The 45,763-nt window shown below is 74.9% G+C and carries 40 protein-coding genes, 1 pseudogene and 1 riboswitch; of the genes and pseudogenes, 20 read left to right on the top strand and 21 right to left on the bottom strand.

The window, feature by feature from the left end; all coding sequences use genetic code 11:
- The first annotated feature begins 92 nt into the window (after positions 1-92).
- Positions 93-1,322: a cytochrome P450 family protein gene (locus tag ABD823_RS06295; protein ID WP_344856832.1), complete on the top strand. Its 1,230-nt coding sequence runs from the start codon at positions 93-95 to the stop codon at positions 1,320-1,322.
- 119 nt (positions 1,323-1,441) lie between these two features.
- On the opposite strand, the gene ABD823_RS06290 is transcribed toward ABD823_RS06295, so the two are convergent.
- Entirely contained in the window at positions 1,442-3,379 is a 1,938-nt protein-coding gene (locus tag ABD823_RS06290; protein WP_344856830.1) for an APC family permease, read from the bottom strand.
- A 178-nt stretch (positions 3,380-3,557) separates the two neighbouring features.
- Here ABD823_RS06290 and ABD823_RS06285 point away from each other — a divergent pair.
- Positions 3,558-3,986, top strand: a pseudogene (locus tag ABD823_RS06285) (RNA-guided endonuclease TnpB family protein); the annotation flags it as partial.
- Positions 3,987-4,364: 378 nt separating this feature from the next.
- On the opposite strand, the gene ABD823_RS06280 reads toward ABD823_RS06285, so the two are convergent.
- The 3 genes from ABD823_RS06280 to cobF all read right to left on the bottom strand — a co-directional run bounded on the left by ABD823_RS06280 (position 4,365) and on the right by cobF (position 8,557).
- Entirely contained in the window at positions 4,365-5,033 is a 669-nt protein-coding gene (locus ABD823_RS06280) for a response regulator (RefSeq protein WP_344856828.1), read from the bottom strand.
- Positions 5,030-7,585, bottom strand: coding sequence for a DUF4118 domain-containing protein (locus ABD823_RS06275; RefSeq protein ID WP_344856854.1), 2,556 nt, complete (start codon positions 7,583-7,585; stop codon positions 5,030-5,032). The genes ABD823_RS06280 and ABD823_RS06275 overlap by 4 nt, the downstream gene beginning before the upstream one ends.
- Positions 7,586-7,828: 243 nt before the next feature.
- Entirely contained in the window at positions 7,829-8,557 is a 729-nt protein-coding gene (gene cobF / locus ABD823_RS06270) for a precorrin-6A synthase (deacetylating) (protein ID WP_344856826.1), read from the bottom strand.
- Between the two features lie 63 nt (positions 8,558-8,620).
- Between cobF and cbiE the strand changes: the two genes are divergently transcribed.
- From cbiE to ABD823_RS06255, 3 genes are read left to right on the top strand one after another with little or no spacing between them, the layout of a single operon-like run.
- Complete coding sequence (gene cbiE, locus ABD823_RS06265) at positions 8,621-10,045, top strand: precorrin-6y C5,15-methyltransferase (decarboxylating) subunit CbiE (RefSeq protein WP_344856824.1); 1,425 nt, start codon at positions 8,621-8,623, stop codon at positions 10,043-10,045.
- Complete coding sequence (gene cobM, locus ABD823_RS06260) at positions 10,042-10,797, top strand: precorrin-4 C(11)-methyltransferase (protein ID WP_344856822.1); 756 nt, start codon at positions 10,042-10,044, stop codon at positions 10,795-10,797. The genes cbiE and cobM overlap by 4 nt, the downstream gene beginning before the upstream one ends.
- Positions 10,782-11,546, top strand: a complete 765-nt coding sequence (locus ABD823_RS06255; RefSeq protein ID WP_344856820.1) for a cobalt-precorrin-6A reductase — start codon at positions 10,782-10,784, stop codon at positions 11,544-11,546. The genes cobM and ABD823_RS06255 overlap by 16 nt, the downstream gene beginning before the upstream one ends.
- A gap of 31 nt (positions 11,547-11,577) precedes the next feature.
- Here ABD823_RS06255 and ABD823_RS06250 read toward each other — a convergent pair whose 3' ends face one another.
- Positions 11,578-11,922 (bottom strand): MerR family transcriptional regulator, encoded by a 345-nt coding sequence (locus ABD823_RS06250; protein ID WP_344856818.1) that lies wholly within the window; start codon positions 11,920-11,922, stop codon positions 11,578-11,580.
- Between the two features lie 125 nt (positions 11,923-12,047).
- Between ABD823_RS06250 and ABD823_RS06245 the strand changes: the two genes are divergently transcribed.
- Positions 12,048-12,851, top strand: coding sequence for an aminotransferase class IV family protein (locus tag ABD823_RS06245; RefSeq protein ID WP_344856816.1), 804 nt, complete (start codon positions 12,048-12,050; stop codon positions 12,849-12,851).
- Between the two features lie 134 nt (positions 12,852-12,985).
- Here the strand turns inward: ABD823_RS06245 and ABD823_RS06240 are convergent, their stop codons facing one another.
- Complete coding sequence (locus ABD823_RS06240; RefSeq protein ID WP_344856814.1) at positions 12,986-13,882, bottom strand: quinone oxidoreductase family protein; 897 nt, start codon at positions 13,880-13,882, stop codon at positions 12,986-12,988.
- A 77-nt stretch (positions 13,883-13,959) separates the two neighbouring features.
- Here ABD823_RS06240 and ABD823_RS06235 point away from each other — a divergent pair, with 77 nt between their 5' ends.
- On the top strand, positions 13,960-14,889 hold the full coding sequence (locus ABD823_RS06235; RefSeq protein ID WP_344856812.1) for an AraC family transcriptional regulator: 930 nt from the start codon (positions 13,960-13,962) through the stop codon (positions 14,887-14,889).
- Here ABD823_RS06235 and cobJ read toward each other — a convergent pair.
- The 3 genes from cobJ to ABD823_RS06220 form a co-directional block, all read right to left on the bottom strand.
- A complete protein-coding gene (gene cobJ / locus ABD823_RS06230) occupies positions 14,877-16,406 on the bottom strand; it encodes a precorrin-3B C(17)-methyltransferase (RefSeq protein ID WP_344856810.1) in 1,530 nt (509 codons plus the stop codon). The two genes, ABD823_RS06235 and cobJ, sit on opposite strands and share 13 nt — an antisense overlap.
- 5 nt (positions 16,407-16,411) lie before the next feature.
- A complete protein-coding gene (locus tag ABD823_RS06225; protein WP_344856852.1) occupies positions 16,412-17,041 on the bottom strand; it encodes a precorrin-8X methylmutase in 630 nt (209 codons plus the stop codon).
- A gap of 152 nt (positions 17,042-17,193) precedes the next feature.
- Complete coding sequence (locus tag ABD823_RS06220) at positions 17,194-18,273, bottom strand: precorrin-3B synthase (RefSeq protein WP_344856808.1); 1,080 nt, start codon at positions 18,271-18,273, stop codon at positions 17,194-17,196.
- 76 nt (positions 18,274-18,349) lie between these two features.
- Positions 18,350-18,539, top strand: a riboswitch (cobalamin riboswitch).
- Positions 18,540-18,571: 32 nt separating this feature from the next.
- Here ABD823_RS06220 and cobN point away from each other — a divergent pair.
- Positions 18,572-22,441, top strand: a complete 3,870-nt coding sequence (cobN, locus tag ABD823_RS06215) for a cobaltochelatase subunit CobN (RefSeq protein WP_344856806.1) — start codon at positions 18,572-18,574, stop codon at positions 22,439-22,441.
- Here cobN and ABD823_RS06210 read toward each other — a convergent pair.
- The 6 genes from ABD823_RS06210 to ABD823_RS06185 all read right to left on the bottom strand — a co-directional run bounded on the left by ABD823_RS06210 (position 22,396) and on the right by ABD823_RS06185 (position 28,339).
- Positions 22,396-23,844, bottom strand: coding sequence for a cobyrinic acid a,c-diamide synthase CobB (locus ABD823_RS06210; protein ID WP_344856850.1), 1,449 nt, complete (start codon positions 23,842-23,844; stop codon positions 22,396-22,398). The genes cobN and ABD823_RS06210 overlap by 46 nt on opposite strands.
- 64 nt (positions 23,845-23,908) lie before the next feature.
- Positions 23,909-24,511, bottom strand: a complete 603-nt coding sequence (cobO, locus tag ABD823_RS06205; RefSeq protein ID WP_344856804.1) for a cob(I)yrinic acid a,c-diamide adenosyltransferase — start codon at positions 24,509-24,511, stop codon at positions 23,909-23,911.
- Between the two features lies 1 nt (position 24,512).
- Positions 24,513-26,786, bottom strand: coding sequence for a putative cobaltochelatase (locus ABD823_RS06200; protein WP_344856802.1), 2,274 nt, complete (start codon positions 26,784-26,786; stop codon positions 24,513-24,515).
- Positions 26,783-27,334 (bottom strand): histidine phosphatase family protein, encoded by a 552-nt coding sequence (locus ABD823_RS06195; RefSeq protein ID WP_344856800.1) that lies wholly within the window; start codon positions 27,332-27,334, stop codon positions 26,783-26,785. The genes ABD823_RS06200 and ABD823_RS06195 overlap by 4 nt, the downstream gene beginning before the upstream one ends.
- A gap of 4 nt (positions 27,335-27,338) precedes the next feature.
- Complete coding sequence (locus tag ABD823_RS06190; RefSeq protein WP_344856798.1) at positions 27,339-28,133, bottom strand: CbtA family protein; 795 nt, start codon at positions 28,131-28,133, stop codon at positions 27,339-27,341.
- An 8-nt stretch (positions 28,134-28,141) separates the two neighbouring features.
- Entirely contained in the window at positions 28,142-28,339 is a 198-nt protein-coding gene (locus ABD823_RS06185; protein WP_344856797.1) for a CbtB domain-containing protein, read from the bottom strand.
- A gap of 243 nt (positions 28,340-28,582) precedes the next feature.
- On the opposite strand from ABD823_RS06185, the gene ABD823_RS06180 reads away from it, so the two are divergent.
- Positions 28,583-29,368, top strand: a complete 786-nt coding sequence (locus ABD823_RS06180) for an arylamine N-acetyltransferase family protein (protein ID WP_344856795.1) — start codon at positions 28,583-28,585, stop codon at positions 29,366-29,368.
- 201 nt (positions 29,369-29,569) lie between these two features.
- Complete coding sequence (locus tag ABD823_RS06175; protein WP_344856793.1) at positions 29,570-30,628, top strand: glucose 1-dehydrogenase; 1,059 nt, start codon at positions 29,570-29,572, stop codon at positions 30,626-30,628.
- A 124-nt stretch (positions 30,629-30,752) separates the two neighbouring features.
- On the opposite strand, the gene ABD823_RS06170 is transcribed toward ABD823_RS06175, so the two are convergent.
- The gene (locus tag ABD823_RS06170; RefSeq protein ID WP_344856791.1) at positions 30,753-31,289 is read right to left on the bottom strand and encodes a hypothetical protein; all 537 of its coding nucleotides are present in this window, start codon (positions 31,287-31,289) and stop codon (positions 30,753-30,755) included.
- A gap of 89 nt (positions 31,290-31,378) precedes the next feature.
- Positions 31,379-31,786 (bottom strand): SRPBCC family protein, encoded by a 408-nt coding sequence (locus ABD823_RS06165; protein WP_344856790.1) that lies wholly within the window; start codon positions 31,784-31,786, stop codon positions 31,379-31,381.
- Positions 31,787-31,916: 130 nt separating this feature from the next.
- Between ABD823_RS06165 and ABD823_RS06160 the strand changes: the two genes are divergently transcribed.
- Positions 31,917-32,168 (top strand): TfoX/Sxy family DNA transformation protein, encoded by a 252-nt coding sequence (locus ABD823_RS06160; RefSeq protein ID WP_344856788.1) that lies wholly within the window; start codon positions 31,917-31,919, stop codon positions 32,166-32,168.
- A gap of 96 nt (positions 32,169-32,264) precedes the next feature.
- Here the strand turns inward: ABD823_RS06160 and ABD823_RS06155 are convergent, their stop codons facing one another.
- The gene (locus ABD823_RS06155) at positions 32,265-34,328 is read right to left on the bottom strand and encodes a beta-galactosidase (RefSeq protein ID WP_344856786.1); all 2,064 of its coding nucleotides are present in this window, start codon (positions 34,326-34,328) and stop codon (positions 32,265-32,267) included.
- Positions 34,329-34,542: 214 nt separating this feature from the next.
- Here ABD823_RS06155 and ABD823_RS06150 point away from each other — a divergent pair, with 214 nt between their 5' ends.
- The 4 genes from ABD823_RS06150 to ABD823_RS06135 are packed head-to-tail and all read left to right on the top strand — an operon-like array spanning position 34,543 to position 38,677.
- A complete protein-coding gene (locus tag ABD823_RS06150; RefSeq protein ID WP_344856785.1) occupies positions 34,543-35,865 on the top strand; it encodes an ABC transporter substrate-binding protein in 1,323 nt (440 codons plus the stop codon).
- Positions 35,862-36,761 carry a carbohydrate ABC transporter permease gene (locus ABD823_RS06145; RefSeq protein WP_344856783.1) on the top strand — a complete coding sequence of 300 codons (900 nt, stop codon included), beginning with the start codon at positions 35,862-35,864 and terminating at the stop codon, positions 36,759-36,761. Before ABD823_RS06150 ends, ABD823_RS06145 begins: the two co-directional genes overlap by 4 nt.
- The gene (locus ABD823_RS06140) at positions 36,761-37,639 is read left to right on the top strand and encodes a carbohydrate ABC transporter permease (protein ID WP_344856781.1); all 879 of its coding nucleotides are present in this window, start codon (positions 36,761-36,763) and stop codon (positions 37,637-37,639) included. Before ABD823_RS06145 ends, ABD823_RS06140 begins: the two co-directional genes overlap by 1 nt.
- Before the next feature lie 39 nt (positions 37,640-37,678).
- A complete protein-coding gene (locus ABD823_RS06135) occupies positions 37,679-38,677 on the top strand; it encodes a LacI family DNA-binding transcriptional regulator (protein WP_344856779.1) in 999 nt (332 codons plus the stop codon).
- A gap of 95 nt (positions 38,678-38,772) precedes the next feature.
- On the opposite strand, the gene ABD823_RS06130 is transcribed toward ABD823_RS06135, so the two are convergent.
- Positions 38,773-39,243: a MarR family winged helix-turn-helix transcriptional regulator gene (locus ABD823_RS06130; protein WP_344856848.1), complete on the bottom strand. Its 471-nt coding sequence runs from the start codon at positions 39,241-39,243 to the stop codon at positions 38,773-38,775.
- Positions 39,244-39,302: 59 nt separating this feature from the next.
- Between ABD823_RS06130 and ABD823_RS06125 the strand changes: the two genes are divergently transcribed.
- Entirely contained in the window at positions 39,303-39,719 is a 417-nt protein-coding gene (locus tag ABD823_RS06125; RefSeq protein WP_344856777.1) for a cupin domain-containing protein, read from the top strand.
- A 104-nt stretch (positions 39,720-39,823) separates the two neighbouring features.
- On the opposite strand, the gene ABD823_RS06120 is transcribed toward ABD823_RS06125, so the two are convergent.
- On the bottom strand, positions 39,824-40,525 hold the full coding sequence (locus tag ABD823_RS06120) for an SIR2 family NAD-dependent protein deacylase (protein ID WP_344856775.1): 702 nt from the start codon (positions 40,523-40,525) through the stop codon (positions 39,824-39,826).
- 47 nt (positions 40,526-40,572) lie between these two features.
- Complete coding sequence (locus ABD823_RS06115) at positions 40,573-41,622, bottom strand: phosphotransferase family protein (RefSeq protein ID WP_344856773.1); 1,050 nt, start codon at positions 41,620-41,622, stop codon at positions 40,573-40,575.
- A gap of 351 nt (positions 41,623-41,973) precedes the next feature.
- Between ABD823_RS06115 and ABD823_RS06110 the strand changes: the two genes are divergently transcribed.
- The 4 genes from ABD823_RS06110 (at position 41,974) to ABD823_RS06095 (ending at position 45,735) form a co-directional block, all read left to right on the top strand.
- Complete coding sequence (locus tag ABD823_RS06110) at positions 41,974-42,339, top strand: isoamylase early set domain-containing protein (RefSeq protein WP_344856771.1); 366 nt, start codon at positions 41,974-41,976, stop codon at positions 42,337-42,339.
- Between the two features lie 292 nt (positions 42,340-42,631).
- Positions 42,632-43,702 (top strand): polysaccharide deacetylase family protein, encoded by a 1,071-nt coding sequence (locus tag ABD823_RS06105; RefSeq protein WP_344856769.1) that lies wholly within the window; start codon positions 42,632-42,634, stop codon positions 43,700-43,702.
- 44 nt (positions 43,703-43,746) lie between these two features.
- Positions 43,747-44,637 carry a 1,4-dihydroxy-2-naphthoyl-CoA synthase gene (locus tag ABD823_RS06100; protein ID WP_344856768.1) on the top strand — a complete coding sequence of 297 codons (891 nt, stop codon included), beginning with the start codon at positions 43,747-43,749 and terminating at the stop codon, positions 44,635-44,637.
- 45 nt (positions 44,638-44,682) lie between these two features.
- Positions 44,683-45,735 (top strand): DUF2293 domain-containing protein, encoded by a 1,053-nt coding sequence (locus tag ABD823_RS06095; protein WP_344856766.1) that lies wholly within the window; start codon positions 44,683-44,685, stop codon positions 45,733-45,735.
- Positions 45,736-45,763 lie beyond the last annotated feature (28 nt).

The following is a 45,763-nucleotide window of genomic DNA, read 5'->3' as shown; positions in this document are numbered from 1 at the left end:
GGCCCCTTCCACCAGTGCCCCGCCGCGCTGCACGTCGCCTTCCGCCCCCAACCGGCCGACGCCGTCACCGCCCCGCCCCCTGGAGGTACCGCATGACCATCACGCCGATCCCTCTCGACACCACCGGCCGGCTCATGTACGAGCAGGCCGACAAGCTGCGCGCCGCCGGGCCCGCCGTACCCGTCGAGATGCTCGACGGCCTCGTCGCCTGGTCCGTCAGCCGGGGCGACGTCGCCAAGCGGCTCCTGGTCCACCCGGACATCTCCAAGGACGCGCGCAGGAGCTGGCCCGACTACCGGCCCGGCGCCTACCCCTGGCTGACCGCCTGGGTCGACGTCGTCAGCATGTTCACCTCGGACGACCCCGACCACAAGAGGCTGAAGGACCTGGTCGCCCGGGCGTTCACGCCCCGCCGGATCGAGGCCATGCGCCCCGCGGTCGAGGCGATCGTCACCGACCTGCTCGACGGCCTGGCGGCGCGGGAGGCCGAGGCGCCGGGCCGGCCGGTCGACCTGCGCTCCGCCTTCTCCTTCCCGGTGCCCACCCGGGTGATCTGCGACCTGTTCGGCGTCCCGGCCGAGCAGCGCCCGAAGATGCTGAGCGTCATGGACTCCGTGCTGGACACCAGCTCCTCCCCCGAGAGGGCCGCGCAGATCCGCGACGACATGTTCGCCGCCATGCACGCCCTCATCGCCGCCAAGCGCGCCGAGCCCGGCGACGACATGACCAGCGTCCTGCTCAGCACGCGGGAGGAGGACGGCGACCGGCTCAGCGAGGAGGAGCTGGTCAGCACCCTGATCCTGATGATCGGGGCGGGGTCGGAGACGGCGGTCTCGATGATCGACCACGCGGTCGTCGAGCTGCTCGCCCACCCCGGCCAGCTGGCCGCCGCACTCGCCGACCCCGCCCGCTGGGACGACGTCATCGAGGAGACGCTCCGCAAGCACCCGCCGATCATGCACCTGCCGCTCCGGTACGCCACCGCCGACATCGACCTCGGCGAGGGCGTCACCATCCGCAAGGGCGACCTGGTGCTGATCGCCTTCGGCGCGCACGGCCGCGACCCGGAGGCCAACCCCGAGCCGGACCGCTTCGACATCGACCGCGCCGACCGCCAGCACCTGGCGTTCGGGCACGGGATCCACTTCTGCCTGGGCGCCCCGCTGGCCCGGCTGGAGGGGCGGGTCGCCCTGCCCGCCCTGTTCGCCCGCTTCCCGGAGCTGCGCCTGGCCTCCCGCGTGGAGGACCTGCCGCCGCAGCCGTCCTTCATGGGCAACGACTACCGGGAGCTGCCCGTCCTGCTGGGCCCGGCCGCCGGGTGACCCCGCCGGGAGGCCGGCGCCCCGGACCCGCCGCGTGCACCCGGGGCCACGGCCTCCCGCCTCCTCCCGGGCACGGCTCCGGTCCCGGCGGGCCCGCCGCACTCAGCCGACGCGGACCATCAGCCGACGTGGACCAGCGGGCGGCGGGCGGGGTCCGGCTCGGCCTGCCGGAGCACCTCGCGGGTGAGCGGCGGGATGTCGCCGCCACCGAAGACCAGGTAGCGCAGGAGCGCGCCGATCGGGTTGCCCTCCGCGGCCCAGTGGAAGTAGACGTGCGGGGTCTTGCCCGTCTCGTCCCGCAGATAGAGCAGCAGGGCGGCGATGGCGTTGGCGACCGTGGTGCTCTCCATGCGCAGGATGCGGAAGCCGTGCCGCTCCTCGCCGACCACCCGCAGCTCGCTCTCGAACTCCGAGGCGTCGGGGACGGTGACCTCCAGGAACAGCACGCCCTCGCCGCTGCGCAGCCGGTGCAGCTCCCACGCCTCCCGGGTCTTGCCGACGTACTCGGCGCAGTCGCGCGCGTGGGGCTCGTTGGCGACCAGGTGGATCTCCCCCGCCTCGTTGATGTAGCGCCGGGCCAGGTCGTCCAGGGTGATGCGGGTGACGCGCAGCTCGGTGGAGCGGGTCGCCCGCGAGACCAGGGAGGTGACCACGATGAACGCGACGAAGAACGCGGCGATCACCAGGCCGTCGGGGCGTTCGATCACGTTGGCCACGGTGGCGTAGGCGAACAGCGCCGTGACGGTCCCGAACCCGGCCGTCGCCGCGGCCCGCCGCCGCCGGGCCGCCGACAGGGTGACCGCGACCGCCGCGGACAGGATCAGCGCGAGCACGCCGGTGGCGTAGGCGCCGCCCTGGGCCTCGACGTCGGCGTCGAAGAAGAGCGTGATGGCGAAGGAGACGGCGGTGAAGACCAGCACCATCGGCCGGGTGGCGCGCGACCAGTCCGGGGCCATGCCGTACCGGGGCAGGTAGCGCGGGACGATGTTGAGCAGGCCCGCGAGCGCCGAGGCGCCGGCGAACCACAGGATCGCGATCGTGGACAGGTCGTAGGCGGTGCCGAACCAGTCGCCCAGGTAGGCGTGGGCCAGGTACGCCAGGGCGCGGCCGTTGGCGCGGCCGCCCTCGGCGAACTCGGCCGCGGGGATGAGCACGGTGGTGGCGACGCTGGAGGCGATCAGGAAGACGCTCATGATGAGCGCGGCGGTGGTCAGCAGCTTCCTGGCGCCCCTGATCCGCCGGGTCAGGTCGCCCCTGACCAGCGGCATGACGGCCACGCCGGTCTCGAAGCCGGACAGGCCGAGCGCGAGCTTCGGCATGACGTACAGCGCGACGGCGACCATCCCCAGCGGGCTGGAGTGCTCGGCCGTCAGCACGCCGTACCAGTCGGCGACCAGGCGGGGCTCGGCGAGCACGTGCTCGACCGCGACGCCCACGACGACGACGTTCAGCGTGAGATAGACGGCGACCAGCACCACGGCGATCGAGATCGCCTCACTGAAGCCGAGCAGGAACACCCCGCCCAGGGCGGCGATCAGCACCAGCGTGACCGGGACCCGCTCGCCCGCGAGCGCCTCCGGCACGAACGGGTTGTGCAGCACGTGCGCGGTGGCGTCCGCCGCCGACAAGGTGATCGTCACGATGAAGGCCGTGGCCACGAAGCCGAGCAGGAACAGCACCAGCAGCTTGCCGCGCCAGCCGGGCAGCAGCTTCTCCAGCATCGACAGCGAGCCCAGCCCGTTGGGGCTCTCCTCGGCCACCGCCCGGTAGGTGGGCAGCGCCCCCAGCAGGGTGAGGGCGACCAGCAGCAGCGTGGCGACCGGGCTGAGCGCCCCGGCGGCCAGCGCGGCGATGCCCGGCTGGTAGCCCAGCGTGGAGAAGTAGTCCACCCCGGTCAGGCACATCACCTGCCACCAGGCGTGCCGGTGGCCGGGCGCCTCCTCGTGGTGCGGGCCGGTGGTCCTGGCGTCGGTGCGCGACAGGCCGTGCAGCAGCCATCTGCGCAGTGCGGACTCCCCGTGCGTGGAACCGGTCCGCGGCGGGGTCGACGTGTTCACCTAGACCTCCGGAGGATGCCCCGGCCTTCAGGCCAGGAAGGAATCCGGACCTCGCCAGGGGCGGCCCGGCGAAGCTGGGACAGCCCAAAGCGCGAAGCGCGCATACGTCCTCCCATTCGCTTACGGATCATGCTGTGTTTCGGTAAGAAGGAAACATGCGTACGGCGTAGACCTGGGCGTGAAGGACTTCGCCGTCACCAGCGACGGCGAGCGCATCCCCAACCCGCGCCACCTGGAGCGCAAGGCCCGGAACCTGGCCCGCTACCAGCGCCGCATGGCCCGCAGGCAGCGCGGGTCGGACAACCGTGCCAAGGCCAAGGCCAAGGTCGCCCGCGCCCACACGAAGATCCGCGGCGCCCGCGCCGATTTCCCGCACAAGACCAGCACGCGGCTGGTCCGCGACCACGACGTGATCGCGATCGAAGACCTCAACGTCGCGGGGATGGTCCGCAACCGGTCCCTGGCCCGCGCCATCTCCGATTGCGGGTGGGGTGAGTTCCGCCGCCTGCTGGAGTACAAGTGCGAGCGGTACGGCCGCCGCCTGGTCGTCATCGACCGCCGGCACCCCACGTCCAAGACATGCAGCGAGTGCGGGCACCTGCTCGCCGAACTGTCCCTGAGCACCCGGCACGACCGGGACATCAACGCGGCGAAGAACATCCTGGCCGCTGGTCAAGCGGTGTCTGCCTGTGGAGCTGATGTAAGACATTCCGGGTCCTCCCGGGTGCGGTCGGCTGTGAAGCAGGAAGCCCAGCCCGCGAGGGCTGGAATCCCCCGCCTTCAGGCGGGGGAGGAAGTCAGCCCGTTCCACCCCCTGTGGTCTCTGTGCGTCGTCGGTGCGTGTTCTGGTCGTCGGTGCGTCGTGGCCGTGCGCGCCGCGGTGCCGCCCCGGAGCCCGGCCGCGGACGCCCCGGGCCCCGGACGCGGGCACGGCGGTGCCGGGACCCGGCGGAGACCGGGTCCTCGGGTCGCGGGCGGGGCCGCGTCAGGGCGTGAAGCGGTAACCCATGCCGGGCTCGGTGATCAGGTGGACCGGGCGGGCCGGGTCGGGCTCCAGCTTCCTGCGGAGCTGGGCCATGTACTGGCGCAGGTAGTGGGTCTCCTTGGCGTAGGAGGCGCCCCACACCTCGGTGAGCATCTGCCGCTGGCCGATCAGCTTGCCCGGGTTGCGCAGCAGCAGCTCCAGCAGGCGCCACTCGGTGGGCGTCAGCCGCACGTCACCGGAGACCGTCTTGGCGGCCAGGTCCACCGTGTGGCCGCCGACGCGGATGCGGGCCGGCTGCGCCTCCGGCGGGGAGGCGCGGCGGGTGACGGCCCGGATGCGGGCCAGGAGCTCCTCGATGTCGAACGGCTTGGTGACGTAGTCGTCGGCCCCGGCGTCCAGGGCGTCGATCTTGTCCTGGCTGCCCGCCCGGCCCGAGAGCACCACGATCGGCACGGCGGTCCAGCCGCGCAGGCCGTGGACCACCTCCACGCCGTCGATGTCGGGCAGGCCGAGGTCCAGCACGACCAGGTCGGGGTGGAACTGCGCGGCCTGGCGCAGGGCCGAGCCGCCGTCGGCGGCCAGCGCGACCTCGTAGTGGCGGGCGACCAGGTTGATCCGGAGCGCCCGCAGCAGCTGCGGCTCGTCGTCGACGATCAGGACGCGGGTCACCTGTCCTCCTCGGTGGACGTGTCCCCCTCGGGGGAGAAGACCGGCACGGAAACGATCATGGTCAGCCCGCCGCCGGGCGTCTCGTCGGGGACCAGGGACCCGCCCATGGCCTCGGCCAGCCCGCGGGCGAGCGCCAGGCCGAGGCCCACGCCGGTGTGGGTGTCGCGGTCGCCCAGCCGCTGGAAGGGCAGGAAGACCTCCTCGCGCAGCTCGCGGGGGATACCGGGACCGCGGTCGATCACCCGGATCTCCACGCGCCCGCCGTGCCGGCTGGCGGTGACCAGGACCTTGTGCTCCGGCGGGCTGTAGCGCGCCGCGTTCGCCGTCACGTTGACCAGGACGCGCTCCAGCAGGGCCGGGTCGGCGGCGATCTCGGGCAGGTCCGGCGGGACGTCGGCCGTGACGCGGTCGCGGAGCGGGCCCAGGGCGGCGACGGAGCTCTGCACGATCTCCTCCGGCGCCACCGGGCGCAGCACCAGGCCGAGCACGCCGGCCTGCAGGCGGCTCATGTCGAGCAGGTTGGCCACCAGCCGGTCCAGGGCGGTCAGCGACTCGGCGGCGGTGGCCAGCAGTTCGGCGCGGTCCTGCGCCGACCAGTCGACCTCGGTGCTGCGCAGGCTGTCGACGGCCGCCTTCGCCGAGGCGAGCGGGGTGCGCAGGTCGTGGCTGACCGCGGCCAGCAGGGCGGTGCGCATCCTGTCGGCCTCGGCCAGCGGCCTGGCCCGCTCGGCCTCCCGCTGCAGGCGCTCCTGGCGCAGCGCGACGGCGGTCTCGGCCGCGAACGCCTCCAGCACCCGGCGGTCGGACGCCGCCAGCAGCCGCCCGCGCACCGCCAGCACCAGGGACCCGTCGATGACCACGTCGGTGTCGGCCGCGTCCGGGTGGGTGCAGGGCGGGCCGCCGGAGACGGCCAGGATGCGCCAGGCCCCGGGGTCGGCGCGGTCGTCGGGACCGGGGTCGCCGACGCGCTCCAGCAGCGTCACCGAGGCCAGCGCGAAGGTCTCGCGGAGCCGGGCCAGCAGCGACGCCAGCGCGGCCTGGCCGCGCAGCACGTGTCCCGCCAGCGTGGACAGCACCTCGGCCTCGGCGCCGGCCCGCGCGGCCTCCCGGCTGCGGCGGGCGGCCAGGTCGACGACGGTGCTGACCGTCACCGCGACCAGCACGAAGCTGACCAGCGCGAGCAGGTTCTCCGGCCGGGCCACGACCAGCGTGCGCAGCGGCGGGGTGAAGTACCAGTTGAGCAGCGCGAACCCGGCCACGGACGCGGTGATCGCGGGCCACCGGCCGCCGACCAGCGCCACGCCGACGACCATCAGCAGGAACAGCAGGATCCGGCTGGACAGGCTCAGCCCGTCCAGCGGGACCATGGCCGCGGCCAGGGCGGGCACGCCCAGGACGGCCAGGCACCAGCCGGCCGCCCGCCGGGTCCGGGTGAGCGCCGCGGGCGGGTGCGGCGGGCGCCGCCGGCCCGCGCCCGCCTCCTCGTGCGGGACCATGTGCACGTCGATGGAGCCCGACAGCGCCGCGGTCTCCGCGCCGACGCCCGGGGAGAGCATCCGGGCCGGGCGGCTCCGGCGGGAGGCGCCCAGCACCAGCTGGGTGGCGTTGACGCCGCGGGCGAAGTCCAGCAGCGCGCGCGGCACGTCCTCGCCCACCACCTGGTGGTAGGAGCCGCCCAGGTTCTCGACGAGCGTGCGCTGGCGGGCCAGGTGGGCGGGGCCGTCGCCGGTCAGGCCGCCCGCGCGGGTGACGTGTACGGCCAGCAGGCCGGCGCCCTCGGTACGGCCGGCGATGCGGGCCGCCCGCCGGATCAGCGTGTCGCCCTCCGGGCCTCCGGTCAGCGCGACCACGACCCGCTCCCGCGTCTCCCAGGTGGCGGCGATGCCGTGCTCGGCGCGGTAGCGGCCGAGCTGCTCGTCGACCCTCCCGGCCACCCAGAGCAGCGCCAGCTCCCGCAGCGCGCTCAGGTTGCCCTCGCGGAAGTAGTCGGCCAGCGCGGCGTCGATCTTCTCCGGCGGGTAGACGTTGCCGTGGGCCAGCCGGCGGCGCAGCGCCTGGGGGGTCATGTCGACCAGCTCGACCTGGTCGGCCCGGCGCACGACCTCGTCGGGCACGGTCTCGCGCGGCGGCACCCCGGTGATCCGCCGCACCACGTCGCCGACCGACTCCAGGTGGTGGACGGTGACCGTGGACACGACGTCGATGCCGGCGTCCAGGACCTCCTCGACGTCCTGCCAGCGCTTGGCGTTCCTCGACCCCGGGGCGTTGGTGTGGGCCAGCTCGTCGATCAGGGCGAGCTCCGGCCGGCGGGCGACGACCGCCTCGGTGTCCATCTCGGTGAGGACGGTCCCCCGGTGGAGCACCGTCCTGCGCGGGACGACCTCGAGCCCTTCCAGCAGCTCGGCGACGCGGGCCCGGCCGTGGGTCTCGGCCAGGCCCACGACCACGTCCCGGCCGCGCGCCGCCGCCCGGTGCCCCTCGTCCAGCATGGCGAAGGTCTTGCCCACCCCCGGGGCCGCGCCCAGGTAGACCCGCAGCCGCCCGCGTGCCATGCCGATCACCGCTCAGATTCCGGGAACTCACGAGGTCATCCGAGAGGAGGACCAAACCCCATGAAACCGTGCCGACCGGCCTCTTCCCCGCATCTTGACGGGTTCCCTACGCCCCCGGGCGGATTGTTGACGCGATCCATACGCGCCCGTCCGGCACCGGCCGTACGCACCCGCCTGCCGCAGGTCGCACCGGCGCCGGCGCGGCCTACGGCAGACCGCGCGGCCTACGGCAGACGGCGCCGCCTACGGCAGACGGCGCAGCAGGTAGGTGTCCATGATCCAGCCCTTGCGCTCGCGCGCCTGCTCCCGCAGCTCGCGGATGCGCCCGGCGACCTCGGACACCGGCCCCTCGACCAGGATCTCGTCCGGGGTGCCGAGGTAGGCGCCCCAGTAGATGTGGAAGCCGTCCATGCCCTCGAAGGCGCAGCGGGAGTCCAGCATGACCACCATGTCGTCCGCGCTCGCTCCCTCCTCGGAGAGGCGGCGCCCGGTGGTGATGTGCACCGGCCGGCCGACCTGGGTGAGGCTGGTGCGGTGGCGCGCGGTCAGCACCGAGACGCTGCTGATCCCGGGGACGACCTCGTAGGGGAAGGGCAGGCGCTCCAGGATGGCCAGCGTGCTGTCGTAGACGCCGGGGTCGCCCCAGACGAGGAAGGCCCCGGTCTGCCCCTCGGCCAGCTCCTCGTCGATCATGCGCCCGTAGAGCTCGGCGCGGCGCGCCCGCCAGTCCTCGACGGCGGCGGCGTAGGCGGGGGCGGTGCGGTCCCGCTCGGGGTCGCGCGCCTCCACGATCCGGTACGGCGGGCGGCCGTGGGCCTCGATGAGCTCGTGGCGGAGCCGGACCAGGTCCTGCTTGACCTCGCCCTTGTCGAGGATGAAGAACACGTCCGCGGCGGCGATCGCCTTGGCGCCCTGGAAGGTGAGATGGTCGGGGTCGCCCGCGCCGATGCCGATGATCAGTAGCCGCTTCACAGGTAAGAGTGTGCCATGCGGTGACTTGTACGATATTGCCCGATCTTTCATCGGAGGAGGCACGTGAACCTGGCCCGGCGCCGCGTGATCACCGTCGTCGGCATCGGGGCCGACGGATGGGACGGACTGCCCCCGGCCTCCCGGCAGGCACTCGCCGCCGCCGAGGTCCTGGTCGGCAGCCCCAGGCAGCTCGACCTCGTGCCGGAGAGCCCCGCGCCGCCCGGCCCCGTGCCGGAGGGCCCCGCACCGCGGAGCGGCGGCCCGGCGCACCCGCCCGCCCGGGGGACGGCCGCCGAGCGCGTCCCGCTCCCCTCGCCGCTGCTGCCCAGCCTCCCCGCGCTGGTCGAGTCGCTCGACGGGCGTGAGGCCTGTGTGCTGGCCAGCGGCGACCCCATGTTCCACGGCATCGGCTCGACGCTGGTGCGGCTGCTGGGCGCCGAGCGGGTCCGGGTGCTGCCGCACGTCTCCTCCGTCTCCCTCGCCTGCGCGCGCCTCGGCTGGCCGGTCGAGAACGTCGAGGTGGTGAGCCTGGTCGGCCGCCCGCCCGCCGCGCTGCACGCGGCCCTCGCGCCCGGCCGCCGGGTGCTCGTGCTCGGCGGCTCGCCCGAGGCCGTCGGCCGGCTGCTGGACGAGCGCGGCTACGGCCCCAGCCGGGTCACGGTCCTGTCCGACCTGGGTTCGCCCGCCGAGTCGGTACGCCCGGGTACCGGGCCCGCGCCCTCCGGCCTCCACGTGATCGCCGTCGACTGCGTGGCCGCGCCCGGGACCGAGCCGCTGTCCCGGGCGTCCGGGCTGCCCGACGGCGCGTTCGAGCACGACGGCCAGCTGACCAAGCGCGAGGTCCGCGCGGTCAGCCTGTCCCGGCTCGCGCCGCTCCCCGGCGAGCTGCTGTGGGACGTGGGCGCGGGCGCGGGCAGCATCGCGATCGAGTGGATGCGCACCCACCCGTCGTGCGCGGCCGTGGCGGTCGAGAGCAGGGCCGAGCGGGCCGGGCGGATCCGGCGCAACGCCGACGCGCTGGGCGTGCCCGCGCTCCGCGTCGTCGAGGGGAAGGCGCCCGCGGCCCTGGAGGGGCTGCCCGCGCCGGACGCCGTGTTCGTCGGCGGCGGCGCGACCGCACCCGGCCTGATCGAGACCTGCTGGGCGGCGCTGCGCCCGGGCGGCCGGCTGGTCGTCAACGCCGTCACGCTGGAGTCGGAGGCGCTGGTGACGCAGTGGTACGGCAGGCTCGGCGGCGACCTGGTCCGCCTGGCCGTGCAGCGGGCCTCGCCGGTGGGCGGCTTCACCGGCTGGCGCGCGGCCATGCCGGTGACCGTCTGGTCGGTCACCAAGCGGGACGCGGCCGGGACCGGGGCCGAGCGGGACACCTCCGGGGCGGAGGCCGGCAGGGAAGGCCGTAGCGTGGCGCACGCCACCGGCGAAGACGGCGGACACCTCATCGGGAAGGACGGGAACATGACCGGATCCGCCGAGGCGGCGGCGCCGTGACGGTGTACTTCATCGGCGCCGGTCCGGGCGCCGCCGACCTGATCACCGTGCGGGGGCTCCGCCTGCTGGAGTCGTCGCCCGTGTGCCTGTACGCGGGCTCCCTCGTCCCCCGCGAGCTGCTCGACGCCTGCCCGGAGGGCGCGCACCTGGTCGACACCGCGGACCTCACCCTCGACCGGATCATCGACGAGATCGCCGCCGCGCACGCCCGGGGCCTGGACGTGGCGCGGCTGCACTCCGGCGACCCCTCGATCTTCAGCGCCGTGGCCGAGCAGATGCGCAGGCTGGACGCGCTCGGCGTGCCGTACGAGGTCGTGCCCGGCGTGCCGGCGTTCGCGGCGGCCGCGGCCTCGCTGGGGCGCGAGCTGACCGTCCCCGGCGTCGGGCAGACGGTCGTGCTGACCCGGACCTCGGCCCGGGCCACGCCGATGCCCCCCGGGGAGGACCTGGCGACGCTGGGCGCGAGCCGCGCCACGATGGTGCTGCACCTTGCGGTCCAGCGGATCGACGCGGTGGTGGCGGAGCTGCTGCCGTCCTACGGCCCCGACTGCCCGGTGGCCGTGGTCGCCTACGCGGGCCGGAAGGACGAGGTGGTCCTGCGCGGCACCCTGGCCGACATCGCCGCGCGGGTGCACGAGGCGGGGATCAGGCGCACCGCGGTCATCATCGTGGGCCGGGTGCTGACGGCCACGCAGTTCCCCGACAGCCATCTCTACAGCGCCGACCGGGAGCGGCCGTGCGGCGCGTCCTGATCCTGGGCGGCACCGCCGAGGCCCGCGCGCTGGCCGCCGAGCTGACCGCCGCGGGCGTCCGGGTGGTCTCGTCGCTGGCCGGGCGGGTCACCGATCCGCGGCTCCCCGTCGGCGAGGTGCGCGAGGGCGGCTTCGGCGGCCCCGACGGCCTGGCCGCCTGGCTGGCCGCCGAGGGCGTCGACGCGCTGGTCGACGCCACCCACCCGTTCGCCGCCCGGATGACCGCCTCGGCCGCCGAGGCCGCCCGCCGTACCGGGGTGCCGCTGCTCGTGCTGCGCCGCCCGGGCTGGCGGGAGGGGCCCGGCGACGACTGGCTGCGGGTCCCCTCGCTGCAGGCCGCCGCCGACCTGCTCGTCGCACCCGCCGGAGCCGGCGCGGTCACCCGGGTCTTCCTCACCACCGGGCGCAGGAGCCTGCCGGTCTTCGCCGGCCTGCCCGGGGTGTGGCTGCTGGCCAGGTCGGTCGATCCACCCGAGCCGCCGGTCCCGGACAACGTCCACGTGGTGCTGGACCGCGGGCCGTACACCGTCGAGGGCGAGCGCGCGCTCATCCGCGAGCACCGGCTCGACGTGCTGGTCACCAAGGACAGCGGCGGGCGGATGACCACGGCGAAGCTCGTCGCCGCCCGCGAGCTGGGCCTAAAGGTGATCATGGTGGACCGGCCGCCGCCCCCCGCGGGGGTGCGGCGTGTGGAGACCGCGGCGGAGGCCGCGGCCTGGGTCCTGGACCTCCCGGCGGCCCAGGACTGACGGACTCGGCGCGGCGGCCGGCGCCGGCGGCTCAGGGCCGCGCCAGGTAGTCGGCTAGAGCGCCGCGGCTGCGCTGGAGGCTGTCGATCCGCTCGTCCATGGCCGCCAGCTCCCCGTTCAGGACGGCCCACAGGTCCGCGCACCAGTCGATGTCCGGGCGCTCGCCCCGCGCGCACGGCAGCACGGCCCGGATCACCTCGGTGGACAGACCGGCCTTCAGCAGGGCGCGGATCTGCCGCACCGCGACCACGGAGTCCTCGTCGTAGCGGCGGTAGCCGTTCGGCCCGCGCTCGGCGTCGAGCAGTCCCTGCTCCTCGTAGTAGCGCAGCAGCCGCGGACTCACCCCGGTGCGCCGGGACAACTCACCGATCAGCATGGGAACCGCCTCGTCCGGAGTTGACCTTCCCATCGATGTGAAGCCTTAACGTCACCCCATGGGCGGACATTCCAGGTCCGACTGTCCGTCTGATCACCGAAGACCCCGTCCCGCTGGAGTGATGCATGTCCACTTTCGTTGCCCAACGTAACGGCCGCACGGCGACCGCGGAGGAGCTGGCGCCACTCGCCTTCGCGGGCTACGCGCACTTCACGGCCATGCAGGTGCGCGGAGGCCGGGTACGCGGCCTCGACCTCCATCTGGAGCGGTTGCGGTCCGCCTCCCTGGAGTTGTTCGGGCGGGCGCTGCCCGACGACCGGGTGCGGGAATGCCTGCGGGCGGCGCTCCGGGCCGGGCCGGCCGACCTGTCGCTCACGGCCACCGTCTACTCCCCAGCGGGTGAGTTCACCGCGGCCGAGACGGACGCGCAGCCCGAACTGCTGGTACGCACCGGACCGGCGGCGTCCGGCCCGGCAGGGCCGCTCGCGCTGGCGGCGGTCGAGTACGAGCGGGTCCTCCCCTCCGTGAAGCACGTCGGAGAAGTGGCCAAGACGTACTTCCTCCGCCAGGCCGTCGGGCAGGGCTTCGACGACGCCGCCTTCGTCGACCGCCGGGGCCGGCTCAGCGAGGGGTCGATCTGGAATCTGGCCTTCTGGGACGGCGGCACCGTGGTGTGGCCCGAGGCCGAGATGCTGGGCGGCACCACGATGGGCATCGTCCGCCGGCAGTTGGACCGACTCGGCGTGCCCCAGCGAGTCCAGGAGATCACCGTCGCCGGCCTGCCGGCGATGGCGGGGGCCGTGGTCATGAACTCGTGGACACCGGGAGTGGCGGTGCGCCGGATCGGCTCCGTACCCCTGCCTGAAGCGCCCTCCTTCGTGCAGGTGCTGCACCGGGCCTACCAGGCCGAACCGCTCACCTCGCCGTGAGGACCGCTCCGGCCGCTTCCCGGACCGCCTCGACCGCTCCGGCCGCGGCCCGGACCCGGCGCTCCCCAGGGGAACCGGACCCGGCGCTCCCGGCGGACCCGGGCCCGCGGGAACCATGACGGCCGGAGACGGGCTCAGGGGCGCAGGACCACCTTGCCGAAGGCCGCGCCCGATTCGAGACGCTCGTGCGCGAGCGACGCCTGGGCCAGGGGGAGGACCTCGTCGGTGACGCCCCGCAGCGCACCGCGGGCCGCGAGGTCGAAGACGGTCTTCAGCCCCGACCGCCGCCGCTCGGCACCGACCGAGCTGAGGCTGAACATGAGCAGTGACGGGGAGTGCTGGAAGCGCCCCAGCAGACCGGCGGCGAAGTCCGGGGCGGGGAACCCGCCGGCCGCGCCGCACACGACGTAGCGGCCGCCGGGCCGCAGCCGTCCGAGATGACGGCCGAGGTCGGCACCGGCCACGGGGTCGACGACGACGTCGTAGGCGGCGTCCTCGCCGTCCCGGGTGGAGAGCCCGAGCCCGCCCAGCCGCCCGGCATGCGCCGCCGAGCGGGTGGCCGCGGTCACCTCGGCCCCGAGGTGCGCCGCCATCTGGGCGGCCATCAGCCCCACGCCGCCGCTGGCACCGCGGACCAGGACGCTCTCCCCGGCGGTCACGCCGGCCCGTTCGAGCAGCAGCCACGCCGTCAGCGCGTTGACGCCGAGCGCCACGGCCTGCGCCGGGGAGAGCTCCGGCGGCAGCGCCACGACCTCGTCGGCCACCGCCCACTCGGCGTAGCCGCCCCCGCCGAGCATGGCGTAGACCCGCTCGCCGGTCGCCTCGGCGACGCCCGCCACCTCCAGCCCCGGGACGAACCCGGGAACCGGGAAGCCCGGGTCCTGCCCGCGGCGGGACATCACGTCGACGTGCCCGACCCCCGCCGCCTCCACCTCGATCAGCGTCTGTCCCGGCCCGGGGACGGGATCGGGGAGATCGACGAGACGCAGGGCGCCCCCGTCGTCGAACGAATGCACAGTGATCGCCTTCATGCCCCCACCGTAGGGATCATCGGACGTATGGGACGATGCTCGGGACGACCTGATCCATACGAGATCGTGCAGAGCGGATGGCGGTGGACCTCTTCAGCGACGTGATCGACAGCATGCGGACCGGACGGAAGTCGTTCTGCCGGACCCGCGGCACCGGCCGGTGGGGCAGGCGGCTCGACGCGTTCTCCGGGACGGGTTTCCACGTCGTGCTGGACGGCGGCGGCTGGCTCGTCACGCCGTCCGCGCCGTCCGCGCCGCCGGTGCGGCTCGGCGCGGGCGACGTGGTGTTCGTCCCGCACGGCGCGGCGCACGGGCTGAGCGGAACCCCGGACCGGCCCTTCGCCGAGCTGCCCGCGGCGCCGGACGCGCTCCCGCCGCAGGACCCCGGCGCGCCGTACGCGGACGTGGTGTGCGGCGCCTACCGGCTGGACAGAGGCCGGGCCCACCCCTTCCTGCTCGGCCTCCCCGACGTGATCCACCTGCGCGCCGGCCGTCACCCCGCCATGCGCACGCTGGTCGACCTGCTGGCCGGACGGCCGGAGTCCGGGTCGGGGGCGGGCGCCGCCGTACCCGCCCTGATCGACCTGCTCCTGGTCCATCTGCTGCGCGCCTGGCACGACGACGCGGGCCCGCCCGCGGCGCCGGACGACCCCGCCATCGCGACCGCCCTGCACCGGATCCACCACGACCCCCGGCGCAGGTGGACGGTGGAGGAGCTCGGTGCCGAGGTCGGCATGTCCCGCACCGCGTTCGCCCGCCGCTTCACCTCGCTCGTCGGCCTCCCGCCGATGACGTATCTGACCAACCAGCGGCTCAACCACGGCGCGCGGCTGCTCCGGGAGACCGACGCGCCGCTGGCGTCGATCGCCCGCCAGGTCGGCTACGGCTCGGAGTTCGCCTTCGCCAACGCCTTCCGGCGGGAGTTCGGGACGGCGCCGGGCCGGTACCGGCGCCGGGAACGCGCCCTCGGCGGCGACCGGCCCGGGACGGCCGCTCAGCCCGGGTAGCGGCGCGGCGTGTAGACCGTCCCCCGCTCCGTCACCCGGGTGGTGGAGGAGCCGACGATGAGCAGGCAGCGCATGTCCACCCGCGCCGGGTCGAGCTCGCCGAGGGTCGTGACGGTGACGCTCTCCTCCGCGCCGCCGACGTTCCGGCCGACCACCACCGGGGTGCCCGGGTCGCGGTGCTCCAGCAGCAGGTCGCGGGCGGCGGCCAGCTGCCAGGTACGGCTCCGCGAGGCCGGGTTGTAGATCGCCAGCACGAGGTCCGCCCGGGCCGCGGCGGTGACGCGCTCGGCGACGACCTCCCACGGCTTGAGGATGTCCGACAGGGAGATCACGCAGTAGTCGTGGCCGAGCGGCGCGCCGACCCGGCTCGCGACCGCCTGCGCGGCGGTCAGCCCGGGCACGACCCGCACCGGCACGTCGGGGAAGTCGGCGGCGACCTCCAGGACCGCGCTGGCCATCGCGAACACGCCGGGGTCGCCGGAGGAGACCACCGCCACGCGCCTGCCCTCGCGGGCCAGCTCCAGCGCGTGCCGGGCCCGCTCCGCCTCGACCCGGTTGTCGGTGCGGTGGCGGCGCTGGCGCGGGTTCGGCTCGACCCGGTCGACGTAGGGACCGTAGCCGACCAGGTCGGTGGCGGCCGCCAGGGCCTCCTGCGCCTCGGGCGTGAGCCAGGGGCGCCCGGCCGGGCCCAGCCCCACGACCACGACCTCCCCGGCCGCCCCGGGCAGCCCCCGCTCGGCCTCCCGCCGGACCTCCTGCACGGCCTCCCCCCCGGCCTCCCGCTCTGCCGCGAACGCGCGCTCGGCCGGGCTGGGCAGCAGGGCGAGGGAGAAGTACGGCACGCCGTCCGGGTCGACGTCCTTGAGCGGCGCGATCCGCTCGGCGCCCATGGTGGCCCGCTCGACGTACCAGGCGTCGTCGAGCCGCCCGGCCTCGGCGAGGGCCTCGCGCACCTTGGTGAAGGTCCGCCCCAGCTTGAGCACCGCCGCCGAGTCGGCGGCGCGCAGCCGCTCGGCCAGCACCTCGCCCGGCAGCGTGCCGGGCAGCACCGTCAGCGTCTCGTCCCGCTCCACCAGCGGCCGCCCCAGCACCGCGGCCGCCGCGCTGACCGAGGTCACCCCCGGCACCACCTCGGTCGGGTAGCGGTGGGCGAGCCGCTTGTGCATGTGCATGTAGGAGCCGTAGAAGAGCGGGTCGCCCTCACTCAGCACCACCACGGTCCGGCCCGCGTCGAGGTGGGCGGCGAGCCGGTCCGCGCACTCGGCGTAGAAGTCGTCCAGCGCCCCCTGGTAGCCGCCCGGGTGGTCGGTCGTCTCGGTGGTCAGCGGGTACAGCAGCAGTTCCTCGATCTGGCCCTGGCGCATGTACGGCGACGCGATGGAGCGGGCGATGCTGCGGCCGTGCCGGGCGGCGTGGTAGGCGATCACATCGGCCTCGCCGATCAGCCGGGCGGTCTTGACCGTGACCAGCTCGGGGTCGCCGGGACCGAGGCCGACGCCGTACAGGCGTCCCGTCATGGTGATCACTCCTCTTCGCTGGCGATGGCGTTGATCGCCGCCGCCGTCATCGCACTGCCGCCCCGGCGGCCGTGCACCACCAGGTGCTCCAGGTCGCTCTCCGCCAGGGCCAGCTTGGACTCCGCCGCGCCGATGAAGCCGACCGGGATGCCGAGCACCGCCGCCGGGCGGCCCGCGCCCTCGGCGACCAGCTCCAGCAGGCGGAACAGCGCGGTCGGCGCGTTGCCGATCGCGACCACGGATCCGTCGAGCCGGTCCCGCCAGAGCTCCAGGGCGGCGGCGCTGCGGGTGGTGCCGAGCCGCTCGGCCAGGGCCGGCACCCGGGGGTCGCCCAGGGTGCACAGGATCTCGTTGTCCGCGGGGAGCCTGCGCCTGGTCACGCCGGAGGCGACCATCATGGCGTCGCACAGCACCGGCGCCCCCGCCCGCAGCGCGGCCCTGGCCTCGCGGACCGCCCCCGGCGACCAGGCCAGGTCGGTCACGAGGTCCGTCATGCCGCACGCGTGGATCATCCGGACGGCGACCTGCGCGACCTCGGGCGGCATGCCGCTCAGGTCGGTCTCGGCGCGGATCGTGGCGAACGAGCGCCGGTAGATCTCGGCGCCGTCGCGGATGTAGTCGGTCCCGGCGCCGATGGCCGCGCCGCCCGGCGCGCCGTACCCGCCCGGGCCCCCCGGCGCGCCGGGGTCCGCGCTCCGCCCGGTCGCCGGGCCCGTCCCCGCCGCACCGCCCGGCGCGCCGGGCCCTCCGTACCCTCCGTGCCCGCCGATGTCCCCGCTCCGCTCCGTCACGGCTGCCTCTCCTCGTATCCGTCGCCGGTGGCCGTCATGGAGACCACCCGGCCTCGCGGGAGTCCGCACCGCCGCGCGCATCCCGCCCAGTGGACCGGCGTGTCCGGCGCCGCGTCGCGGGCGAGCACCCAGCGGGTCGCGTCCGCCCGCACGTCGGCGAGCGACTTCGCGCAACCGGGGCTGCCGGTGCAGGCGCTCACGCCGGTCCAGGGCGAGCCGGGGTCGGTCACCAGGCCGCGGGCCGCGAGCCCGGCCGCCAGGTCCGCCGCCCGGGCGGGGGCGACATCCGGCAGCACGGCCGTGCGCCACGGCGTCAGCCGCACCTCGGCGGCGCTCTCCGCCGCGGCGGCCAGGGCCCGCGCCTGGCCGGGGGTGAGCCGCCCGAGCGGGATCAGGGCCTGCACCGCCGTACGGCCGCCGGGCAGGTGGAGCACGCCGACGCGGCGCTCCGGCGGGCCGTCCGCCAGCCGGACGGCCCCGGCCGCCCCGGAGCCCTCCGCCCCGCCGCCGGGCTCGCCGCCGAGGAGGGCCGCGATCCGGCCCGGGCCGTCGGCGATCTCGGCGATGCGCCACTCCGTGTCGCGCAGGCGCAGGAACGCCTCGGCGGCGTCCAGCATGAGCGGGACCGCCGTGTCCGGGTGCACGTCCAGTCCGGCGTCCCGGCCGGCCAGCAGCAGGCGGCCGCCGGAGCAGGTCACGTCCGCCTCCAGCTCCAGTCCCACGTCGCCGAGGGCGAAGAGGAACCGGCCGGGCAGCTCCGCCAGCGCCGGGCGCGCGCACAGCGCCTCGTCGAGCGCGGCCACCGCGTCCCGGTCGCCGAACGGCGAGGCGACGATGTTCCGCACCCGCTCGTGGGTGACGGAGGGCAGCAGCCCCGCGGCGGCGATCCGCTCCGCGAAGGTGCCCGCGCCCGCCGCGGGCAGGCCGCGCACCTGGACGTTGGCCCGCGAGGTCAGCTCGATCACGCCCGAGCCCAGCTCCTCCGCGCAGGCGGCGAGCTCGCGCAGCTGGGCCGCGGAGACCACCCCGCCCGGGAGTCGGACGCGCGCGAGCAGCCCGTCGGCGGCCTGGTGCACCTGCAGCGCTCCCGGACAGGCATCGAGACGCGTTCGTCGGGGAACGCCGGATTTGGACACGGTGAGGATGGTAACGCCACTTCTGTCTGCCGTAGGCTTGCCCGCAGGCGAAGGCACGGAGGAAGCCGGTGAGAGTCCGGCGCGGTCCCGCCACTGTGACCGGGGAGCGAACCCCACCGCAGGCCACTGTCCGGAGACGGGCGGGAAGGCCGGGGGGAGCGGCGATCCGGGAGCCAGGAGACTCCGGCCCTCGCTACACCCGCGACCGGGGCGAGGACCCCGAGGGAGGAACTTCTCCGTGTCCGACGTACCCGGCGTGCCCGGCGCCCTTGACGCGCCCGGCGACGACCGCACCGTCCTGCTGCTGTCGACCTCCGACACCGACCTGCTGAGCGCCCGGGCCAGTGGTGCCCGCTACCGCCTCGGCAACCCCGCCCGGCTGCTCCCCGACGACCTGCCCGAGCTGCTGGAGGGCACCGACCTGGTCGTGGTGCGCCTGCTCGGCGGGCGCCGGGCCTGGGAGGAGGGGCTGGACGCCCTCCTGGCGGGCCCCCGCCCGGTCGTGGTCCTCGGCGGCGAGCAGGCGCCCGACGCGGAACTGATGGAGCTGTCCACGGTCAGCGGCGGCGTCTGCGCCGAGGCGCACGCCTACCTCGCCCACGGCGGCCCGGCGAACCTGGCCGAGCTGCACGCGTTCCTGTCCGACACGGTCCTGCTGACCGGCCGCGGCTTCGCGCCGCCCGCGGCGGCGCCCTCCTGGGGCCTGCTGGAGCGCACCTCCCGCGACGGGACCCACGCCGGCTCCCGCGACGGGACCCACGCCGGCTCCCAGGGCGACGCCCGCGGCGGGCAGGGCCCGGTGATCGGCGTGCTCTACTACCGGGCGCACCACATGGCGGGCAACACCGCCTTCGTCGAGGTGCTCTGCCGGGCGATCGAGGACGCGGGCGGCCGGGCCATGCCGGTCTTCTGCTCCTCGCTGCGGACCGCGGAGCCGGAACTGCTGGCCACCCTGCGCCGGGCCGACGCGCTGGTCGTGACCGTGCTGGCGGCGGGCGGCTCGCGCCCGGCGACCGCCGGGGCGGGCGGCGACGACGAGGCCTGGGACGTCGGCGCGCTCGCCGAGCTCGACGTGCCGATCCTCCAGGGGCTCTGCCTGACCACGAGCAGGCGGGCCTGGGAGGAGAACGACGACGGCCTGTCCCCGCTGGACGCGGCCTCGCAGGTGGCGATCCCCGAGTTCGACGGGCGGATCATCACGGTGCCGTTCTCGTTCAAGGAGGTCGACCGGGACGGGCTGACCGTCTACGAGGCCGACCCCGAGCGCGCCGCCCGGGTGGCCGGCATCGCCGTACGGCACGGCCTGCTCAGGCGCACCCCGCCCGCCGAGCGGCGGCTGGCCGTCATGCTGTCCGCCTACCCGACCAAGCACTCGCGGGTGGGCAACGCGGTCGGCCTGGACACGCCCGCCAGCACGGTGCGGCTGCTGGCGCGCCTCGCCGAGGCGGGCTACGACCTGGGCGAGGGCTTCCCCGGAGTGGCCGAGCAGGACGGCGACGCGCTCATCCACGCGCTGATCGCCGCCGGCGGGCAGGACGCGGACTGGCTGACCGAGGAGCAGCTCGCGGGCAACCCGGTGCGCATCTCCGCCGAGTCCTACCTCTCCTGGTACCGGACGCTGCCCGAGGACCTGCGGGCGGACATGGAGCGGCACTGGGGCCCGCCGCCGGGCGAGCTGTTCGTGCACGAGGGCGACATCGTGCTGGCCGCGCTGCGCGCCGGGAACCTCGTCGTCATGGTGCAGCCGCCGCGCGGCTTCGGCGAGAACCCGATCGCGATCTACCACGACCCCGACCTGCCGCCCAGCCACCACTACCTGGCCGCCTACCGGTGGCTGTCGGCCGAGTTCGGCGCGCACGCGGTGGTGCACGTGGGCAAGCACGGCAACCTGGAGTGGCTGCCCGGCAAGTCCGCGGGCCTGTCGGCCTCGTGCGCCGCCGACGCGGCCATCGGCGACCTGCCGCTGGTCTACCCGTTCCTGGTGAACGACCCCGGCGAGGGCACGCAGGCCAAGCGGCGCGCGCACGCCGTGCTCGTGGACCACCTGGTGCCGCCGATGGCCCGCGCGGAGACCTACGGCGACATCGCCCGGCTGGAGCAGCTGCTCGACGAGCACGCCTCGATCGCCGCGATGGACCCGGCCAAGCTGCCCGCGATCCGCGCGCAGATCTGGACCCTCATCCAGGCCGCGCGGCTCGACCACGACCTGGGGCTGGAGGACCGGCCGCACGACGCCGAGTTCGACGACTTCCTGCTGCACGTGGACGGCTGGCTCTGCGAGGTCAAGGACGCGCAGATCCGCGACGGGCTGCACGTGCTCGGGCAGGCGCCCGAGGGCGCGGCCCGGGTGGACCTGGTGCTGGCGATGCTGCGCGCCCGGCAGCTGTGGGCGGGCCGGCAGTCGCTGCCCGGCCTGCGGGAGGCGCTCGGGCTGGCCGAGGACGGCACGGCGGGCCTGGCGGCCGTGGACCGGGCCGAGGAGGTCGCCCGGGCGCTGGTCGAGGCGATGGAGGAGCGCGACTGGGACCCCGCGGCGGCGCCCGAGGTGGCGGCGGCGGTCCTGACCGGCGCGCCGTCCTCCCCCGGAGACACGCCTGATCCGTCCGGTGACACGCCTGATCCGTCCGAGAACGGCACACCGCCCTCCCCCGGGGACACGCCCGGCCCGTCCGGGAACGGCACACCGCCCTCCCCCGGGGACACGCCCGGCCCGTCCGGGAACGGCACACCGCCCTCCCCCGCCGGGCGGCTCGACCTCGTCACCCGCATCCTGGCCTTCGCCGCCACCGAGGCCGTGCCGCGGCTGCGCCGTACCACCGACGAGCTGGACCACGTGCTGCACGCCCTGGACGGCGGCTACGTCCCGGCCGGGCCCAGCGGGTCGCCGCTGCGCGGGCTGGTCAACGTGCTCCCGACCGGCCGCAACTTCTACTCCGTGGACCCGCGCGCGGTGCCCAGCAGGCTCGCCTGGGAGACCGGCCAGGCCATGGCCGACTCGCTCCTGGCCCGCTACCGCGCCGACCACGGCGACTGGCCCCGCTCGGTCGGCCTGTCGGTCTGGGGCACCAGCGCCATGCGCACCGCGGGCGACGACGTGGCCGAGGTGCTCGCCCTGCTCGGCGTCCGGCCGGAGTGGGACGAGGCGTCGCGGCGGGTGACGGGCCTGGAGCCGATCCCGCTCGCCGAGCTCGGCCGCCCCCGCATCGACGTGACCGTCCGCATCAGCGGCTTCTTCCGCGACGCCTTCCCGCACGTGGTCGCGATGCTCGACGACGCGGTCCGGCTGGTCGCCGGGCTCGACGAGCCGGAGGAGGACAACCACGTGCGCGCGCACGTGACCGCCGACCTGGCCGGGCACGGCGACGCGCGCCGGGCCACCATGCGCGTCTTCGGCTCCGCGCCGGGCGCCTACGGGGCCGGCCTGCTCCCGCTGATCGACAGCCGCAACTGGCGCGACGACGCCGACCTGGCCGAGGTCTACGCGGTGTGGGGCGGCTACGCCTACGGCCGCGGCCTGGAGGGCGTGCCCGCCCGGCAGGACATGGAGAACGCCTACCGGCGCATCGCCGTGGCCGCCAAGAACGTCGACACCCGTGAGCACGACATCGCCGACTCCGACGACTACTTCCAGTACCACGGCGGCATGGTCGCCACCGTGCGGGCGCTCACCGGCCGGGCCCCGGCCGCCTACGTCGGCGACAGCACCCGGCCGGACGCGGTCCGCACGCGCACGCTGGTGGAGGAGACCTCCCGGGTCTTCCGCGCCCGGGTGGTCAACCCGCGCTGGCTGGCCGCGATGCGCAGGCACGGCTACAAGGGCGCCTTCGAGCTGGCCGCGACCGTCGACTACCTGTTCGGCTACGACGCGACGACCGGCGTCATGGCCGACTGGATGTACGACAGGCTCGCCGAGGCCTACGTGCTCGACCCCGAGAACCAGGAGTTCATGGCCCGGTCGAACCCGTGGGCGCTGCACGGCATCGCCGAGCGCCTGCTGGAGGCCGCCGACCGGGGCATGTGGGAGCGCCCCGACCCCGACGTCCTGCGCGGCCTGCAGGAGGTCTACCTCAAGACCGAGGGCGACCTGGAGGACGACACCAGCCGCTGAGCCAGCCGCGGCGCCCCCGCCCAGTGCAGGTGCAGGTAGGACGCCGTCACGAGGGCGTCGCCGTACCCGTCGGCGCCGCCCTCCCAGCGCAGCAGCGGCTCGCCGATCCCCTCGACGGCGGTCCGGTGGAACTCGTGGCCGCGCAGCCGCTCGCCCGCCCGGGTGAGCGGCGAGTCCCGCAGCGCGACGGCCTCGCGGTAGCCGAGCGTGAGCCGGGGGGTCATCCGGGCGACGCCGGGCACCCGCCCGCACATGCGCCGCCCGTCCAGCTCCTCGCACAGGTAGAGCAGCCCGGCGCACTCGGCCGCGATCGGGCCGTCGAAGGCGGCGACCCGCTCGCGCAGCGGCTCGTTGGCCGCCAGCTGCGCCGCGTACACCTCGGGAAAGCCGCCGCCGACGACGATCGCGCCGGCCCCGTCGGGCAGCCGCTCGTCGTGGAGCGGGTCGAAGACCGCCACCTCGGCCCCGGCGGCGCGCAGCAGCTCCACGTGCTCGGCATACCCGAAGGTGAAGGCCGCCCCGCCCGCCACCGCGACGACCTTCCGGCCGCGCTCCCCGCGGTGCTCCCCCGCGTACGGCCCCGCGGACCGGTCCGCCGCCCCCCGGCCGCGTCCCGCCCCGGCCGGACCGGTCCGTCCGGCCGCGCCCGCCCGTCCGGTCCCGGACGGGCCGCCGGACCGGACGACCTCCTCCTCCGGGTCCCAGGCGGCGCCCGGCAGCGCGGGGGCCGTCGCGGCCAGCCGCACGAGCGCGTCGAGGTCGCAGGAGCGGGCCACCAGCTCCCCCAGCCGCGCCACCGCGGCCACCGCCTCGGCCTCCCGCTCCGCCGCCGGGATCAGCCCCAGGTGGCGCGAGGGGGTGGCCACCGCGTCGTCGCGGCGGATCACGCCCAGCACCGGGTGGCCGGCGAGCGCGGCGCGGCACAGCTCCTCGTGCCGGTCGGAGCCGACCCGGTTGAGGATCACGCCGCCCACCCGGACGCGCGGGTCGAAGGTGGCGAAGCCGTGCACGACCGCCGCCACCGACCGGCTCTGCCGGGCGGCGTCGACGACCAGGACCACGGGCGCGTCCAGCAGCCTGGCCAGGTGCGCGGTGGAGGCGAAGTCGCTCTCCCCCCGGCCGTCGAACAGGCCCATCACGCCCTCGACCACCGCGATGTCGCACCCCCGCGCCCCGTGCAGGAAGAGCGGCGCGATCCGCTCCTCCCCCACCAGCCAGGGGTCGAGGTTGCGCCCCGGGCGCCCGCAGGCCAGGGCGTGGTAGCCGGGGTCGATGTAGTCCGGCCCCACCTTGTGCGGGGAGACCCGCAGCCCGCGCGCCCGCAGCGCCGCCATCAGGCCGGTGGCCACCGTCGTCTTGCCGCTGCCGGAGGAGGGGGCGGCGATGACCAGCCTCGGGATCACCACTCGACGCCGCCCTTCCGCACGGCGGTGACCGCCGTCCCTCCGCCTGCGGCGGTCCGCGGACCTACCACTCGATGCCCTTCTGCCCCTTCTGCCCGGCGTCCATGGGATGGCGGACCTTGCCCATCTCCGTCACCAGGTCGGCCGCCTCGACCAGCCGCCCGGGCGCGTCCCTGCCCGTGATCACGACGTGCTGGTTGCCGGGGCGGGCGGCGAGCGTCTCCAGCACGTCGTCCAGGTCCAGCCAGCCCCACTTCAGCGGGTAGGTGAACTCGTCCAGCACGTAGAAGCGGTAGGTCTCCGCGGCCAGGTCGCGCTTGATCTGCGCCCAGCCCTCCCGCGCGTCGGCGGCGTGGTCGGCCTCGGTGCCGGGCCGCCGGATCCAGGACCAGCCCTCGCCCATCTTGTGCCAGGTCACCGGGCCGCCCTCGCCGCTGGCCCCGAGCAGGGTCAGCGCGCGCTCCTCGCCGATGCGCCACTTGGCGGACTTCACGAACTGGAACACCCCGATCGGCCAGCCCTGGTTCCAGGCGCGCAGCGCCATCCCGAAGGCGGCCGTGGACTTCCCCTTGCCCGGTCCCGTGTGCACCATCAGCAGCGGTCTCGTCCTGCGCTGCCGCGTGGTCAGCCCGTCGTCGGGCACGGTCTCCGGCTTGCCCTGAGGCATCTCACCCCGCCTTTCCGTAGTCGCGTCCCCGGCCGTGCCACCGGCCGTGTCCGCGGTCGTTCCCCTGGTCGTTCCCCTGGTCGTGCCACCGGCCGGGTGCCCGCCCGCGCCGGTGGCCCCGGACGACCGCGCCCAGGTCGGAGAGCGCGTCGAGGGGGACGGCCTCGGCGCCCAGCCGGGCCGCCAGCCGTACGGCGAGGCCGAGCCGGACGGGACCGCTCTCGCAGTCCACGACCACGCCCGCCGTCCCCCGTAGCAGCGCGGCGGCGCGGTCCACGTCCTCCTGCCCGGCCGGACCGCCCGCGGTGGCCCGGCCGTCGGTCACCAGCACCAGCAGCGGGCGCCGGGCCGGGTCCCGCAGCCGCTCCACGCGCAGCACCTCGGCCGCCCTGGCCAGGCCGGCCGCCAGCGGGGTGCGCCCGCCGGTCGGCAGCGCGCGCAGCCTGGCCGCGCCCGCCTCGACGGAGGAGGTGGGCGGGAGGACCAGCTCGGCGTCCCGTCCGCGGAAGACGATCAGTCCGATCTTGTCGCGCCGCTGGTAGGCGTCGAGCAGCAGGCTCAGCACCGCCGTCTTGACCGCGGTCATCCGCTTGCGCGCGGCCATCGAGCCGCTGGCGTCGACCACGAACAGCACGAGGTTGCCCTCCCTGCCCTCGCGCACGACCTCGCGCAGGTCGTCCTCGCGCAGCAGGAGGCCGGGCCCGCTGCGCCCCCGCCCGCGCTGGTGCGGGGCGGCGGCCAGCAGCGTCGCCGGCACGTGCAGGTCGCGGACCCCGCCCTCGGGGCGCCGGGAGCCGGTGCCGCGCCCGTGCCGGGTGCGCGAGCGCGAGCGCCGCCCGGCCGCGCCCTCGCCGATCCCGGGCACCGCCAGCAGGGGCACCCGGTACGGCGCGGCGGCCGCGGCCACCCGCCCACCGGTGTCCCCGGACGGCTCCCGGCCCGCCCGGCCGTCTCCGGCCTCGCGCCGGCCGTCCGGGTCCCGCGCGCCGTCCGGCGGCCCGTCCCGGCGGTCCTCGGGACCCGGCAGGCCGTCCCACCGGTCCTGCGGGTCCCGCCCACCGTCCTGCGGCGCGGCCGGTCCGGGCCCGTCCCGCGGCCCGTCGGGTCCGGGCCCGTCCTGCGGCCGGTCGCTCCCGGGCCCCTCCGCCTCCGGCCCGCCGGAGGCGCCGCCGTCCGCGTCGGGTCCGCGCGTGCCGTCCCCGTCCGGCCCCGCTCCCGGCGGCCGCGGGCCCGGGCCTCCCGGATCGTCGTCATCGTCGTCGCCCGAGGTCCGCTCCAGCAGCTCGTCCAGCAGCCTCTCGTCCAGCCCCGGCGCGTCGAACGGGTCGCGCCGCCGCCGGTGCGGCAGCGAGAGCCGCGCCGCCGCGCGCACGTCCTCGACGGTCACCGCGTCCCGGCCGTGCCAGGCGGCGTGGGCGATCGCGGTGCCGGCGGTGACCAGGTCGGCCCGGAGCCCGTCGACCTCGAACCCCGCGCACACCGCCGCGATCTGCCGCAGCCGCGCGTCCGGCAGCCGCACCTGCGGCACCCTCCGGCGCGCCCGGGCGATCCGGTCGGCCAGCGCGGCCTCCTCCTCCGCCCAGCGCGCCGCGAAGGCGGCGGGGTCGGCGTCGTAGGCGAGCCGCCGCCGGATCACCTCGGCCCGCTCGTCCGGGTCCCGCGACGCCCGCACCTCGACCGTCAGGCCGAACCGGTCGAGCAGCTGCGGGCGCAGCTCGCCCTCCTCCGGGTTCATGGTGCCGACCAGCAGGAAGCGCGCGGCGTGCCGTACCGACACCGACTCCCGCTCGACGTAGCAGACGCCCAGGGCGGCGGCGTCGAGCAGCAGGTCCACCAGGTGGTCGTGGAGGAGGTTGACCTCGTCCACGTACAGCACGCCGCGGTGGGCGGCGGCCAGCAGGCCGGGTTCGAACGCCTTCACGCCCTCGGTCAGCGCCCGCTCCACGTCGAGCGAGCCGGCCAGCCGGTCCTCCGAGGCGCCGACCGGCAGCTCGACCAGCGCGGCGGGGCGGCGCACCCGCCGCTCGCCCGGTCCGTGCGGCCCGTCCGGGCAGGCGGGGTCCGGCGCGTCCGGGTCGCAGGCGAACCGGCAGCCCGCCACGACGTCCACCGGCGGCAGCTGCGCGGCCAGGGCGCGGACGATGGTGGACTTGGCGGTGCCTTTCTCGCCGCGTACGAGCACGCCGCCCACCCGCGGTGAGACGGCGTTGAGCACCAGCGCCAGCTTCAGGTCGTCCAGCCCGACGACGGCGCTGAACGGGTAGGTGGTGATCACATCGTGGCCTTCCGGTTCACGTGGGCGACGCGCCAGCCGCCGCCGGCGACGGCGGTCAGTCCCGTGGTGGACAGCGGCGCGAGGTCGAAGCGCACGGTCCGCTCCGGGCCGAGGCCGAGCGCGTGGCCGAGAGCCGCCCTGATGGCGCCGGCGTCGCAGACGACGACGGCGTCCGGTTCCGCGTACGCGGAGTCGAGCCAGCCGGAGACGCGGGCCGCCAGGTCCGCCAGGCTCTCCCCGCCGTGCGGGGCCGCCCGCGGGTCGGCGAGCCAGGCGGCCAGCGCCTCCGGCTCCGTCTCGGCGACCCGCGCGTACGGCAGGCCGCGCCACCGCCCGGGGTCCGCCTCGCGCAGCTCCGGAACCTCCCGGGGCACCAGCCCGAGCGCGGCGGCGGTCTGCCGGGCGGCCGGAGCGGGCGAGACCCAGGCCGGTCGTCCGATCCGGGCCAGGGCCGCGGCCCTGGCGAGACCCGCCTGGTCGGCGTCCTCGTCGGCGGGGAAGCAGGCCGACCGCATGCCCGGCGTGGTGGCCTGCCGTACGAACAGCACCCGCTCAGCCCGCCGGGACGGCCGGGGCGGCGGCGGGCCGCCGGGCCGCGCGGTCGCAGGCCCAGCCGAACAGCACGCCGAACGCCGCCCAGAACACCAGCTGCGTGCCCAGTGACGCCAGCCTGAACTCCCACAGCAGCGAGGCCGGGAAGCCCTCGGGCACCTCGTCCACCGCGGGCAGCAGCAGCCACGCGGCGATCACCGGCACGAGGAAGGCCGCCACCGCCGCGCTCCAGCGCTGCCACGGGCCGGAGGAGACATGCCGGGCCGTCGCCACCGCGACGGCCGTCGCGGCCAGGCCGACCAGGACCATCACGACGTAGAGCGCGGTCCGGCCGTCGATCGTCTCCGGATCGCCCACCGCGGGCGGGTTGGCCGGGTACTTCAGGAACGGCACGAGGATGACGGCGACGAACGCCGTGCCCGCGGCGGCCAGTGCCAGCCCGCCCTCGTTCCGCGGCCCGACCCGGCCGCGCAGACCCGCGTGGACGAGCGCGAAGACGCCGCCGACGGCGAGCCCGTAGAGCCCGGTGGCGAGGAACAGCCCGGCCTTCTGCACCGGCCTGCCGAACGTGGCCCCTTCACCGTGGTGGTGGCCCGCCGCTCCGCCGTGGTCGTGGCCGGACCCGGCCGCGTGGTCGTGGCCGGCCTCCCCGGCGGGTGCGGACGCGGCGGCGGCCTCTTCCAGGGCGATCGCGCTGTCGACGTGGGGCTCTCCGAAGACGAAGGCGAATCCGCCCGCGGAGAATCCGGCCAGCAGGCCCAGCAGCAGGCCCCTGACCAGCAGGGTTCGCACCATGTCCGCGCCTAGTGGCACGGCACGCCGAGCAGGTGCCGCCCGTCGTGCATCAGCTCGTGCAGGAGGGCGCCCGTCTGGGAGACGGCCCCGTTGTCCATCAGGACGAGGTAGGCGACCAGCAGGAGGACGGGTACGGCCGCCAGCAGCCAGGGGCGCAGGCGCGGCAGGGGGATGATCGACGTCGACGGAGCGGACAGATCGCTCATGGTGCCTCCTCAGGGATGTGAACGCGTCCCGATCAGTGAGGTCACGACGGCCCAAGCGACCTGGCTCCCGGGATCGCAGTCCCGGATACAGTGGCGCGTCCGCACCGGCATCTCACCGGATTTCCCTTGGACTACCGTGAAATCCACCGGACCATATCCTTATCGCCCGTTCGCGTCAAGATCGGGGCATTCGTCCCTCTTATGGCTGGTGCCGCCGGTGCGCGGCCGTGGTTTGCTTGCCCCGTGGACGAATCACAGATCACCCGTTATCTGGACAGGCTCGGCGCGACCCGGCCTCCGGAGCCGGACGCCCGAGGTCTGCGGACCCTGCAGCTCGCTCACCTGCGGGCGGTGCCGTTCGAGAATCTGAGCGTCCATCTCGGCGAGCCGATCGTGCTCGAACCCGGCGCGCTCTTCGACAAGATCGTGACCCGCCGGCGCGGCGGCTTCTGCTACGAGGTGAACGGGTTGTTCGCCGAGCTGCTGACCGCCCTCGGATACCGGGTGACGCTGCTGGCCGCCCGGGTCTTCCACGGCACCACGCCGGGACCGCTCTTCGACCACCTGGCGCTCCGCGTCGACCTCGAAGAGCCGTGGCTGGTCGACGTCGGTTTCGGCGACTTCGCCGACGAGCCGCTCCGGCTCGGCGAACGCGCGGAGCAGGAGGACGGCGGAGGCGTCTTCCGGATCGCGCCCGCTCCGGGGGACCACGGCGACCTCGACGTCCTGCACCGGGGCGAGCAGGGCTACCGGCTGACCATGCGGCCCTACGAGCTGGGGGACTTCGTCCCGACGTGCTGGTGGCAGACGACCTCCCCCCAGTCGCACTTCACCAGGTCGACGGTCTGCACGCTGCGTACGGAGCGGGGGCGCACCACGATCAGCGGCGCCAGGCTGATCCGCACCGAGCACGGCGAACGCACCGAACACGTCCTGGACGAGGCCGGGCTCCGCGCGGCCTACCTCGACCACTTCGGGATCGCGCTCGACCGGATCCCGACGGCTCCCGGCACCCCGGGCCGGGCCTGACGGCCCCGGCGCTGCGGGCCGGTCCGGGACTGACGACCTGACCGGGCCTGACGGCCTGACCGGGCCTGGCGGGGACGTCCCCGCCGCCCACGTCTCGGGGCCGTCGTTTCACCGGGTCCGCGGCGGGTACCCCAGCGCGGTGGACCCCGATGGACCCACGGCCGGGACGGACGTCGCCGTCTCCGGCCCTGGAGGATCACGATGCGCGCGCTGACCGTCGCACCGGCGCGGGCGGGCGCCGCCGAGGTGCGGGACCTGCCCGATCCGCGGCCCGGCGAGGGGGAGCTGCTGGTCGAGGGCCTGGCCGTCGGCGTCTGCGGCACCGACCGGGAGATCGTCTCCGGCGCGTACGGCCGGCCGCCCCCCGGCCGCGACCGGCTGGTGCTCGGCCACGAGTCGCTGGGCCGGGTGATCTCGGCCCCGGACGGCAGCGGGTTCGCCCCGGGCGACCTCGTCGTCGGCGTGGTGCGCCGACCGGACCCGGTGCCCTGCGGGGCGTGCGCGCGCGGCGCGTTCGACATGTGCCGCAACGGCCGCTACACCGAGCGCGGCATCAAGGAGCTCGACGGCTACGGCAGCGAGCTGTGGACGGTCGAGACCGGGTACGCGGTGGCGCTCGACCCCCGGCTGGAGCGCGTCGGTGTGCTCATGGAGCCGACCACCGTGGTGGCGAAGGCGTGGGAGCAGGTCGAGCGCATCGGCGCCCGGTCCTGGTTCGAGCCCCGGCGGGTGCTGGTGACCGGGGCCGGGCCGATCGGGCTGCTGGCCGCGCTGCTGGGCGTGCAGCGCGGGCTGGAGGTCCACGTCCTCGATCTGGCCACCGGCGGGCCGAAGCCCGAGGCGGCGCGGGCGCTGGGCGCCGAGTACCACGCGGCCGACATCGGCGAGGTCACCGGGCGGGTCGATCCCGACATCGTGATCGAGGCCACCGGCGCCTCCGGCGTGGTGCTCGGCGCGATCGCCGGCACCGCCTCCTACGGCATCGTCTGCCTCACCGGGGTGTCGGCGGCGGGACGCCGGATCCCGGTGGACGCCGGTGCGGTCAACCGGGAGATCGTGCTGGAGAACGACGTCGTGGTCGGCTCGGTCAACGCCAACCTGCGCCACTACGCGGCGGCGGCCGACGCCCTGGCCCGGGCCGACCTCGGCTGGCTGGAGCGGCTGATCACCCGCCGGGTCCCGCTGGACCGCCACGCCGAGGCGCTGACCGCCCGCCCCGACGACATCAAGGTCGTCCTCACCCTGGGCCGAGAGGCCTGAGGGGACCGTCCTTCCTCCGGGACCGAGGAGCCTGAGGGGACCGGGGTCCGGCCGGGGCCCGGCGGGCGGATCCGGCCGGGGTCCGCGCCCGGAGGACGGCGGCGCCGCGCGGCGTCGCACGAGGTCACCCGGGCCGCGCGGCGTGCTCCCGGGGCGGCGGGCCCACGTCGCCGACCCGCCCCGGCCGCAGACCCGCGTGCACCTGCCCCGGTCCCGGCCCCTGCCGCCGGGCGAGCCGGTCGGCGACGGCCCCGGTGGCGAACGCGTAGACGGCCTTGTGCAGCAGGTCGACCAGCAGTTCGCCGCGCGGCCACGTCCACGGCGGGGCGCCGACCCCGGTCGCGTTCTCCAGCACCTGGTCGTTCGTGAGCCGCACGACGAAGAACATCCCCGACGCCCACGGTCCGCGCAGCCCCGCGGCGGCCATCACCCCGCGCAGCGCGCCGAGCAGGCAGCCCTGCCCGAGGTGCATCACCAGGTTGAGGGAGTCCGGCTGCCTTCCGGGCGACTCCGGGAGCCCGGTCAGCCGCTCCAGCGTCCTGGCCGGGACGTACGAGCTAGGCCGGCCGGTCAGCCGCTGCTCCAGTTTCTCGGCCAGCGTCATGGCGGCCGCTCCCGCGGCGCCCGCGAGCATGCCGTGCACCACGGCGCGAATCCACATTGGTGCTGCATGCCCGCTCCGCAGGCGCCCATGCGGACCGGCGGCGGACGGGAGCGGCCCCGCCGTGCCGCCCCGCGCCGGGGGCGGGGTCAGCTCGCGGTGAAGTTCTCCCCGACCTCCCGGTCCAGGTTGTGCAGCGCGCGCTCCAGCAACGCGTTGACGGTCTCCTCCGCGGGTCCGTCCCCGGCGGTCCGCAGGCAGACCTCGACCCTGGCGCTGCCCGCACCGGCCTCGCCGACCTCCAGCCATCCGGAGCCGCCGGCCGGTTCCTCGGTCCGCCACTCGACGCGCAGCCGTTCCGGGAGGACGGTGACCGCGCAGCGCGCCTCGCCCTCCCGGTCGCCGACCCGCCACCGGGCCGCCACGGCGTCGTCGCGGAGCGGGACGACGGAGAGCTCCTCGGGAAGCCAGCGGTCGAGGCGGTTCAGGTCGCCGGCGGTGCCGAACGCCACCTCGGCGAGCGCGCCCAGGACACGGGTCCCGTGGTACTCGCCCATCACGACCACCCGGCCGTCGCCGCCCCGCGGCCGCCTGCGACGTGTCTCGTTGCCATGCCGTCCTGCTACCCGGGCCGGGAGCACCCATTCACCCGCTCCCGCACCGCCCGGCCTGCCGGACAATGACCGGATGAGGATCAGTGATCTGCGGAACCTGGGGCCGAAGAGCGAGGAGTGGCTGCGGCGGGTGGGCGTCCACGACGCCGCGGCCCTCGCCGGGCTCGGCGCCGTGGAGGCCTACCGGCGGCTCCAGGACGCCCGCGTCCCGGGGTTGTCGCTGAACGCCCTGTGGGCGATGGAGGGGGCGCTCACCGACACCGACTGGCGTCTCCTCCCCGCCGAGCGCAGGCGGGAGCTGCTGGCCGAGCTCGCCGAGGAGTGAGCCCGGCCGCGCACCGCCACGCGGCCCCGCCCTGCCCGGCCGCGCACCGCCGTACGCCCGACCCGGCACGGCCGTACGGCACCGCCCCGGAGGAGCTCACCCGCCGGAGCGTTCGTCCGCCCGCCGGCTCCGCGGCCCGTCCGGCTCCCCGGCAGGCCCCGCGACCACCGCGACGCCGCCGGCCGGCACGGTCACCGCCCCGGCGGCCGGGCCGGTGCCGAGCAGCGCGGTCCCCTCGACGCCGTCCACCGTGACCGGCTCGTCGCCGTGGTTGAGGAGGAAGAGGAAGCCGCCCCGCCGGACGAGTTCGAGGGTGTCGGGCAGGCCGCGCGGCCGGGACACGCCCGCGTGGTCGAGCACGGCGGCGAGCAGGGCCCGCAGGTCCTCCCCGTCCCGCCCGGCCGCGTCCGGGGCCGGGTCCAGGGCCGTCGCGACGTACCAGGCGGTGCCCGCGCCCAGCTCGTGGCGGGTCACCGCGGGGTGGCCGGCGTCGGGGCCGGTGGCGAAGGAGCGCACGGCCCGCGCCCCGGAGAGCCGGACCCGCTCGGACCAGATGCGGCCGGTCGCCCCCGGGCCGTCGAGGGTCACGGTCCCCCGCTCGGGCAGCGGGTGGAACTCCTCGACCCACAGGCCGAGCACGTCCCGCAGCGCGCCCGGGTGCGGGCCCGGGTGGATCGCGTCCCAGGCGTCGACGATGCCGGAGAAGTAGGAGACGAGCAGGTGTCCGCCGGCCTCGACGTAGCGGTGCAGGTTCTTGCCCGCCGCCTCGGTCAGCAGGTAGGAGCTGGGCGCGACGACCAGCCGGTAGCGCGAGACGTCGGCCTCGGGGTGGACGAAGTCGACGGTGACGTGCTCGCGCCAGAGCGCCTCGTAGTACGCCTCCACCCGCTCGCGGAAGCGCAGGTCCACCGAGGGGCGCCACTCCAGCTCCAGCGCCCAGTAGGACTCCCAGTCCCACACCACCGCCACCTCGGCCGCCACCCGGGAGCCGCGGACCGGGGCCAGGGCCGCCAGGTCGGCGCCCAGGGCCACCACGTCCCGCCAGATGCCGGAGTCCGTCCCGGCGTGCGGGACCATCGCCGAGTGGAACTTCTCGGCCCCGTACCGGGAGGCCCGCCACTGGAAGAACAGCACCGAGTCGGAGCCGCGGGCGACGTGCGCGAGGCTGTTGCGCCGCATCTCCCCGGGCCGCTTGGCGAGGTTGCGCGGCTGCCAGTTGACGGCCCCGGTGGAGTGCTCCATCAGCATCCACGGCGCGCCGCCGGCCACCGAGCGGGTGAGGTCGGCGGCCATCGCCAGCTCGATGTGGTTGTCGGCCCGGGCCGCGTCGAGGTAGTGGTCGTTGGAGACGACGTCCACCTCGCCGGCCCAGCGCCAGTAGTCCATCGGCTTGCAGTTGGGGATCATGAAGTTGGTGGTGACCGGCCGGTCGCTGTGGCGGCGGATGGCCTCGCGCTCGCGGCGGAAGCAGGCCAGGTGCTCCTCCGCGGAGAAGCGCGTGTAGTCCAGGCGCAGGGCGGTGAGCTGGCCGGGCGGGGCGACGCCGGGCGGCTCGACCTCCGCGAAGGAGCCGTAGGTCAGGCCCCAGAAGACGGTCCCCCAGGCGGCGTTCAGCGCGTCCACGTCGCCGTACCGCTCCCGCAGCCAGGCGCGGAACGCCTCGGCCGAGGTGGGGCAGTGGCACTCGGCGTTGGCCCAGCCGTACTCGTTGTGCACGTGCCACATGGCCACCGCCGGGTGGTCGCCGTACCGGGCGGCCAGCTCGCCGGCGATCCGGATGGAGGCGGCGGCGTAGTCGGGGGAGCTGGGGCAGAAGCCGTGCCGGGAGCCGCCCGCGACGACGTGCCCGCCGGAGTCGACGAGGCGGCTGGCGGGGTGGCGGTTGCGGAACCAGACGGGCGGGGAGGCGGTGGGCGTGGCGAGGCCGACCATGATCCCTGCGGAGTGCAGCAGGTCGATGATCCGGTCCAGCCGGCGGAAGTCGTAGACGCCCTCGGCGGGCTCGATCAGCCCCCAGTTGAAGATCCCGAGGCTGACCAGGTTCACGCCGGCCTCGCGCATGAGGCGGACGTCCTCGTGCCAGACCTCCTCGGGCCACTGCTCGGGGTTGTAGTCCCCGCCGTAGGCGATGCCCTCGGGCAGGGCTGGGTATCCGGGCACGTCTCCCCCTCGAATCCACTCTGTGAACGTGCACAGTAGACCATCGCCCCCGCTCTCGGGAAAGCCTCCGAGCCATCCCCCAGGTGGAAGTGCCGGTTAACAAGAACGTAACGGGCATTGACAGCAGGGATGCCGGAATTTGAGTCTGTGAACGTTCACAGAGACGGCACACCTGGCCCCCTCCTCTCCCCGACCCCCCGCCCCGGAGGAACGTATGCGTACACACCGGCTCACGGCGGCAGCCGCCGCGGCCCTCGCCGCCACCCTGGCCGCAGGCTGCTCGGGCGGTCCCGGCGCCGCGCCCGCACCGGACGGCGCCGCCGCGCAGAGCACGGCCCCCGCCGGGCCGGTCAAGCTCACCTACTGGACCTGGGCCCCCAACATGGACAAGATCGTCAAGGTCTGGAACGACGCGAACCCCGACATCCAGGTCACGGTCAGCAAGCAGGCCGGCGGGGACGACGCCGCCGCCAAGTTCCTCACCGCCGCCAAGGCGGGCAACCCGCCCGACCTGGTCCAGGCCGAGTACCAGATGCTGCCGTCCTTCGTCGCCGCCGACGCCGTGGCCGACCTGTCCGCCGAGGCCGGGCCGGTCAAGCCCGCCTTCAGCGAGGGCACCTGGGGCCAGGTCACCCTGGGCACCGAGGGCGTCTACGCGATCCCGCAGGACAGCGGGCCGATGATGCTCTACTACCGCAAGGACCTGTTCGACAAGTACGGCATCGAGGTGCCCAAGACCTGGGACGAGTACGCCGAGGCCGCGCGCACCGTGCGGAAGGAGGACCCGGAGGTCTTCCTCGGCACGTTCTCCAGCAAGGACCCCGGCTCCTTCGCCGGCCTCGCCCAGCAGGCCGGCGCCCGGTGGTGGTCGATCTCCGGCGACGCCTGGAAGGTCGCCGTGAACGACGCCGCCACCGTCAAGGTCGCCGACTACTGGGGCGGCCTGGTGAAGGAGGGCGTCATCGACGACCAGCCGTACTTCACCCCGGAGTGGAACAAGGCCCTCAACGACGGAACCCTGCTGACCTGGCCCTCGGCGGTCTGGGGCCCCGGCGTGCTGGCCAGCAACGCCCCCAAGGGCAAGGGCAGGTGGGCCATCGCCCCGCTGCCGCAGTGGAGCGAGGGCGAGAGCTTCAGCGGCTTCTGGGGCGGCTCCTCCACCGCGGTCGCCGCGAAGTCGCCCAACAAGGCCGCGGCCGTGAAGTTCGCGACCTGGCTGAACACCGACCCGCAGGCGCTGGGGCTCCTGATCGAGGAGGCCGCGGTCTACCCCGCGGCCACCAAGGGCGGCGAGCTGCTCACCGAGGCCCCCGAGTACTTCTCCAACCAGCCCGACTTCTGGCAGCAGGCCGCCGCGGTCTCCGCCACCGCCCGCGGCTTCACCTTCGGACCCAACGTCAACGTGACCTACGACGCCTTCAAGAACGCCTTCGACAAGGCGGTCCAGGACAGGTCCTCCTTCGCCGACGCCGTCCAGGAGATGCAGGACGCCACGGTCGCCGACATGCAGAAGTCCGGGTTCCAGCTCGCGCCATGAGAACCCGACGCAGCGGCGGCGCCCCCTCGGGTGCCGCCCCCTACCTCTTCCTCCTGCCGGCCCTGGTGCTGTTCACCCTCTTCATGGCCGTGCCGATCTGCTACACGGTCTACCTCAGCCTGCGCCGGACGAAGGTCTCCGGCCTGGGCCTGGGCAAGGGGGCGCGCACCGAGGTCTTCGCCGGCCTCGACAACTACGCCGCCGCGCTCGGCGACGGGGAGCTGTGGGCCGGCTGGCTCCGGGTGCTCGGCTACGGCCTGCTGGTGCTCCTCGTCATGCTCGGGCTCGCCCTGCTCTTCGCCCTGCTGCTGGACTCGGCCCACGTACGGCTCGCCCGGTTCTCCCGGATCTCGATCTTCCTGCCGTACGCGGTGCCCGGGGTGGCCGCCAGCCTGCTGTGGGGCTTCCTCTACCTGCCCAGCCTCAGCCCCGTCCGCCAGGTGCTCGACCTCGACCTGCTGGGCGCCGGGACGGTCACCTTCTCCATGGCGAACGTGGCCGTCTGGGGCGGCACCGGCTTCAACATGCTGGTGCTCTACACCAACCTGCGGGCCGTCCCGCGCACCTACTACGAGGCCGCGCGCCTCGACGGGGCGAGCGAGCTGCAGATCGCGCTCCGCATCAAGATCCCGATCCTGATGCCCGCGATCATCCTGACCACGGTGTTCTCCGTCATCGCCACCGTCCAGGTCTTCACCGAGCCCACCACGCTCCGCCCGCTCACCAACACGATCAGCTCGACCTGGAGCCCTCTGATGAAGGTCTACCGCGACGCGTTCGTCACCGGCGACCTGTACTCGGCCGCCGCCACCTCGATCGTCATCGCCGGGATCTCCCTGGTCCTGTCGTTCGGCTTCCTGCGGATCGTGCGCGACCGCGCCTTCGGGGAGGGCTGATGTCCGCCACCGCCCTGCCCGCGGCGCACCGCCGCGCGGCCGTGCGCGGCCGCCGGTCGCGCGGCCTCGTCCCGACGGCGATCCTGCTGCTCGGCGCGCTCTACTGCCTGTTCCCGGTCAGCTGGGTGGTGGTGGCGGCCACCAAGTCAAAGGCGGAGCTGTTCTCCACCGCGGCCTTCGCCCCCGGGACCGGGCTGCTGTCCAACCTGGCCGACCTGGCCGGGTACCGGGACGGCGTCTTCTGGCTGTGGATGCTGAACACCCTGCTGTACGCGGGCGGCGGCGCGCTGCTGTCCACGGCGGTCTCCGCGGTCTCCGGCTACGCGCTGGCGAAGTACCGCTTCCGCGGCCGGAACACGATCTTCAACCTGCTGATCGGCGGCATCCTGGTGCCCTCCGTGGTCCTGGCCATCCCCCAGTACCTGCTGCTGTCGGAGATCGGGCTCGCGGACACCTACTGGTCGGTCCTGCTCCCGCAGATCCTCCACCCCTACAGCATCTACCTGGCGCGCATCTACGCCACCGCGGCCATCCCCGACGCCCTGCTGGAGGCCGGGCGCATCGACGGGGCCGGTCACTTCCTGCTGCTGCGCAGGGTGGCGCTGCCGCTCATGCTGCCCGGCATGGTGACCATCTTCCTGTTCCAGTTCGTCGCGATCTGGAACAACTTCCTGCTCCCCTTCATCATGCTCGGCGACGACCAGAAGTTCCCGCTGACCGTCGGCCTGTACACGATGCTCGCGGCCGGGGCCAACCAGCCCTCGCTGTTCAACCTGATCCTCACCGGGGCGCTCGTCTCGCTCGTCCCGCTGATCGCGCTCTTTTTGACGATGCAGCGCTACTGGCGGACGGACCTGTCCGACGGAGCCGTGAAGTAGGTGAAGCGGGAAAGGATCTCCGGACGGAACAATGGGGGCATGAAGCGCCCCACCATCCACGACGTCGCGGCGGCGGCGGGAGTGTCCCGGGGCACGGTGTCCCGGCTGCTCAACGGCGACCGGTACGTCAGCACCACCGCCCGGATCGCGATCGAGCGGGCCATCGCCGAGACCGGCTACGTCGTCAACCGCAACGCCCGCAGCCTGGTGACCCAGCGCACCGGCTCGGTCGTGATGGTGCTGTCCGAGCCGCACGAGAAGCTGTTCGAGGACCCCAACTACAGCGTGATGATCCGCACCGCCGTACGCATGCTGGCGGAGCGGGACATGTCGCTGGTCATGATGGTCGCCGGCGACGACGGCGACCGCGACCGGGTGATCCGCTACGTGCGCGGCGGGCACGCCGACGGCGTCTTCCTGCTCTCCACCCACGCGGGCGACCGCATGGTGGACGCGCTGGTGGACACCGGCATCCCGGCCGTGGCGCAGGGCGCGGTCATCGGCCGGGAGAACGTCATCCCCTACGCCGCGGCCGACGACCGCGAGGGCGCCCGGCAGATGACCCGCTACCTGGTCGAGCAGGGCCGGAAGAAGATCGCGACCATCACCGGGCCGATGGACACCCCCGGCGGCATCCAGCGGCTGGAGGGCTTCACCGACGTCCTCGGCCGCAAGGCCGCCAAGAAGCTGATCGAGCACGGCGACTGGACCCAGCTGAGCGGGGAGAGCGCCATGGCCCGGCTCCTGCAGCGGGTCCCCGACCTCGACGCCGTCTTCGTCGCCTCCGACCTGATGGCGGCCGGCGCCCTGTCCACGCTCCGGATGGCCGGGCGCCGGGTCCCGCAGGACGTGGCGGTGGGCGGGTTCGACGACTCCTCCGTCGCCGCCACCACCCACCCGCCGCTCACCACGGTCCGCCAGCCGCTGGCCCGGGTGGCCGAGGAGACCGTACGGCTGCTGCTCGCCCTGATCGACGGCGAGCGGCCCGAGAGCCCGGTGATCCTCCCCACCGCCCTCGTCGCCCGGGAGTCGGCCTGACCCCGGAGCGCGACACCCGTCCACGGGTCGGCTGACTCCTCAGGGGCGGGCGAGGGGACGCCGTCACGTGGCGGGACCGGCCGCCCCGCGGCACGTCACTGCCCGCCGAACCAGCCGGGTACGTCGAGGCGGAAGACGTCGGGCGGCGTCACCCTGCGCAGGTCGGCCTCCAGCGCGCGCAGGCGCTCCTCGCCGAGCTCGGCGGCCCAGCGGCCGCGCAGGTCGTCGAAGATGCGGGCCGAGCGCTCCAGCATGTCGAACCCGCGCGCGGTGAGCCGCACGACCCTGCGCCGCGTGTCGCGGGGGTCGACGGCGCGCTCGACGTAGCCGAGGCGCTCCAGCGTCTCGACGGTCTTGCCCGCCGCCTGCTTGGAGACCCCGAGCGTACGGCCCAGCTCCACGGCGGTGTCGCCGCCGCGCATGATCGCCTGGAGCACGAACCCGTGCATGGGGCGCGCATCGGGGTGCCCCTGCCGGGCGAGCTCGGCGTGCAGTTCGTCGATGAGGACGCGGAAGGCGAGGAAGAGCCGGAGCGGCAGTTCGAAGCCGGGCGGATCGCTTGACACGATAGACAACCTGATTGACTATATGGACAACAACGTTGACCATCGTAGGAGACGCGACCATGCCTGTCATCCGTGCCGCGGAGGCCCGCCGTACGACCACGCCCAACGCCGCCATGACCACCTTCGCCTCGCCCACCCTCGGCGGCGCCGGGCAGGTCCTGTGGCGCGTGGACATGGAGCCGGGCCGCCAGGGCCCGCCGCACGCCTTCGAGACCGAGCAGATCTGGACCCTGCTGGAGGGAGGGGCCACCGTCGACCTGGACGGCGAGAAGATCGACCTCGCCGCAGGCGACACCGTGGTCATGCCGGCGGACGCGCCCCGGCAGGTCTCCGCCGACGCGCGGACCGGGTTCACCGCCGTGGTCACCGCGCTCCCGGGCGGCCGCGCCTACAACCCGGACGGCGTCACGGCCGACGGGGCGTGCGGCCTGGCCCCGCGGGACGACGAGCGGGTCCCGCCGCCCTGGACCGAGTGAGCCCCCCGCCCCGGCCGGGTGAGCCTCCCGCCCCGGCCGGGTGAGCACGCCCGTCCTGGAGCGGGTGAGCGTGCCGTCCCGGACCGGGCGGGCCGAGCCCGGCGTCAGGAGAGGGAGGCGCAGAGGCGGGGGACCGCGACGCCGATCGGCTCGTCGATCACCTCGTCGGCCAGGTGGTCGTACGGCGTCGGCTCCCCGTTCACGATCACCAGCCGGGCGCCCGCGTCGACCGCGACCCGGACCAGCGAGGCGGCCGGCTGCACCTGGAGCGAGGTGCCGACCGCGAGGAAGACCTCGCACGCCTCGGCCGCCTCGACCGCCCTGCCGAGGAGGGCCAGGTCGAGGGACTGGCCGAACATCACGGTGGCCGTCTTCAGGATGCCGCCGCAGTCGCGGCAGGCGGGGTCGTCCTCCCCGGCCAGGACCCGGTCGATCGCCTCCCGGGTGGTGGAGCGGGCGCCGCAGGCCGTGCAGACCGCGCCGAACATGTTGCCGTGCAGCTCCAGCACCCGCTCCGGCGGCGACCCGGCCCGCTGGTGCAGGCCGTCGACGTTCTGCGTGACGATCCAGGCGTCCGGCAGGGCGGCGAGCGCGCGGTGCGCCGCGTTCGGCTCGGCCTTCCAGGCGGGGCTCTCGTGCCGGAACAGCCACGACCGCCGCCGGATGTCCGGGTCGGCCATGTAGACGTCGTAGGTGACGAGTTTCTCGTAGTCGGGATCCCTGCTCCACAGCCCGCCGGGGCCGCGGTAGTCGGGGATCCCCGACTCCGTGGAGATCCCCGCGCCGGTCAGCACCGTCACCGTCATGCCGGTGATCGTAGACGCCGCCGCCCGGATCCGCGGGGAATCGGGCGTCAGGCGCGCACGCCCGCCTTGGCCGAGGCGCGGCCGACGAGGATCCGCACCGCGTCGCCGAACATCGCGAACGCCGGGTTCGTGGTCTGGCCCGCCCGGTAGCGGAACCAGATCTGCTGCGCGATCACCGCCAGCCGGAACAGGCCGAACACCTCGTAGAACGTCCAGTCCCCCATCTTCAGACCGGTCCGCTCCAGGTAGCGCGCCACGAACTGCTCGCGGGTGGGCATGCCGGGCAGGTGGGTGGGCTGGCGGCGCAGGAGGGCGTACAGCTCGTCGTCGTCCGCCGTGATCCAGTAGGCCATGGCCGAGCCCAGCTCCATCAGCGGGTCCCCGACGGTGGCCATCTCCCAGTCCAGCACGCCCACGATCCGCGCCGGGCCGCTCATGTCCAGGATGAGGTTGTCGAGCTTCCAGTCGTTGTGGATCAGCCGCAGGGCGGCGTCCTCGGGCCGGTGCTCGTCCAGCCAGGCCATCACCGCCTCGCCACCGGGGACGTCGTCGGTCAGCGCGCCGCGGTAGCGCCGGGACCAGCCCTCCACCTGGCGGCGCACGTAGCCCGGCCCCTTGCCCAGCTCGGCCAGGCCCGCCGCCTCGGGGTCCACGGTGTGCAGGGCGGCCAGGGTGTCGACCACGGTGTGCCCCAGCGCCCGCGCCTCGTCCGGCCCGAGGGTCGTCCCCGGCGGGAGCTCGCTGCGCAGGACCGTGCCCTCGACGTGCTCCATCACGTAGAACTCGTCGCCCAGCACCGAGGGGTCGTCGCAGAAGGCGAGCATCTGCGGCACGGCGCCGAAGTGGGGCTTGAGCCGCTGCTGCACCGTGAACTCGCGCCGCATGTCGTGCGCGGAGGCGGCCTTGCGACCGCGCGGCGGCCTGCGCATGACCAGGTCGCGGTCGGCGTACCGCAGCAGATACGTCAGGTTCGACACGCCGCCCCGGAACTGCCGGACCTGCGGCGGTCCGTCCAGTCCCGCCATCCGGCCCGCCAGCCAGGCGTGCAGGGCTGCGACGTCGAACGCGTCCTCCTCGCGGACCTCTCCGGCATCCAACGTGACTCCTTCGGTGAGACGAGAAGAAACATACTAAACGGTCGGTATGTGTCGGCGCAGGGCCGCCGCCCCCGGTGGGGGCCGTGGGCCGGATCCCGGGAAGCCGGGTCGGGATAGCAACATGCGGCAGTAAATCCTGGCTAATGAGCGGTGTGCCCATATCGCCCCATGGGGACCAGAGATGCAGATTCTCATGGTCTGTACCAGTTAGCCGGACGGATCCCTATCTCACCGCGACCCGCACGGACGTGTGCACGCGAGGACGCGGGACGCCCCCGCGTCCCGGGCTCTGGCGGCCATGAGACGACCGTCGCCGCGGCGGCCAGAGGCAACGAACTCAGGAGGACACCAGTGATCAAGCGTGGTAAACCCACCAAGAACGGGCAGGTCAAGCTCATCTTCACCCTGCCGGCCGACCAGGTGCGCGGTCAGGTCTCCCTCGTCGGGGACTTCAACGACTGGAACCCCTACGCCCACCCGATGCGCCGTGGCGACGACGGGACCTACCAGGTGGCCGTCACCGTCCCCGCGCAGCGGGCCATCTGCTTCCGGTACCTGGCCGAGGGCGGCGTCTGGTTCGACGACCCGGACGCCGACCACCACGACGAGCACGGCGGGCACCTCCGCCCGGCCGACCCGCGCGGCCAGCGCATCGAGGCCGCCCGCGCGCCGCTGCTGGAGGACCACCGGGAGCAGCCGCTCGCGGCCACCCGGTAGCCGGGCCCGCCGTCTCCGTCCGCGGGGACGGCGGCCACCGGAGCGGACCGCCGGGCGGACCACCGGAGAAGCCCCCGCTGGAGAAGCCCCCCGAGAACAGAGAAGACCACCCGTACAGACGGCAGCCGGTATCGGGCCGCACGGCGCGGCCCCGCGGCGATCCACCCCCCCGTGGCCGTCGTCCCGGCCCGCGGGCCGTACCCGGCGGGGCCCCGTGCCCCGGACGGGAGCGGATCCGCAGGCGGCCGGGACCTTCCGAAGACCCAACTGTCACCGTTTCCGGGGAGATGCGATGAGCTGTCGTAAGGCAAGCGGAGCCGCTCTGGCCGCCGCCGTGGCGTGTGCCGCGCTGGCCGGGTGCATGCCGTGGGGGAACGACGAGCCGGAGAAGAAGATCGGGGCCGCCGCGGGCAAGGCGCAGGGCGGCAAGACCGACCAGGCCGCCGTCCGCAAGGAGAAGACGGCCAGGGCCGCCCAGGCGAAGGCCAACGAACTGGGCCAGATCCCCGTCCTCATGTACCACCGGGTGGTGGACAAGCCCACGGCGCCCGACGACCGCACGCCCAAGCAGTTCCGCGCGGAGCTGGATCGGCTGGCCGCCGAGGGCTACGTCCCGATCACCGCCGCCGAGTACGTCCGCGGGCGCATCGGCATCCCGGCCGGCAAGCACCCGGTCGTGCTGACCTTCGACGACGCCTCCCCGGCCCAGCTCACCCTGGACGGGTCCGGCAAGCCCATGCCGAACACCGCCGTCGCCATCCTGCAGGACGTCGCCAGGCGCCACCCCGGCTTCCGGCCGGTGGCCACCTTCTACGTGACGCGCGACCTGTTCGGCAAGACCAGGCCGGAGGAGCAGACGCAGATGCTCACCTGGCTGCGCGAGAACGGCTTCGACATCGGCAACCACACCTACGGCCACCGCAACCTCCTCGGCATGTCCAAGAAGGAGGCGATGACCGAGATCGCCAAGGGGCACGACCTGATCGCCAAGCTGACCGGCACCGAGCCGGTGACGCTGGCGCTGCCGTACGGCAACCAGCCGAGCACGCCGGAGTGGGCGCTCAAGGGCAACTCGGGTGACGTCGCCTACACCTACGGCGGTGTCTTCCGCGCCGGGTACACCCCCGCCGCCTCGCCCTTCAGCAAGGACTTCAAGCCGACCGACCTGCCGCGCATCCGCTCGATGGGCAAGGTCAGGAAGGACGAGTGCCACCGCTTCTGCTCGACCGCCTGGCTCGACTGGCTGAAGGCCAACCCCGACGAGCGCTACACCTCCGACGGCGACGTCGGGACGGTCGCCTACGCCAAGTTCAAGGCCCCCTTCATGGCCGCGCGCTTCGCCCCCTACGCTCTTCCCTACTGAGTGTCCGAAGAGCCGGCGCACCGGGCCGGGAAGAGGTGGCGAGCATGGTCTCCGAGTTGTTCGACCCGAAGGCGTGGCGGGAGGTCGAGGGCTTCGACTTCACCGACATCACCTACCACCGGGCCGTCGACTCCGGGACGGTGCGCATCGCCTTCGACCGGCCCGAGGTGCGCAACGCGTTCCGCCCGCAGACCGTGGACGAGCTCTACCGCGCCCTCGACCACGCCCGGATGAGCCCCGACGTGGGCTGCGTGCTGCTCACCGGGAACGGACCCTCGCCGAAGGACGGCGGGTGGGCGTTCTGCTCCGGCGGCGACCAGCGCATCCGCGGGCGCGACGGCTACAAGTACGCCGAGGGCGGCCGGGTCGACCCGGCGCGGGCCGGCCGCCTGCACATCCTGGAGGTCCAGCGGCTGATCCGCTTCATGCCGAAGGTCGTCATCTGCGTGGTGCCGGGCTGGGCCGCGGGCGGCGGGCACAGCCTGCACGTCGTGTCCGACCTGACCCTCGCCAGCCGGGAGCACGCCCGCTTCAAGCAGACCGACGCCGACGTGGCCAGCTTCGACGGCGGGTACGGCTCGGCCTACCTGGCCCGCCAGGTGGGCCAGAAGTTCGCCCGCGAGATCTTCTTCCTCGGCGACACCTACACCGCCGAGGACGCCCACCGGATGGGCATGGTCAACGCCGTCGTGCCGCACGCGGAACTGGAGAAGACCGCGCTGGAGTGGGCCCGGAAGGTCAACGGCAAGAGCCCGATGGCGCAGCGCATGCTGAAGTACGCCTTCAACCTGGCCGACGACGGCATGGTCGGCCAGCAGCTCTTCGCCGGCGAGGCCACCCGGCTGGCCTACATGACCGACGAGGCGGTCGAGGGCCGCGACTCCTTCCTGGAGAAGCGCGAGCCCGACTGGAGCCCCTTCCCCTGGTACTTCTGAACCCGCTGGTACCGCTCGACCCGCGCCGTACGGCACGCTTGGGGCGTGTCGAAGCTCGGACGGCGGGTCGCGGCGGCGGCGGAGGCCGCGCTCGCCCAGCGCAAGTACGTGACCGCCATCGACGTGCTCACCGGGCTGGGCTGGCTGCACGCCCGGCACGTCGACCTCTGGCGGCAGGGCAGGGCGGCCGACCTGGAGCGGCTGGCCGCCGTGGACGGCGCGCGGATGACCGACGCGGTGGCGGCGCTGCGGGAGTGGGCCGCCGAGCGGGGGCTCACGCCGAGCGAGACCCCGTACGTGTCGGCGTCCCGGGACCGGGCGCCGCTGAGGTTCCTGTCCGCCGGAGACGACGCCTCCTTCCGCGTGCACTGGGTCTCGCCGGACATGAGCGAGGCCCGGCGCAGGCAGCTGGCCGAGCGGCAGGCCAAGGCGCCCGACCTGGTCGTGGTCGAGGCCGAGCGGCCGTGGGAGTGCGCCGGCTGCCGTGACACCGGCCCCTACCTGATCATGGAGGACGGCGCGCCGCACTGCCTGACCTGCGCCGACCTGGACCATCTGGTCCTGCTGTCCGCGGGGAACGCCGCGCTCAGCCGCCGCGCCAAGAAGGAGAGCGGGCTGGCCGCCGTGGTCGTCCGCTTCAACGCCCGGCGCAGGCGGTACGAGCGGCGGGGCGTCCTGGTCGAGGAGGAGGCGCTGGCCCGGGCCGAGGAGCAGTGCCTGGCCGACGAGGAGGTACGGCTGCGCCGCCGCGAGCGCGACCGGGAGCGGCGGGAGGGCGAGGACCTCCGCTTCCAGGCGCGGATGGCCGAGCAGATCGTCCGCCTGTTCCCCGGCTGCCCGCCGGAGCGGGCCGAGGAGATCGCCCGGCACGCCGCGCAGCGCGGCAGCGGCCGGGTGGGGCGCACGGCCGCCGCCAAGGTCCTCGACGCCGACGCGATCACCCTCGCCGTGGTCGCCTCGGTACGGCACCGCGACACCGACTACGACCGGCTGCTGATGGCCGGGGTGCCCCGGTCCGAGGCGCGCGAGCGCATCCGGGCGGAGATCGACCGGGTCCTCGCCGGCTGGCGCTCACCGGGCGGGGGGAGGACCGGGTGACGTCCGGCGGACGGGAACGGGAACGGGA

It is taken from the genome of Planomonospora alba (genome assembly GCF_039534085.1).
Classification (GTDB): domain Bacteria; phylum Actinomycetota; class Actinomycetes; order Streptosporangiales; family Streptosporangiaceae; genus Planomonospora_B; species Planomonospora_B alba.
The sequence above is the reverse complement of the archived record's forward strand: the minus strand, read 5'-3'. Positions and strand labels throughout refer to the sequence as shown.

Excerpts from the sequence above, each read along its gene's own strand:
- cobO (WP_344856804.1), bottom strand. The coding sequence starts at position 24,511 with ATGCCTCAGGGCAAGCCGGAGACCGTGCCCGACGACGGGCTGACCACG.
- ABD823_RS06105 (WP_344856769.1), top strand. The coding sequence starts at position 42,632 with ATGAGCTGTCGTAAGGCAAGCGGAGCCGCTCTGGCCGCCGCCGTGGCG.
- ABD823_RS06165 (WP_344856790.1), bottom strand. The coding sequence starts at position 31,786 with ATGGGCGAGTACCACGGGACCCGTGTCCTGGGCGCGCTCGCCGAGGTG.
- ABD823_RS06170 (WP_344856791.1), bottom strand. The coding sequence starts at position 31,289 with ATGTGGATTCGCGCCGTGGTGCACGGCATGCTCGCGGGCGCCGCGGGA.
- ABD823_RS06275 (WP_344856854.1), bottom strand. The coding sequence starts at position 7,585 with ATGGCACGCGGGCGGCTGCGGGTCTACCTGGGCGCGGCCCCGGGGGTG.
- ABD823_RS06295 (WP_344856832.1), top strand. The coding sequence starts at position 93 with ATGACCATCACGCCGATCCCTCTCGACACCACCGGCCGGCTCATGTAC.
- ABD823_RS06185 (WP_344856797.1), bottom strand. The coding sequence starts at position 28,339 with ATGAGCGATCTGTCCGCTCCGTCGACGTCGATCATCCCCCTGCCGCGC.
- ABD823_RS06235 (WP_344856812.1), top strand. The coding sequence starts at position 13,960 with ATGGCGGTGGACCTCTTCAGCGACGTGATCGACAGCATGCGGACCGGA.
- ABD823_RS06175 (WP_344856793.1), top strand. The coding sequence starts at position 29,570 with ATGCGCGCGCTGACCGTCGCACCGGCGCGGGCGGGCGCCGCCGAGGTG.
- ABD823_RS06245 (WP_344856816.1), top strand. The coding sequence starts at position 12,048 with ATGTCCACTTTCGTTGCCCAACGTAACGGCCGCACGGCGACCGCGGAG.
- ABD823_RS06250 (WP_344856818.1), bottom strand. The coding sequence starts at position 11,922 with ATGCTGATCGGTGAGTTGTCCCGGCGCACCGGGGTGAGTCCGCGGCTG.
- ABD823_RS06190 (WP_344856798.1), bottom strand. The coding sequence starts at position 28,133 with ATGGTGCGAACCCTGCTGGTCAGGGGCCTGCTGCTGGGCCTGCTGGCC.
- ABD823_RS06160 (WP_344856788.1), top strand. The coding sequence starts at position 31,917 with ATGAGGATCAGTGATCTGCGGAACCTGGGGCCGAAGAGCGAGGAGTGG.
- ABD823_RS06140 (WP_344856781.1), top strand. The coding sequence starts at position 36,761 with ATGTCCGCCACCGCCCTGCCCGCGGCGCACCGCCGCGCGGCCGTGCGC.
- cobJ (WP_344856810.1), bottom strand. The coding sequence starts at position 16,406 with ATGACGGGACGCCTGTACGGCGTCGGCCTCGGTCCCGGCGACCCCGAG.
- ABD823_RS06145 (WP_344856783.1), top strand. The coding sequence starts at position 35,862 with ATGAGAACCCGACGCAGCGGCGGCGCCCCCTCGGGTGCCGCCCCCTAC.
- ABD823_RS06240 (WP_344856814.1), bottom strand. The coding sequence starts at position 13,882 with ATGAAGGCGATCACTGTGCATTCGTTCGACGACGGGGGCGCCCTGCGT.
- ABD823_RS06120 (WP_344856775.1), bottom strand. The coding sequence starts at position 40,525 with ATGACGGTGACGGTGCTGACCGGCGCGGGGATCTCCACGGAGTCGGGG.
- ABD823_RS06150 (WP_344856785.1), top strand. The coding sequence starts at position 34,543 with ATGCGTACACACCGGCTCACGGCGGCAGCCGCCGCGGCCCTCGCCGCC.
- ABD823_RS06100 (WP_344856768.1), top strand. The coding sequence starts at position 43,747 with ATGGTCTCCGAGTTGTTCGACCCGAAGGCGTGGCGGGAGGTCGAGGGC.
- ABD823_RS06125 (WP_344856777.1), top strand. The coding sequence starts at position 39,303 with ATGCCTGTCATCCGTGCCGCGGAGGCCCGCCGTACGACCACGCCCAAC.
- ABD823_RS06135 (WP_344856779.1), top strand. The coding sequence starts at position 37,679 with ATGAAGCGCCCCACCATCCACGACGTCGCGGCGGCGGCGGGAGTGTCC.